At 32.8% G+C, this 56457-nt stretch carries 49 protein-coding genes and 2 tRNA genes (1 of these 51 running past the window's edge); 17 read left to right on the plus strand and 34 right to left on the minus strand.

The genetic code is table 11. The annotated features are described in order from the left end of the window. The 17 genes from DMZ43_RS09975 to DMZ43_RS10055 form a co-directional block, all read right to left on the minus strand. A protein-coding gene (locus DMZ43_RS09975) for a DUF4886 domain-containing protein (RefSeq protein WP_131507901.1) crosses the window boundary here: on the minus strand, positions 1-760 show its start. It extends 992 nt beyond the left edge of the window; 760 of the gene's 1752 nt are visible here — the first part of the coding sequence; the start codon lies at positions 758-760; its stop codon lies off the left edge, out of view. A gap of 76 nt (positions 761-836) precedes the next feature. Continuing rightward, positions 837-2690: a family 43 glycosylhydrolase gene (locus DMZ43_RS09980; protein WP_131507903.1), complete on the minus strand. Its 1854-nt coding sequence runs from the start codon at positions 2688-2690 to the stop codon at positions 837-839. A 1-nt stretch (position 2691) separates the two neighbouring features. Continuing rightward, positions 2692-4416 (minus strand): sulfatase, encoded by a 1725-nt coding sequence (locus DMZ43_RS09985; RefSeq protein ID WP_131507905.1) that lies wholly within the window; start codon positions 4414-4416, stop codon positions 2692-2694. After that, positions 4416-5303 carry an alpha/beta hydrolase gene (locus DMZ43_RS09990; protein ID WP_131507907.1) on the minus strand — a complete coding sequence of 296 codons (888 nt, stop codon included), beginning with the start codon at positions 5301-5303 and terminating at the stop codon, positions 4416-4418. The genes DMZ43_RS09985 and DMZ43_RS09990 overlap by 1 nt, the downstream gene beginning before the upstream one ends. Further along, entirely contained in the window at positions 5304-7907 is a 2604-nt protein-coding gene (locus DMZ43_RS09995; protein ID WP_131507909.1) for a glycoside hydrolase family 2 TIM barrel-domain containing protein, read from the minus strand. A gap of 9 nt (positions 7908-7916) precedes the next feature. After that, positions 7917-10259: a beta-glucosidase BglX gene (bglX, locus tag DMZ43_RS10000; protein ID WP_131507911.1), complete on the minus strand. Its 2343-nt coding sequence runs from the start codon at positions 10257-10259 to the stop codon at positions 7917-7919. 2 nt (positions 10260-10261) lie between these two features. Then, positions 10262-11047, minus strand: coding sequence for a prolyl oligopeptidase family serine peptidase (locus DMZ43_RS10005; RefSeq protein WP_131507913.1), 786 nt, complete (start codon positions 11045-11047; stop codon positions 10262-10264). A 10-nt stretch (positions 11048-11057) separates the two neighbouring features. Continuing rightward, positions 11058-12425, minus strand: a complete 1368-nt coding sequence (locus DMZ43_RS10010) for a glucoamylase family protein (RefSeq protein WP_131507915.1) — start codon at positions 12423-12425, stop codon at positions 11058-11060. Then, complete coding sequence (locus DMZ43_RS10015; protein WP_131507917.1) at positions 12426-13808, minus strand: glucoamylase family protein; 1383 nt, start codon at positions 13806-13808, stop codon at positions 12426-12428. Positions 13809-13928: 120 nt separating this feature from the next. Beyond that, complete coding sequence (locus DMZ43_RS10020) at positions 13929-15338, minus strand: RagB/SusD family nutrient uptake outer membrane protein (RefSeq protein WP_131507919.1); 1410 nt, start codon at positions 15336-15338, stop codon at positions 13929-13931. Positions 15339-15350: 12 nt separating this feature from the next. Further along, the gene (locus DMZ43_RS10025) at positions 15351-18461 is read right to left on the minus strand and encodes a TonB-dependent receptor (protein WP_131507921.1); all 3111 of its coding nucleotides are present in this window, start codon (positions 18459-18461) and stop codon (positions 15351-15353) included. A gap of 241 nt (positions 18462-18702) precedes the next feature. Continuing rightward, positions 18703-21507 carry a helix-turn-helix transcriptional regulator gene (locus DMZ43_RS10030; protein ID WP_131507923.1) on the minus strand — a complete coding sequence of 935 codons (2805 nt, stop codon included), beginning with the start codon at positions 21505-21507 and terminating at the stop codon, positions 18703-18705. Positions 21508-21592: 85 nt separating this feature from the next. Then, on the minus strand, positions 21593-22321 hold the full coding sequence (locus DMZ43_RS10035; protein ID WP_131507925.1) for a LytTR family DNA-binding domain-containing protein: 729 nt from the start codon (positions 22319-22321) through the stop codon (positions 21593-21595). Position 22322: 1 nt separating this feature from the next. Then, positions 22323-23366 (minus strand): sensor histidine kinase, encoded by a 1044-nt coding sequence (locus DMZ43_RS10040; RefSeq protein ID WP_131507927.1) that lies wholly within the window; start codon positions 23364-23366, stop codon positions 22323-22325. Between the two features lie 3 nt (positions 23367-23369). Beyond that, a complete protein-coding gene (locus DMZ43_RS10045; RefSeq protein ID WP_131507929.1) occupies positions 23370-23714 on the minus strand; it encodes a DUF4907 domain-containing protein in 345 nt (114 codons plus the stop codon). A gap of 145 nt (positions 23715-23859) precedes the next feature. Continuing rightward, positions 23860-24855, minus strand: coding sequence for a kelch repeat-containing protein (locus DMZ43_RS10050; protein ID WP_131507931.1), 996 nt, complete (start codon positions 24853-24855; stop codon positions 23860-23862). Further along, a complete protein-coding gene (locus DMZ43_RS10055) occupies positions 24852-25760 on the minus strand; it encodes a DUF6268 family outer membrane beta-barrel protein (RefSeq protein ID WP_131507933.1) in 909 nt (302 codons plus the stop codon). The genes DMZ43_RS10050 and DMZ43_RS10055 overlap by 4 nt, the downstream gene beginning before the upstream one ends. A 250-nt stretch (positions 25761-26010) precedes the next feature. Between DMZ43_RS10055 and DMZ43_RS10060 the strand changes: the two genes are divergently transcribed. Then, positions 26011-27276, plus strand: coding sequence for a DUF4270 family protein (locus DMZ43_RS10060; protein ID WP_131507935.1), 1266 nt, complete (start codon positions 26011-26013; stop codon positions 27274-27276). After that, positions 27263-28516: a hypothetical protein gene (locus DMZ43_RS10065; RefSeq protein WP_131507937.1), complete on the plus strand. Its 1254-nt coding sequence runs from the start codon at positions 27263-27265 to the stop codon at positions 28514-28516. The genes DMZ43_RS10060 and DMZ43_RS10065 overlap by 14 nt, the downstream gene beginning before the upstream one ends. Before the next feature lie 454 nt (positions 28517-28970). Here the strand turns inward: DMZ43_RS10065 and DMZ43_RS10075 are convergent, their stop codons facing one another. After that, on the minus strand, positions 28971-29876 hold the full coding sequence (locus DMZ43_RS10075; protein WP_131508020.1) for an NAD(P)/FAD-dependent oxidoreductase: 906 nt from the start codon (positions 29874-29876) through the stop codon (positions 28971-28973). A 500-nt stretch (positions 29877-30376) separates the two neighbouring features. On the opposite strand from DMZ43_RS10075, the gene DMZ43_RS10080 reads away from it, so the two are divergent. Then, positions 30377-32518 (plus strand): S46 family peptidase, encoded by a 2142-nt coding sequence (locus DMZ43_RS10080; RefSeq protein ID WP_131507941.1) that lies wholly within the window; start codon positions 30377-30379, stop codon positions 32516-32518. Between the two features lie 72 nt (positions 32519-32590). Here DMZ43_RS10080 and DMZ43_RS10085 read toward each other — a convergent pair whose 3' ends face one another. Further along, on the minus strand, positions 32591-32971 hold the full coding sequence (locus tag DMZ43_RS10085) for a Fur family transcriptional regulator (RefSeq protein ID WP_131507943.1): 381 nt from the start codon (positions 32969-32971) through the stop codon (positions 32591-32593). 82 nt (positions 32972-33053) lie between these two features. Here DMZ43_RS10085 and DMZ43_RS10090 point away from each other — a divergent pair, with 82 nt between their 5' ends. Beyond that, positions 33054-33458 carry a MerC domain-containing protein gene (locus tag DMZ43_RS10090; protein ID WP_131507945.1) on the plus strand — a complete coding sequence of 135 codons (405 nt, stop codon included), beginning with the start codon at positions 33054-33056 and terminating at the stop codon, positions 33456-33458. 138 nt (positions 33459-33596) lie between these two features. On the opposite strand, the gene DMZ43_RS10095 is transcribed toward DMZ43_RS10090, so the two are convergent. Next, positions 33597-33670: transfer RNA gene (locus tag DMZ43_RS10095), tRNA-Arg, on the minus strand. 85 nt (positions 33671-33755) lie between these two features. On the opposite strand from DMZ43_RS10095, the gene DMZ43_RS10100 reads away from it, so the two are divergent. The 3 genes from DMZ43_RS10100 to DMZ43_RS10110 all read left to right on the plus strand — a co-directional run bounded on the left by DMZ43_RS10100 (position 33756) and on the right by DMZ43_RS10110 (position 35428). Next, the gene (locus DMZ43_RS10100) at positions 33756-34391 is read left to right on the plus strand and encodes a Crp/Fnr family transcriptional regulator (protein WP_131507947.1); all 636 of its coding nucleotides are present in this window, start codon (positions 33756-33758) and stop codon (positions 34389-34391) included. Positions 34392-34452: 61 nt separating this feature from the next. Beyond that, positions 34453-35013 carry a YeeE/YedE family protein gene (locus tag DMZ43_RS10105; protein ID WP_131508022.1) on the plus strand — a complete coding sequence of 187 codons (561 nt, stop codon included), beginning with the start codon at positions 34453-34455 and terminating at the stop codon, positions 35011-35013. Position 35014: 1 nt separating this feature from the next. Beyond that, entirely contained in the window at positions 35015-35428 is a 414-nt protein-coding gene (locus DMZ43_RS10110) for a DUF6691 family protein (RefSeq protein WP_131507949.1), read from the plus strand. Here DMZ43_RS10110 and DMZ43_RS10115 read toward each other — a convergent pair. Beyond that, positions 35425-35700, minus strand: a complete 276-nt coding sequence (locus tag DMZ43_RS10115; protein WP_131507951.1) for an ATP-dependent Clp protease adaptor ClpS — start codon at positions 35698-35700, stop codon at positions 35425-35427. The two genes, DMZ43_RS10110 and DMZ43_RS10115, sit on opposite strands and share 4 nt — an antisense overlap. Before the next feature lie 18 nt (positions 35701-35718). After that, positions 35719-36555, minus strand: coding sequence for a 50S ribosomal protein L11 methyltransferase (gene prmA, locus DMZ43_RS10120; RefSeq protein WP_131507953.1), 837 nt, complete (start codon positions 36553-36555; stop codon positions 35719-35721). Positions 36556-36624: 69 nt separating this feature from the next. On the opposite strand from prmA, the gene DMZ43_RS10125 reads away from it, so the two are divergent. After that, positions 36625-37827, plus strand: a complete 1203-nt coding sequence (locus DMZ43_RS10125) for a porin (RefSeq protein ID WP_131507955.1) — start codon at positions 36625-36627, stop codon at positions 37825-37827. Between the two features lie 50 nt (positions 37828-37877). Here DMZ43_RS10125 and tpiA read toward each other — a convergent pair whose 3' ends face one another. Genes tpiA through DMZ43_RS10150 form a run of 5 tightly spaced genes read right to left on the minus strand, consistent with a single transcriptional unit; the run spans position 37878 to position 42049 of the window. Continuing rightward, a complete protein-coding gene (tpiA, locus tag DMZ43_RS10130; RefSeq protein ID WP_131507957.1) occupies positions 37878-38627 on the minus strand; it encodes a triose-phosphate isomerase in 750 nt (249 codons plus the stop codon). Beyond that, the gene (locus DMZ43_RS10135) at positions 38624-39103 is read right to left on the minus strand and encodes a TlpA family protein disulfide reductase (RefSeq protein WP_370450273.1); all 480 of its coding nucleotides are present in this window, start codon (positions 39101-39103) and stop codon (positions 38624-38626) included. The genes tpiA and DMZ43_RS10135 overlap by 4 nt, the downstream gene beginning before the upstream one ends. Before the next feature lie 11 nt (positions 39104-39114). After that, a complete protein-coding gene (locus DMZ43_RS10140; protein ID WP_131507961.1) occupies positions 39115-40191 on the minus strand; it encodes an ABC transporter permease in 1077 nt (358 codons plus the stop codon). Position 40192: 1 nt separating this feature from the next. Then, complete coding sequence (locus DMZ43_RS10145; protein ID WP_131507963.1) at positions 40193-41509, minus strand: BT_3928 family protein; 1317 nt, start codon at positions 41507-41509, stop codon at positions 40193-40195. A 3-nt stretch (positions 41510-41512) separates the two neighbouring features. Next, positions 41513-42049: a DUF1599 domain-containing protein gene (locus DMZ43_RS10150; protein ID WP_131507965.1), complete on the minus strand. Its 537-nt coding sequence runs from the start codon at positions 42047-42049 to the stop codon at positions 41513-41515. Positions 42050-42148: 99 nt separating this feature from the next. On the opposite strand from DMZ43_RS10150, the gene folP reads away from it, so the two are divergent. From folP to DMZ43_RS10175, 5 genes are read left to right on the plus strand one after another with little or no spacing between them, the layout of a single operon-like run. Beyond that, entirely contained in the window at positions 42149-42970 is an 822-nt protein-coding gene (folP, locus tag DMZ43_RS10155; RefSeq protein ID WP_131507967.1) for a dihydropteroate synthase, read from the plus strand. Beyond that, positions 42970-43671: a hypothetical protein gene (locus DMZ43_RS10160; protein ID WP_131507969.1), complete on the plus strand. Its 702-nt coding sequence runs from the start codon at positions 42970-42972 to the stop codon at positions 43669-43671. Before folP ends, DMZ43_RS10160 begins: the two co-directional genes overlap by 1 nt. 35 nt (positions 43672-43706) lie before the next feature. Then, complete coding sequence (gene cdaA, locus DMZ43_RS10165) at positions 43707-44489, plus strand: diadenylate cyclase CdaA (RefSeq protein WP_131507971.1); 783 nt, start codon at positions 43707-43709, stop codon at positions 44487-44489. A gap of 1 nt (position 44490) precedes the next feature. Beyond that, positions 44491-45303, plus strand: a complete 813-nt coding sequence (locus DMZ43_RS10170; RefSeq protein ID WP_131507973.1) for a DUF3667 domain-containing protein — start codon at positions 44491-44493, stop codon at positions 45301-45303. Between the two features lie 2 nt (positions 45304-45305). After that, positions 45306-46097 carry a DUF3667 domain-containing protein gene (locus DMZ43_RS10175; RefSeq protein WP_131507975.1) on the plus strand — a complete coding sequence of 264 codons (792 nt, stop codon included), beginning with the start codon at positions 45306-45308 and terminating at the stop codon, positions 46095-46097. Here DMZ43_RS10175 and DMZ43_RS10180 read toward each other — a convergent pair. Together DMZ43_RS10180 and truA are read right to left on the minus strand one after the other, a co-directional pair. Further along, a complete protein-coding gene (locus DMZ43_RS10180) occupies positions 46094-47860 on the minus strand; it encodes an ABC transporter ATP-binding protein (protein WP_131507977.1) in 1767 nt (588 codons plus the stop codon). The two genes, DMZ43_RS10175 and DMZ43_RS10180, sit on opposite strands and share 4 nt — an antisense overlap. Before the next feature lie 9 nt (positions 47861-47869). Further along, entirely contained in the window at positions 47870-48613 is a 744-nt protein-coding gene (truA, locus tag DMZ43_RS10185) for a tRNA pseudouridine(38-40) synthase TruA (protein ID WP_131507979.1), read from the minus strand. A gap of 70 nt (positions 48614-48683) precedes the next feature. On the opposite strand from truA, the gene DMZ43_RS10190 reads away from it, so the two are divergent. Beyond that, entirely contained in the window at positions 48684-49175 is a 492-nt protein-coding gene (locus DMZ43_RS10190) for a metallophosphoesterase (protein ID WP_131507981.1), read from the plus strand. A 57-nt stretch (positions 49176-49232) separates the two neighbouring features. Here DMZ43_RS10190 and DMZ43_RS10195 read toward each other — a convergent pair whose 3' ends face one another. Continuing rightward, complete coding sequence (locus tag DMZ43_RS10195; RefSeq protein ID WP_131507983.1) at positions 49233-49643, minus strand: DUF4293 domain-containing protein; 411 nt, start codon at positions 49641-49643, stop codon at positions 49233-49235. Between the two features lie 216 nt (positions 49644-49859). Here DMZ43_RS10195 and rho point away from each other — a divergent pair, with 216 nt between their 5' ends. Continuing rightward, positions 49860-51506, plus strand: coding sequence for a transcription termination factor Rho (gene rho, locus DMZ43_RS10200; protein ID WP_131507985.1), 1647 nt, complete (start codon positions 49860-49862; stop codon positions 51504-51506). Between the two features lie 147 nt (positions 51507-51653). Here the strand turns inward: rho and rpsT are convergent, their stop codons facing one another. From rpsT to proS, 3 genes are all read right to left on the minus strand, one after another. Beyond that, entirely contained in the window at positions 51654-51905 is a 252-nt protein-coding gene (rpsT, locus tag DMZ43_RS10205) for a 30S ribosomal protein S20 (RefSeq protein WP_129761520.1), read from the minus strand. 26 nt (positions 51906-51931) lie between these two features. After that, a tRNA-Glu gene (locus tag DMZ43_RS10210) sits at positions 51932-52003 on the minus strand. A gap of 144 nt (positions 52004-52147) precedes the next feature. Next, positions 52148-53626, minus strand: coding sequence for a proline--tRNA ligase (gene proS / locus DMZ43_RS10215; RefSeq protein WP_131507987.1), 1479 nt, complete (start codon positions 53624-53626; stop codon positions 52148-52150). 100 nt (positions 53627-53726) lie between these two features. Between proS and DMZ43_RS10220 the strand changes: the two genes are divergently transcribed. Beyond that, positions 53727-54716, plus strand: coding sequence for a hypothetical protein (locus tag DMZ43_RS10220; protein WP_131507989.1), 990 nt, complete (start codon positions 53727-53729; stop codon positions 54714-54716). Between the two features lie 31 nt (positions 54717-54747). Continuing rightward, the gene (locus DMZ43_RS10225; protein ID WP_131507991.1) at positions 54748-56265 is read left to right on the plus strand and encodes an OmpP1/FadL family transporter; all 1518 of its coding nucleotides are present in this window, start codon (positions 54748-54750) and stop codon (positions 56263-56265) included. Between the two features lie 73 nt (positions 56266-56338). On the opposite strand, the gene DMZ43_RS10230 is transcribed toward DMZ43_RS10225, so the two are convergent. Next, on the minus strand, positions 56339-56457 hold a 119-nt coding region (locus DMZ43_RS10230), incomplete at its 5' end, for a T9SS type B sorting domain-containing protein (protein WP_131507993.1).

A 56457-nucleotide genomic window follows, 5' to 3' on the forward strand; every position in this document is an offset into this window, starting at 1 on the left:
TAGTACATGGGTTACTATTATGACTTCTTACAGCATTATAAACAATTGGAAGTGGGTTTATGAAGGTTTCAAAAAGTCCTGACTCATAACTTGCTTGCTGAAAACTAATATAGTCCCAGTTCTCGTCAGCTACAGCCTCAGAAATAGAAACTCCAGAAGTTACTGTACGAGTTCCATCTAGGTCAATTTTTCTGTAACTATAACTATTTGAATCAGATGATGCGTTTGTAGCATGAGTATCTAAGTTTGCACCACCAATATACATGTTCCCTACAATTACTTGCTTACCTTGAGCATTAGCTAATCCCCAAAAATGCGATTCTAACGCGTCTTCAGAAAAACTATTACCAATAGCTAAGATTTTTAAAATTCCATCATTTTCATCGTCAATAACCACTTGAGTAGATGAAGAAACTTGACCATCATCTGAGTTTAAGCTCAATGTCACAGTTCCTTCTGCAAGTGTTTGAATAGTTATTGCAAACGTTAATGGGTCAACAGTAAAATCAACTAAATTAGAAGGTTCAGCTGACCAAGTGTAGCTTCTTGATGGAAAAATAACATTATTAAATTCTGGGACAATTGTATATTGACAACTTGTCGCTAAAGTTAAGTCTCCTTCAAGTAATGCTTCAGTTTCTAAATTTGATGTTGTATAATCGTCAGATGTTCTACTACACGAATAAAAATTGATAACTAAGAATGCACAAAGACAAAAATGTGCCAACTTAATTAATTTGCTGGTTGTGAGATTTTTCATATTTATAATTATTAAGTTAATATTCAGTTTTAAAATAAATTTATTATTGTCTATAAAATTAAATTTGATTCATTTTTTACTCTACAAAAATAGTTTCAGTTTGTTCAGAAATTCCGTTTTCATTATATGCTTCAATGGTAAAATAATACGGCGTATCTCTATCTAAGCAGCGCATAAAATGCGTGTTGGTATCATATACTTGCCAAGATTGATACAATTTATCTGGTGCAATCCCCCAACGTATGTTATAGCCTTGAGCGCCTTCAACTTTATTCCAAGAAAATGAAATGTCTCTACGGTCTTTTTCGCGATTAATTTTGAAATTTGACACCTTGTTTGGTGCTTCACCTAAGCCTAAACCAAAAACTCTAACCTCTGACATCGCGAAGTTGTTTCCTGGCACTTTGATGTTATTATATCTAACGTATTTTGCTTTCACAGGTTCATCTAAAACTAGGTAAGCGTTTGGTGCATCAATATCAGATTTACTTCTGTCTACAACGGTTTTCCAGTTTTTTCCATCTTCTGAAGTTTCAATAGTAAATTGATGTTTTAATCCTTCAACACGTGTGTAAATTCCAGAGTCATGATCGTGATAATTTAACTGAATAGCGTGTACGGTTCCTTCATTTAACAATTCTATTGTAATCCATTGCTTATCATCATTAGCTTCGGCAACCCAAAATGTTTTTGGGTTTTCGTCGGTTAAAACTTTAGAAGTTATTTTCCCTTCAGCATTGGTTTCTGTTGGGATTTCTTTGACTTCAACTTCATCATCATTAGACGTAAATTTCATTATTTGTTGAAGCGAAGACGATACAGTTACATTGCCTTTATACGATAATAACATCCAACCATTATGTTGTCCGGCTTTTGTTGGATGGTTGGCGCCATAACGTGGATAATCGCCATAAGAGGTATTGCTGTACATTAAACCATCTTCGTCAAAATAGGTAGGGAACATGCATAAACGACGTTCCCACTGCGCGTTAGATGCCAACGCCATCGTCGCAAAATGCCAGTATTGACCGTTTGTTTGCTTTACTGTAATACCGTGTCCTGCACCATTGGTAAATCCGCCAGGTTTAAAACTCATCGGATTATTTTTCATATACGTGAAAGGTCCAAGTGGCGAATCGCCAACATACACACCATCTGCATAGACATTAAATTGTGTACCTGGTGCTGCGTATTGTAAATAGTATTTTCCGTTGTGCTTGGTCATTGAAGCACCTTCCATATATCCTTCTTTTAAGGTTGGATGAAAGTTGTTTTCGCCAAAACGTTCCCAACCGTGCTTTTCTTCATCTAAATTAATTAGCTCTTTTCTAACGCCAGTTTCTAAAAAGCGGTCGTCTTTATTCAGCATTTTTACACGAATAGGATGCACGTTAGAACTTCCCCAATAGAGATACGACTTGCCATCATCGTCAATAAATAATTCTGAATCTTGAATGTTATTTGAAATGGAAGCGGTTGGTGTCCATAATCCTTTTTTAGGATTGTCGGTATATAAAATACTTCCGTAACCAGCAGGATCGCCAGCAAAATAAACTAGCGAATCTTTATAATTGAAAGCTGTTGGCGCGTTGCTGCCTTCAAAAAACCACTGCTGTGGTTTGATAAATTTCCAGTTGACTAAATCTGTGGAATGCCAATACCCAAAAGACCGTGTGACGAACATATAATATTTACCTTTAAACTCTATAACCGCTGGATCTGCACCAGAACGATAGGATTGATTTCTGGCAGAATTGTAAACCATATAGGTATAATCAATATCTAGCGGATTGATGTAAGTTTGCGTGGTATCTATTATTGTTACTTCAGCTTTATCATCCTCTGAAACAATAGTATTTTCTTGTTTTTGTTTACAAGATACCATTGCTGTAATTACGAATGCGAGTTGTATAGTGTATCTTAATTTCATTTTAATGATGATGATATTTTGATCCAGTGTTACCTCTTAATCTATCAAATTGCTTGTAAGCATTATCTACACGTTGCTTTGGCGCTTTTTCAAATTCTTTTTCGGTAACTTTATATTGTTGTTGTAATTCGGCTAAACGTGTTTTTAGTTTTGTTTCAATCTCGTCGTAATTTTCGTCATCGATAAGGTTAGTTAACTCTTTTGGGTCGGTTTGTAAATCATATAATTCCCACTCATCAATATCGTCATACACGTGAATTAATTTATAACGATTGGTACGAACACCATACATTTTTTTAACCATATGGAATGCTGGATAATCGTAATAATGGTAGTAAACCGCATCTCTAAAATCTTCATTATTTTCAGTACCATCTAATAAACCTGCAAAGGATTTTCCTTGCATATCATTAGGAATATCAACATCTGCAAAATCTAAAAAGGTTTCAGCAAAGTCTAGGTTTTGCGTTAAACCTTCAACAACAGTTCCTGGTTTAATTTTTTCAGGATATTGGATTAATAATGGCATTTTTAAAGATTCTTCATACATAAAACGCTTATCAAACCATCCTTTTTCGCCTAAATAAAAACCTTGGTCAGACGTGTACACAACAATGGTATTTTCGGTTAAACCGTTAGCATCTAAATAATCTAATATCTTCCCGATACCTTCATCTACAGAAGCTATCGTTGATAAATATTCTTGCAGATAACGTTGTCCTTTCCATTCGGCTAGTGCTTTGCTTGATAAGTTAGCATCGTGAAAAGCATCATTTTTTGGTTGATAGGCTTTATCCCAAGCAGCACGTTGCTCTGGTGTCATTCGTTCAAAATCGGTTTTCCAAGGATTCCAAGCCAATTCTGGACTGCCTTTTTTCTTGGTCATTTTAAGGTCGTGACCTTCGTACATATCACGATAAATTGTCTGTAACTGCTCTTTTGATGCAGTTGAATTTTCGTGCTTTGTAAAATACGTATCAGGTAACGGAAATTGAACCGAATCGTACTTATTAACGTGACGTAAGGCTGGCATCCAATTACGATGTGGCGCTTTGTGATGCACCATTAAAAAGAAAGGTTGGTTGCTGTTTTTCTTTTCATCGATGTAATCAATCGCGTAATCTGTAATTAAGTCGGTTGCATAACCTTTAACCACAGTTGTATCTGGTAACTTGGTTGTCCAATGCGCAGTAGTATCAATATGTTTTTTGTTGATGTGAATCGTATCTTGAATCTTAATAAACTGAGGATTGTAATAATTACCTTGGTCGTTTAAAATATTCCAGTGGTCAAAACCTTCAGGATAACCGTGTAAATGCCATTTACCGACAATTGCAGTATTGTAACCTGACTCTTTCAATAATTTTGGAAGCGTTTGTTGTGAACCATCAAAACGGTCGCCATTCATTCTAAATCCATTAACGTGACTATGTTTTCCTGTTAACACTACAGCACGACTTGGTCCGCAAATGGAATTGGTACAAAAGTTATTTTTGAAAATCGCACCGTTTTTTGCCAATCTATCAATGTTTGGTGTTGGTGCCAGTTGACCAATAGGATGACCATACGCGCTTATGGCTTGCGCTGCGTGGTCGTCTGCCATTATGTAGATGATGTTTGGTCGTTTTGAGTTATCAGTTACATCGGTGTTGACAGCTTCTGACTTGTTTTCTTTGCAAGACTGAAGCACTAATAATGAAATTAATATGAAAGGAATGTATCGCACTACTTTTTAGTTTTTATGATTTTTGTTTGAACAACCTCATCGTTAATTACAGTGCGCTCAAAAAAGTTGAACACTATATCTAATTCTTCATAAGGAATTCTTGAAATTTCGTGACGTGCTTCTTTGACAATATTGAAATAGAAAGACGTTTCAAATTCCTCTAATTTATCAGCAATAATTTTAGAACCATCTAGCATTATATAACCGTCTTTTGTTGGTGCGCAATAATGGTGTGGCGCATTTCCGTAAGGTACCAGTTGGTCTTTTGTACCGTGATACAACACAGTTGGTACAGCATTTTCTGGCGTCATATAACTTGCATCTACAATAGCACCAGCGCAAGAAAAAGCACCAGCAAATTTTACATTGCTATACGCTTCGGCATTATCTACAAAATACTCGCGCATAAAAACTGCATTTAGGATACCTTCAGCACCAGCACTACTTCCACCAGCAATGATTTTTGTAGTATCGATTTGAAGCTCGTTAGCGTGTTCAACCACATATTTTGCAGCATCCATATAATCGATAGCAGCTTGTTTAAAGGTCTCAAGCTTTTCGTCCTTACTACAATCGCAACCAAAACCTGTTTTTGTACCTTTTCTTAGCAAACGGTACGAAATGGAAATACCAATATAATTCTGCTCTTTCGCTGCATATTTTACTAAATTTTCATCGTCTATATAATCTCTATGGCCAACTGCAAATCCGCCACCGTGCATCCAAAGCAATACAGGTAACGTGTCTGTTTTTTTGATGTTTTCTGGCGTGTAAACATCTAGCTTTAATGTGTCTGTTCCTTTGATGGAATACGTGTAAGTCGCTTTGTTTTGTGCCGAAAGTGTTAACACAAAAAAGAATATAAATACGTTTATTACTAATTTCATTTAGTCTAGTTTTTCAATTAAAATGCCGCTAATTACAGGTAACCCTTCAATAGCGTTGAGTTTTAAAGTTAGTCCTTTTTTTGTTTGAATATTTGCCTGTAACGTTACACCATATTTTTCTGGATAGGCTTGGGCTAAATTCAATTGCTTTTCGATTAGTATATCGTTAATATACACATCAAAAATGCGTTGTGTTTTATTACTTTCTGATGTTTCTTCTGAGAGGTTATAAATGTTTTCAGTTGGCTTAATTTGTGGTTCTACGAAGTATAATTTAATGTTGTAATTGCCTTCAGGAACGTCCAGTTGATATTCTGTGCAACCTTCTAATAAGTTTTGAAATAATGGCTCTGCACCTGTGTTTTTAATATTATGTGGCAAACCTTGATTTTTATCTTTGGTCATCCCATAAGCTGAACCATCTTTATATCCAAACCATCCTTTTTTATATTCTTGGTCTGGTACAAATGTGATGTTTTGTGCTTCATCATAAAAGTTAAAATGCGCACCTAAATTGATGCCAAAGCGTTTGAAATTTTTAAAATCAAAAGCTTCAATACGATTGACTTGCATTGTTTTTTCTTCAGAAAAATTTTCAGTTGAAACTCTAATAGAATTATTACCATTTTGGAAAGGCACATCAATAGAAACAACACCGTTTTTCACTTTAAAATCACATAAACTTTTACCATTCAAACTGACATTAACGTCATTTTGATTAGAATATATTTGAATAGGAAATAGTTCCTCTTCAAACAAAGTTATTCCTTCTAAATAATCTGTTGCGATATGTATGAATGGTTTTTTATCGTCTAAAACCGATTTGTACCAATAGTAAATGTCTTTTGGTGTTCGGTCGTATTGCACCAGTCCTTTTTGGTTAACGTGCGGAATAGCATCGCCACGAAATTCTGAACCAAAATCGGCAAAATTCCAAGCTGTCATTCCTGTCATAAACGGTCTTTCTGTAATCTGTTTGTAATACGATTGATGCAGTTTTGCTTGATAATTGGTAGAAAAATCGAATTTTTTAGGTGTTTTGGTAAAAATTCTAACATCTGCACCAGGACCATATTCCGACAACAATAACGAGCGTTTTGGAAAACGTTGATGTTGCTGGTCTAAGAATTTACCTAAATCTTCAATTTGTGCATCGTACCAACCAAAGTACAGATTCCAACCAAATAACATTGGTAAGTCTGCGATACCAGTGTCGTTATAAACTTCGTTTAAATGACCAGCCATAACTGTAATATGGTTTGGCGCCAATTTTCGAGTTAAATCTTCTAGCTGGTTAGCGAGTTTTAAAGTCGTTGTTTTTAGAGCTTCTTTTTCTTTATCCGATGATTTTTTATCAAATGCCAATCGCAGAAAAATTTCATTCATATACCCAAACATTACTACACTTGGGTAATTGTAATATTGTTTGATGTGCTCGTTTTGCATTGTATGTGATACCTCAAAAAAGGTTTCAGAATCGGTCACTTTATTTACTATCGGTATTTCTGTCCATACCAAAATACCAAGTTCATCACAAAGTTTATATAGTTCTCTAGAATGCGGATAATGTGCAAAACGTATCACATTTGCACCCATATTTTTAATAAGATGAATATCTTGTTTTTGTAGCTCAATTGGTACTGCATTGCCATAACCTTTATAATCTTGATGGCGATTTACGCCAATTAATTTTATTGGTTTGCCATTTAGAAAAAAACCTTTTTCAGGATCTACAGTTGCCCAACGAAAGCCTAAATTAGATTGTTTTTGGTCTAAAACCGTTCCGTTTTTATCACTTAAGGTTAGTTGTAGTTTGTATAAATACGGATTGTCTGGCGACCATAATTTGGGGTTTTTAATTTCAGGAAACTTGACCTTAACGGTTTCAGTTTTATTGGATTTTAAAGTTAATCCTTGATGTTCTTCTCTAATACGTTTTCCTTCGGCATCAAAAATTTCAAGATATAAATGTGCATCGGTTTTGGTTTCAAAGTTATCTATCAATATATCAACTTTTACACCAGCTCTGTCGTTGGAAACGCTGTAATAATTGACATAAAAACCATCGGATGTAAAATCCTTTAAACTAAAATGCTGTTTTGGGACTTTTATCAATTCCACATCACGATAGATACCACCATAGAATGTAAAATCTGCATCAAGAGGTGGAATGTTGTCGTTGTGAGAATTATCGACTTCAACTTCAATTAAATTATAAGCATCAAAGTTTAAAAGCGACGTAATTTCAACATTAAAGGCTGTGTAACCACCTTTGTGATTGGTGGCTTTTTTTCCATTAATAAAAACGGTTGCTTCTTGATTTACAGCATTAAATTTTAAATAAAATATCTGGTCTTTATCTTGAGAAGACACATAGATTTGCTTCTTGTAATAGCCTAAACCACGACGGTAACCAGATTCATCGTCAAAAGCATCTTTATCATTCCAAGTATGTGGAATGTTGACGGTCTGCCATTGGGTTTTATTTTCAGAATACTGCCAACCCGAATTGATGGTTTTTGATAAAGAAAAACACAAAAAAGGGAAAGCCACACATAATATGAGAGAAAGGGGAAGCGTCTTATATTTAATGTGTGGCATCATAGTTAGCTATTAGTCTAAAAGTTTGAATGAATTTTCAAGTGCGACATCAGAGTTTGTTCCGATAGCTACTTGGAATTCACCAGATTCTGCAACAAAATCTAAATTAGAGTTGTAGAATTTTAAGTCTTCAACCGAAATTTTAAACGTTACTGTTACAGTTTCTCCCTTTTTAATGAATACTTTTTGGAAGCCTTTAAGCTCTTTTACTGGTCTTGTTACACTACCAACTAGGTCTTTTATGTATAACTGTGCTACTTCTTTTCCGTCGTAATCACCAGTATTTGTAATATCTACCGAAACATTAATTGTATCGTTTTGAGACATTGATGTTTTATCTAGTTTAAGCTCGCTATACTCAAAAGTGGTGTAGCTTAATCCGTAACCAAAAGGATATAAAGGTTCGTTACGAACATCTAAATAATTGGTTTTGAATTTTTCAAAATGACCTTCGTCGTTTCCTAATGGACGACCTGTATTTTTGTGATTGTAGAATAACGGAACTTGACCAACATTTCTTGGGAATGTTGCCGTTAATTTTCCTGAAGGGTTAACATCACCAAACAACACATCTGAAATGGATAAACCAGCTTCACTACCAGGAAACCAAACATTAAGGATTGCCGGAACGGTTTCACTCTCTTCAACTAACGTTAAAGGTCTACCTGTAAACAGTACTAAAACAACCGGTTTTCCTGTTTTTAATAAGGCTTGTAATAAATCTTTTTGTACTTGCGGAATGCCTAAATCTGTACGACTACTACTTTCGCCACTAAACTCAGCAGACTCACCAATAGTAGCTACAATAACATCAGATTTTTTAGCGATTGCTAAAGCCTCATCAAGCATTTGCTGATCGGTTCTTCCATCTCTTGGGATATCTTTACCGAACATTGTAGCGCGCTTTTCTAAGTCTAAATCATAATCTACGTTACTTCCTTTGGCATATAACAAATTAGCATCGTTACCAACGGTTTGTTGTAAACCGTCCCAAACTGAAATAGAACTTTTATGATCTGTAGATACAGACCAAGTCCCAGCCATATTACTATTAGCTTTAGCTAACGGACCAATAACAGCTATAGTACCAGATTTTTTTAATGGTAAAAGCTGATTATCATTTTTTAATAATACTGAAGATTCTGCACCAACAAGACGTGCATAATCTCTATTTTCTTGTGTGTAGGTTTCATTTTTAGCACGTTCTTCACTACAATATTTGTAAGGATCGTCAAATAAACCCAATTGATATTTTGCGGTTAACACACGTGCAACAGCAGTATCAATATCTTCCACAGAAATTCTACCTTGGTCTAAAGCACCTTTTAATGCGTGTGTAAAAGAGGCTTTAATATTTGGCGAATCACCAGCCATATCCATATCTAACCCAGCTTTTAATGCTAGCGAGGTTACATCGTATTCGTCACCCATTCCGTGTGCACGCATTTCGTAAATGCCTGTATAATCAGACACTACAAAACCATCAAATCCCCAATCATCACGAAGTAAATCGGTTAATAACCATTTGTTTCCAGTTGCAGGAACACCATCAATCTCGTTAAACGATGCCATTACAGAGCCAACACCTTCGTCTACAGCAGCTTTGTAAGGCGCTAAATATTCGTTATACATACGAATACGACTCATATCTACAGTATTATAATCTCTACCTGCTTCTGGCGCACCATATAATGCAAAGTGTTTTACACAAGACATTAAGGTATTATTTGCAGCCATATCATCTTGCTGATAACCACGAACCATAGCGCGAGCTATAGCACTACCTAAAAAAGGATCTTCACCATTTCCTTCGGAAACGCGTCCCCAACGTGGATCGCGAGAAATGTCTACCATTGGTGAAAAGGTCCAGTTAATACCGTTTGCACTTGCTTCATTAGCTGCAATTTGTGCTGTTTTTTCAATCATTTCCATATCCCAAGAGGCAGATAAACCTAAAGGAATTGGGAATGTGGTTTTAAAACCGTGAATTACATCCATTCCGAAAATAAGAGGAATACCTAATCGGCTTTTTTCAACTGCTATTTTCTGAACTTCGTAAATATTTTTTGGATCTTTAATATTAAAAAGACCACCAATTTTTCCGTCTTCAATCTTTTTTACAACATCAGTACTTTTTGAAGAACCTGTTGTAATTGGGCCTGTAGCAGGAAGATTTAACTGACCAATTTTTTCATCTAAAGTCATTAATCCGATAATGGAATCTACTTTAGCTTGATAAGGATTGTCAGTATTTTTCGATTTTATTTTATTGCTATTGGTGTTGCACGATACAGCGGTTAGTAAACCAAAACCAATTGCAAGGGATTTTATGTTAGTAAGTTTAAGCGTTGTCATTATTATTTTTTTGATTTAGAGAAAAGCCATGTTAATAATCCAGGTTCTGCAAAAGCAGGATCCCAACTATTGTGGTTTGCATCTGAGTATAAAGTGAAATTTGGTTTTCCGCCATTTTCTAGAATAGCATTAACCATTTTCATTGAGCCTTTTGGGTCTATAACATCATCGTTTGCACCGTGAAACACCCATAATTCCACCTTAGTAGCGTAATTTTTAGTTAGTTCAGCATTACCGTCACCGCAAATGGCAAAAGCAGCAGCAAACATATCTGGTTGTCTTGATAGAATTTCGAATGTTCCCATGCCTCCCATAGACAATCCACCAACATAAACTTTGTCTGTATTTACATAGTCTTTGCTGGTAACGTCTTGCATTAAATCTATAACCAATTGCATTGGTGTTGTCGCTTCTTTATCTTTAGGAAAGATTAACTTTCTTGGAAAAGATGATCGGTCTACATCCGCATTAGACCAAAAACTTTCTTTAGGACACTGAGGAAAAATTACTATTGCAGGAAATGCACCACGATTGGTTTTGTCCGCAAATAATTTGCTTCCGTGTGCTAGTTGTCTTTGGTTATCATCACCACGTTCACCTGCACCATGAAGAAATAATACCACAGGATATTGTTTTTCTTCTGAAAAATTTTCGGGATACATAATACGGTACTTAAGCGTATCTCCATCTTTTATATGTTTCCTCTCTTTAAATACATCTTTTTGCGCAAATGCTAGTGAAGTAATTAGTAGCAGACAAAAAGTAATTTGTGTTTTAATGTGTTTCATTTTAGTTGGTTTAATAGGTGAATCCTAGTGTATCTAATCCGTTTTGTACGTCTTCGTTTTGCATAAATAAATTCCATAGCAACCCAGTACGATAATTTTCTATCATAATAATTTGTGGACCTTGATCAATTGCCAAATAGCGCTCAGTCACCCAATTATATTGTGGATTAAAAGCATCATAAAAACCAGCTGGTCCCATTAAATCGTTATTGTAGAAATAATGCATTGCTGCTAATGATTTCTCAGGCGTGTATGGAATAGAACTCACAGCTGCTGTTGGCGAAATTGTACCGTTATCATTTTCTGGTTCGTGAGCAGAATAACCTACAGAACCATCGGAATTACGACTATAACTTGCTGTTAATCCCCAACAATCTGGACCATAATCGGCAAAGTTATGAGGGTTACTAACACAATGCTGATAATTAATATTGGTATGATTAACATTTAAGTTCCAATAGTTAGCATACTGGTCGTTTAGGTTTGAAGGGTTTAATCCTAAGTATGAATAATGTGCCCAAAACAAAGGACCAGTCCCTGAACCTGCATGATCTAATATCAGTGGAATACTATATTGACTTAATGAAGACACAATACTTCCACTACTTGCCCATCCTTGATGGTATACATCTGAAGAAATTGCATAGTCAGGTGATGCAGCACCAAGAATAAATGCTATTAAAGTTTCATTATAACCTTTCAATTCTAGGTTTATGGCAAACTCATTAGTTGGACTCCAATGCCATAGTAATTTATTTTGGTTATTAGTATACCAATCCCACTCGACACCTTTCCAAAGCGCATCAGCTTGGTTTGCTAAAGCTTGTTCTTCAGTTGTTCCGTTTTTAAAATATTCTTTTACGCAAATTAAGCCTTGAGCAAAAAATGCTGTTTCAACAATATCTCCTCCATTATCTTGCGTACTAAAAGGAATTGTAGCTCCTGTTCCATCATCTATCCAATGTGACCATGCTCCATGAAAACGATCAGCATTTTCAAAGAAATTGAGTATTTGTGTTAGACGTTGTACACCTTGAGTTTGAGAAATATAATTACGCTCTATACCTACCAAAATAGCCATAAGTCCAAAACCACTTCCGCCAGTTGTAATTACATTTTGACTGTCTGACGGATTGTTAGGATGGTAACGTTCTTTAGCTGCACCAGAATTAGTACCAGCATAATCCCAAAAATACTTGAAGGTTTCTCGCTGCGTTAAATTCATTATTTGATCATCAGTTAGAGGATTAACTACAACAGGATCATCATCTGTTGGTACTTCGTCATCTACAGGATCATTAGTTTCTTGATATGTAGATTCATCGCTAGAACCGCAACTAAAAAAAATTAATAATAATATAAAACTGAATATCTTCATTTAGCTTTTGTTTTCGTATTTAAAACCTAGTTTTTGTAAACCGTTTTGCAGGTCTTTATTTTTCATAAATAAATCCCAGAACAAACCTGTTCTGTAATTTTCAATCATTACTGGAATTGGACCTTGATCAATTGCCAAATATCTTGGCACGTACCAATTATGTTCTAAACTAAAAGCATCATAAGGACCATATTTACCTACCAAACTATCGTGGTTTTTATAAAGGTTTTTAAGCATTTGCATACTCTCTTTTGGTGTGTAAGGAAAAGAGGATAACGCAGCTGTTGGTGATACTACACCTAGATCGTCTCCAGGTCTATGACCTGCGTAACCTTTTACGGAATAGCTTGAGGTAAATCCCCAAATATCTTTTCCGTAACCTTTGTATTTTTTAGGGTTATCTATAGCGTACTTGTAATGTATTTTAGCGTGATTTTGAGTCAGTTTCCAGTAATCTCCAAATTGATCTGTAAGACCATTTGGATTTAAACCTAAGTATGAATAATGTGCCCAAAATAGAGGACCTATTGGTGCATCGCTATGTTCAAAATAGTCTAAAACTAATTCTTCATCATAATATGAATCTTTGGAAACAATAGCTCCGTTTCTTGCCCAACCTTTTTCGTAAGCTTCTTTATTAATTGGATACGTTGGTGATGCTGCTGCAAGCACATACATAATTAGGCATTCGTTATAACCGCCTACAGGAAAATTCATTTCCCAACCGTATTCTGGCGACCAATGCCAATACAAGACGTCTTCACCTCCTTTGGTATACCAATTCCATTCAACTTCTTTCCAAAGTTTATCTATTTTGGCTACTAATTGTTGCTCTTGTTTGTTTCCGTCTTTGAAATATTCAGAAACGGTAAGTAAGCCTTGTATTAAAAATGCTGTTTCAACTAAATCTCCTCCATTATCTTTCTTACCAAATGGATACATTTTTCCTGTTTCACCATCTATCCAATGAGACCAAGCACCATGAAAACGATCAGCTTTTTCAAGGAAGTTTACAATTTTAGTGTATCTATTGAACGCTTGTTCTCTAGTAATCCAACCACGCTCAACACCAACCAAAATTGCCATAAGCCCGAAACCACTTCCTCCAGTTGTAACCGTATTTTTTGGTGATGAAGGGTATTTATCATCCATATGAATACGTTCTCTTGCCAAACCTGAATTAGGTTCTGCACCATCCCAGAAGTAATTGAACGTCTGATATTGAATAGTGTCTAACAGTTGATTTTCGGTTAATTCAACTTTAGTATTATTAGCTAAAGCTAACTCAGAGTTTTCTTTGTTTTCGGTATTGTTTTTACAGCTAAAAATCGACAAAAGAATAGCTGTCAAAACAAAAATTTTATTTTGATGGATTGATTTCATTAGCAAAGTTAGAATAAGCTTTAGCTACATTTATTAAATGCAGCTAAAGCAATAAAGACTAATTCAAAGATTTCTACACGCTATTAATCATAGGTGTTTTAGGTCATTTTTAAATTTGTATTACCAACCTGGATTTTGAGTCATTTCAGGTGTTTGAATCAACTGAAGGTCTGGGATAGGGAATAACTCATGTTTTCCTACAACAAATGTTTTACCATCTGCAGCCATAGCGCTTTGCGCTTGACCAGTTCTTACTAAGTCAAACCAACGGTCGTGTTCAAAAGCTAGTTCTAATCTTCTTTCTTTCCATACATCGTTAAATGTTGGAGAATTGATTGGAGTAAGGTTAACTCTATTTCTAACTCTGTTTAGAGGTGTTGCTGCATCTTCCCCTACATGTAAAGCTGCTTCTGCTTGAATTAATAATACATCAGCATAACGAAGAATTCTAACATTTTTGTCTCCATCACCAGCTCCAGCATTAGCGCTTGAGTATGCTTTTTCATTATACATTGGGTTTTCAGCTGCAGCACTAACCTGTCTTCCATCCCATAGTGTTTCTCCGGCAAAGATTATTGTAGCATCTCTACGAATTACATCTCCTTCAGCATTAAAAGCATTTAAAAGATTTTGAGAAGGCGTGTTGAAGCCCCAGCCCCAACCTCCAGTACCTCTAGCACCTTGAGTTTGAGAATATTGTTGTACACCGTGAGCAATTGACTCACCTCTAGCTTGAACTTCAAAAAGTGATTCAACTCCGTTTTCTTGAGAAGCTCTCCAGATTTCTTCATAATTAGGGTGAAGGTTATATTGTGGATCTGTTGCAACTATTGTTGCCATATTATAAGCTTCTTGCCATTTTTCATGGTACATGTATACTTTAGCTAATAACCCTTGAGCTGCTCCTTTTGTTGCTCTACCTAAATCTGAAGCACTGTATTCACTCTTTTCAGGTAGCATATCGATTGCGTCTAATAAATCTTGCTCTATAAACTCGTATACATCATTTTTAGGTTGACGTACAACATAATCAACATGTTGTAAAGGCACATCTCCAAAAGAACGTACTAACCAAAAGTAGTTTAATGCTCTTAAAAATTTAGCCTCACCAATTAGTCTGTCTCTATACGACTGATCAGTTAATCCAAAGTTTTCAGTATAGTTAATAGCAATACTTGCTCTACCAATACTTTTATACCAATGTTCCCACATAGATCTAATTGAAGGTCCTGTAGTTGTATGCTCTAATGCATCTAACTGGTGTTTATCAGTACCTGTATCAGAAGCAGAACTACCTTTATCAGCGTTATCAGAAATAATTTCAGTAATTCCTAAATAAGAGAAAGCGTAATCCCAATCTGTTAGCATTCCGTATATACCATTTACCATTTGCTCTGGTGGTATAGCTTCACCAATATCAGCTGCATCAATTTCAGCTCTACTGTCTACATCTAAATAATCATCACTACAGCTCACTATCATTAATAATGAGGATAGTAGTATTCCAAATTTTATTTCTTTTAGTTTCATAATTCGTTTTTTTTATAATTCAATGTTAACACCAAATAAAAATGTTTTAAGGTTTGGATAAGCAGACAGCTCTATACCTGATGTATTTGCTGCACTACCTCCTGCTCCTCCTACTATTTCAGGAGTGAATCCTGTATATTCAGTAAACATAAAAGGATTTTGCGCTGTTGCATATATTCTTAAAGAATTTACTCCGCTTACAACATTTTTCAATGTGTAGCCTACAGTAATATTATTAATTCTGAAAAAGTCTCCGTCTTCTAGGTAATAGTTAGATGCGTAAGAGTCTCTGTTTGCTCCTGGATTAGTATTTGTAGATCCTTCTCCATTCCATCTTGTGTTATACACATTTGCAGTAATGTTCTCTCCTCCATTAATTCTAGTTCCTTTTAATCCATTGTAAACTTTATTTCCTCCAGCTCCATAACCTTCAACAATTAAATCAAAGTTTTTATAATTGAATCCTAAGTTAAGACCGTAAGAAAACGTTGGTAAGTATGTTCCAAAAAACTTTTTATCCTTATCATCAATAACACCATCTTCGTTTTGATCTTTGTAGCGTAAGTGACCTGGTAAAGCTCCTGATATACTAGCATTGTTATTTATTTCATCTTCGTTTTGCCAAACACCTTCTACTTCGTACATCCACCATGCATATAATGGTTGTCCTTCTTCTAATCGTTTAGTTATTTGTCCATTTCCTAAACTTCCTCCAACTTGTCCATCATAAGCAGATTTTACATTTTCAACTCTGTTTTTATTAGTTGAGAACACTGCACCAATGTTATACGAGAAATCTTCTCCAATGTAATCTTTCCAACCTAGGTTAATCTCGATACCCTTGTTTGATACTTCTGCTCCATGATCGTAAGAGCTTAAAGAACCTTCGGTTGTATATATTGGCGTTACTAACAATACTGCATTTTCAGTATTTCTGTCATAATAGTTAAATTCAAAATCTAATCTGTTATCTAATGCACTTAGGTTAAAACCTGCATTTAACTCCTCAGTCACCTCCCATGAAATTGGGAATGTTTCAGCTCCAAATGCTGCTCCAAATGCCAAATCTTGATTTGCTCCAAACACGTAGTTAACACTGTTACTACCTGCACTAGTTGTTATTGTTGTTTGGTTAAATGGTACTCTAGAGTTACCTACACGCCCCCAACCTGCTTTTAATTTTAGGTAATTGATTGATGGCACATTAAAAAACTCTTCGTTAGATAATGCCCAACCTAAACTTACTGCTGGGAAATTGTCATAATACTCTTCGTTATTATCGTTTCTAAAGTTACTAGAGCCATCTCTTCTTACATTTGCTTGGATGTAATATTTTTCATCATAATTATACATTACTCTACCAAAATAAGACTGCTCTCTTGTTGGTGTAGTATAAAACTGGTTTACAACTTTTTCATATCCATCGTCCGCAAAGTTTATGCTCCAATAGTTTTCTTGTAATGGCACACCGTAACCAGTTGCATTCATTGTGTACACATCGTTTCTTTGTCCTCTTGAAAGACCAACAACAGCATTTACATTATGTACACTATTAAAGGTTTTATCGAAAGTTAAAAAGCCTTCTACGTTATATCTATAACTTTCAGAGTTTTGATAAAACAAGCTATTGTCTGCCCATGATACTACTGATGGGTTGTTATCTTGATTAGTTTGAAACTCCTCATCTGTTCTAGTAGGGTCTCCTGCTAACCATTGACCTCTTGTATCATTAAATGCTCTTGACTTGTTAAACGATTTTGTAGCAGTATATCTAGCCGAAGCTTTTAAGTAATCTGTAATCTGTAAATCTGCTTGAATACTTCCTTGTAAGTCTGTAGTATTGTTTTTTTCATTTGCAAAATCAACAGCCATAATTGGGTTACCTGTAGAGTTTAATCTGTCAATAATTTCTCCTGGGTTTCCTAAGTAAGTTGCAATACCAGTTGATTGATTCCAAAACGATTGACCATATTGTCCTGTTTCATAATACACAGGAATTACAGGTGCTTGTCTATAAGCTGCATTAAATGCTCCAAATGGTTTTGGGAAAGACCTGATAAAAGATGCACTAATATTTGAAGATATTTTTAATCGATCATCAAATAACTCAATGCTATTGTTTGCTCTTAGAGTATTACGGTTATAGTCATCATTATCTAAAATACCATCTTCATTATAATTGTTGAAACTAAAAAAGTAGCTAATATCGTCACTTGCTCCTGAGATAGCTATGTTGTTAGAGTTACTAAACCCTATGTCAGTTAATTCATCATACCAGTCGGTATCATGAGGTTGATTTGGTGATAAAAATGCTGTTTCACCAATAGCTACTTGATTTTCATTAAAATATCTAACATATTGACTAGAGTTAGCCATTTCAACTGGGTTTAGCATTGACTTAGCTCCATAAAAAGAAGATAATTCAATTTTCATCTTACCTTGTTTACCCTTTTTTGTTGTAATAATTACAACTCCATTAGCAGCATTCATACCATAAATACTTGCTGATGAAGCATCTTTAAGTACATCAAAAGACTCAATATCTGCAGGGTTTATATTGGTAATACTGTTAACTTGTACACCATCTACTACATATAAAGGATCATCACCTCCTGCTGCAGTACCAATACCTCTAATAATAATATTAGGTTGACTACCTGGAGCATTAGTATTTACAATATTAACACCAGTCATTTTACCTTGTATTGACTGTAAGGCGTTAGCAGCTGGTTGTTTTAATAATTCGTCACCAGATACACTTGCAATTGCACCAGTTACTTCTTTTCTGGTTTGTGTTCCATATCCAATAACTACAATTTCTTCTAAAGCTTCAACATCATCGGCCAAAACAACATTTAAAGTTGTTTGACTACCAACTGTAATTTTTTGTGTTTTAAAGCCTATGTAGCTAAATTGCAACACCTCACCTGGTGCTACACTTATGGTATACCTACCATCTAAATCGGTGGATGCTCCTCGATTTGTACCATCGACAATAACACTTACACCTGGCAATGGTAATCCATCACTTGCAGCGGTCACTTGACCATTTACTTCTATTTGTTGACTCCATGAGACAAGAGAGAAAAATAAAAGTAATAATAAACTGAATTTAGTTTTCATAAATTAATAATTAGAATGAGTTAGTTTTCGACTTCTAAATTAATAATCTAAGCGTTTGACGAAATAGTGTTGTTTACATTTTAATTACGCCATTTGAATTAACAAAAGTGAAACTCCGCTTAAAATCAACGTTTGACGTACTTTAAATTTACAAAGAAGTACGCTAAAAGACTAACGAAAACGATAAATGACGTATTAATGACGTATTAAAAAATAAGATTTAGATAAAAATAAGTAGTGATTATTTGAAATTCAGCAAATAATCAGTCAAAGAAATGTCATTTTCTAAATCAAGCTTCTTTTTTAACCTGTATCTATGTGTTTCTACGCCTCTTACCGAAATATTCATCAATGGCGCAATCTCTTTAGTGGATAAATTCATTTTGATGTAGGCACAAATCTTTAAGTCTTTTTGTGTTAATTGCGGATGGTTTTCCTTTAAACCTTTGAAGAATTCTTCGTGAACTTGATTGAAGTTATACTCAAAAACTTTCCATTCATCTTTATGTGCAATTGAACCATCTACTTTTTTCAATAGCTTTTTGTATGAGTAGTAATTGTCAAAACTTGTTTTGTTACCTACTAATTCTTGCTTAATCTCTTGCAAGGTTTCGTTCTTTTTAACTAAAGCCATAGCAGTATTTGCTAATTGCTTACTCTTTAGCTTTATTTCATTTTGAAGCGATTCATTTTTTAACTGCACTATACGTTTCTCGTTTTCTAAGGTTTTTTCTTTGAGTAGTTCTTCTTGTTGCTTTTCAAACTTTAATTCGAGTATTTTTTGCTCTTTAATAATTTTTCGTTTGTGTAAAATGAAAATTACCAATAAGGTTAAGAGAATTAAAAATGTGTATAACGCAAAACCTATATCATCTTTATACCATGGCGGAAGTATGTTAATTTTTAATTCTTTAATAGGCGAAGTTTCGCCAAATCCATTACTTGCTCTTATAGCTATATCATATTCTCCATGGTTAAGGTTGGATAATTCTAGTTTATGATTTTCCATTCTATTCCACTTAGAGGAGTCAATCCCAAGAAAAGCATATTCAAAAAAATGGTTATCAGATTTAGCTGAAGATATAGATACACCAACACTTTGATTAAACTTAAGTTCTATTGGTTTTTCTTCATTAACAGCAACAGGTTCTTTATTAATTTCAACCATTTCTACCTGTGGCTGTTCCATTTTTAGAGTTTCATTTAACCTATCGTCAATAAGCATAAAACCATCAATTAAATTTAAAGCATAGGTAGAGTCACTAATTTTTGAAACATTTTCATAACCCACAATAAGCCTATTTTTAAAATAATTGCTAGTCAATGAAAACTCATCTTCTGCTATTGCCAGAGATTTAAAACTTATAACGTCATTTTCATTTTTTAAGACTAATCGTTTTACATTGTCTTCAGAAATAATGTGTGTTCCTTTTCCAAAACTTTCATTTAGTAGTTTATGAGGAACTATACTATCTAAAAGTGGTTCATATTTTTGCCATCCATCATTAGTTTTAAAACAAATGTCATTTTTAATTTTATAAACTCTTACATTAAAACTCGACCAAATACCTTTATTTTCATAACTTTTAAAACTTGTTATTTTATCATAATTACCATTAAATTTCACTTTATAAAGGCCTTTATAAGCATGAGAAACCCAAGCTGTATTTTGGTCTTCAAAAACCAAAAAGCGAATTGGCATTGCAATTCCTCCTCCAAGTCGCTGTGAGTTCCAGGTATTATTTTCGTTTTTAAAAGTGACTAAACCAGTATAAGTCCCTTGAATGTAAACATTCTTCTGTTCTGGTACTTTTTTTATTGTTAAGCCTCCTGTGTAGTTACTTATAGGTATAGGCTTTTTATCTTTAATTAAAAATGTTCCATCGTTATGACCGCAAAAAAGTTCTCCATTGATTTCTTTTAAATTCCAGACTTGTCCTTGAGACCCTTCAATAAATTGAAGTTTATTTTTTTTATCTAAATAAAACAAGCCTGTGTTACTGCCTATGTATATGTCTCCTTTATAATCTATAACGTCATAAACAGCTCCTAGCTTTCCTGAAACATCATTAAAAAAATAATTATGACTACTTAAATCTAATGACGCCAAACCATTGTCTAGACCTAACCAAAGTTTATTAGTCTCATCTAAATGATGCCTTAAAACAGTGTTATTGACAAGTCCATTTTCTTTACTTAAATGAAAAAGCACTTTTCCTTTACTATCGGTTAAGTAAATTCCGTCTTTAATAGTACCAAACACCATTCTGCCATCTGCTAATATTGAAAAGTCATTTAGTTGGTGTTGAATAATGTAGTCATCTACTTCAAAGTTGGTTTTAATTAATCCGTTACCATTATATAAGAAGCAGCCTTTTAATGAAGTTGTAAGCAACAACCCTTCGCTATACTTATCAATAGAAATAACTTTTGTATTAACTAATTTTTCGTCACTAATTATTTGTTTTAACTCATTACCTACTAAGGTAAAAATGCCATTATTAAGTGTAGAGACTAACAATTCATCATCAACAATACTACAAGACATAATTACCGATTTAGGTCTTATTTTTTCGATACCTACTTCGGGTTTAAAACTATAAATGCTAGAAAATGCTCGAAAAATGATTTGGTTCTTAAAAGGAATAATTTGCCAAATCTCATCATTTGCAGAAATTTCATTTTGTATATCTTGGCTAAGCGATTTGTAGACTAAAATTCCTTTTTCATTTTTTTTCCAAAACCCAAATTCTTCGTAAGAACCAGTATAAATTATGTCGTTATGAGCCAAAACAGATCTAACAGTGGTTTTATTGGGTAACTCATAAAAATTCCACTTAAGTCCATCATACTCTAACAAACCATCATTATTGGCTACATAAAGCTTTCCATTTTCAGCTCTAGAAACATCCCAGTTTTGATTACCAGCATTATACTCTGAAAGGGAATAGTTTTGAAAATAAGGTGAATATTGTGCAGAAACTAGTTGTGCTTGAAAACAAAGCACTAGAAGCAGTACATACTTTATTATTTGGGAAAAATTCATAGCAACAGATAAATCCTTTTACAAGGTACTAATTTACCTATTTATATGAATTGTAAAAAGTATTTAGAAATTACCTGTAAATTTATTAAATGCCCAATAAACCAAATAAGTACCCTTTATAACTATCTCCAATAGGAATTCTCATTTGGTCTTCCATAATAATTTGATTTCGTTGAATAGACTCTAAATATTCAATATTGACTATATATGACCTGTGAACTCTTACAAAATTAGAGGTAGAAAGTTTACCCTCAATAGATTTAAAATTCATCAATGTTAAAACTGGTTTTTGATTTGATAAATGAATCTTTAAATAGTCTTTTAATCCTTGAATATATCTAATTTCAGAAAGTTTTAGCTTAAGGTTTTCATACTCTGATTTTACAAAAATAAAATCTTCTCTAGGAGTTGTGGAAGTTGCTCCTGATGGCACCAAATTAGACAACTGTTGATGCTTTAACTTATATATTTCTTTTACTCTATTGATAGCCATTACAAAGCGAGGAAATGGAATTGGTTTCACCAAATAATCAACCGCATTTAATTCAAAACCATCTAAGGCATACTGTGGATAAGCTGTTGTAAAAATTATAAAAGGCTTTTTATTTTCTATAGATTTAATAAAATCTATTCCTGAAATTTGTGGCATTTCAATATCAGTAAAAACCAAATCAACTTTATTGTTTCTTAAGTAGTCTAAAGCATCAATTGCATTTGTAAATGTTTCTAAAACCTCTAAAGAATCAATTGAGCTACAATAAGAGCTTATAATGTTTATTGCCAGTGGCTCATCATCTATTATTATACATTTCATATTATACTAATTTCAACCTCAACTCTACCTTATAAAAACCGTTTTCTTCTTTTGTAATGAGGCTATATTTGTTTTTGTAAAGAAACTCTAACTGATTATTAATGTTTTGAAGACCAACTCCTGAGTTTACATAATCTTTTTTATGATGCCCAATAATATTATCTACATTTAATAAAAGCTCATTATTTATGATTTCAATCACAACATTTATATTGGTATTACCCTTATAATCTGTTCCATATTTAAAAGCATTTTCAATAAAAGTGATTAAAACTAGTGGATAGATTTTTAACTCATTTGTATTACCGTGAATTTGTAATTTAACATTTTCGCTATTTATTAATCTCATTCGTTGTAACGATATATAGCTTTTTATGTAGTTAAGCTCTTTTTCTAGCATTACTTTATTTTCATTAACTTCATAAAGCATATACCTCATTAGTTCAGACAGCATGATAATTGCTTCTGGTGCATCGTTAGATTTACTTCTTACTAAAGAATAAATACTGTTTAAAGAGTTGAAAAGAAAATGAGGGTTTAGTTGTGTTCTCAAAAACTGCAATTCCATTTCTTTTTTCTTAGCTTCCATATGTGTTGCAGTACTGTCTCTTTTATAAAAGTCAGTAATCAACGCAAAAACTCCTCCTAACAAAAATATTGAAAGTGAAAATGTTACCGGAAGCATATATCTAAAACCGTTAGGTGGTGGCGGAAAGCGAAACCCTTTTGTTGCTTCATTAAATTGCTCTATTGTTTCTAATCTAGGTGCTGCAGGAGCTAATTGAACATTCAAAAAATTAAATAAAGCTAAGAAAAGTATCGATGCTAGAACGTACCAAAATATTCTCTTCTTTAAGAGTAGCATTGGCACCAATATTAAATAATTAATATAGAATAGGAAAGGTCCTTGCAGCATTCTTAAGTATCTAAATTTAGGAACACCTCCTGTTTTTTGAGGCTCTAACAAGCTCCATAATAAAACTGTTACCAAAGACCAAAAAAGTATATGCAGTAGCACGACACTTGCCTTAAATTTTATTTTCATCTTTTAATTTGATATAATTATGTTACTACTCATAATTTCTTGAAAAGAAACAGTTGGAGGCACTACTCCGTTTTTGAGTTTGTCCAAAACAAGGTAACCTATTTTTTCAGCATCTCCTTTATTTTCAAAATAACATTCACCTGAAATAGCAGGTATTGTTTCTTGTTTTATTAACAGTTTTTCATCTACATATATTTCATAAATCCAACCTTTATCATTCTGAGTAATTACCAATGACTCTTCAAGACCCACATTATCCCTGTTGGTTAGAAATATTACAAGGTTTAAACCTACTACTGCCAATGCTATAGTAAGGAAACTTACTATATAAATTTTATGCTTTTTCATAGTCTTAGAATTTAAAATAAAAACAAGGAGCCAGGTCTCACTGTCTTTGAAAAACAACTAAACCTGATTGAACAACCTAAGTTGCAAACAAAATGATTTATCAATTAAAAAAACTTAAATTCGCTCCTTGTTTTTTCGCTATCAATCAATTATCATCGTCATCTTGCTCTTGTGTAGGGAAGAATTCCATATTATCATCTAGATAATATGTACCATTTCTTCCTAGCGCTACAAACGCTCTTAAACCATCATTAAAAACCACAGGATTTTGCCTATCTAATAACTCAAACTCTGTTCTTTCTATCCATTTATCAGTAGAAGGGTCGTATTCCCAAACTGTATTTATTGCTCCATAATTTTCTCCGCATGCGATATACCCTTTCCCCATAATTGTAAAGCCTACTGACGCACTTCTTGTAATTTCATAATCATCGTCATCTTCTAAATCGGATAATTCGGTCCAAGATTCTGTGCTTAAATCGAATGCCCAAAAATCTTCTTGATAAATACCGTTACTAATTCCTGTTGCAATGTAAGCTGTATCTCCTATTACAAAAGATGTAGCATCTCTTCTTTTTTCACCTCCAAAACCAGCTATTTCTTCCCATTGATCTTGTAATGGGTTATATTTCCAAAAATCTTTTTGGTCATTACTTCCATTATATCCAGTACCTACATAACCATTTGTTGAGGACGCAAACCCAATTGCTCCACGCCTTACTCCTCCTCCAAAATCAGCTATTTGTTCCCAAGTATTTGTATCGGCATTGTATTTGTAAAAATCCTCTAATTCATCGTTTATATCACCATTGTATCCTGTTCCAATATATCCTGTATTGTCAATAGCAAATCCAATTGCTGAACTTCTTTCCAAGCCTGGAAAATCTGCTTTTTGTTGCCAAAAATTTGTTTCCATATCATAAACCCAAAAGTCTTTAAGGTAATCGTCACTATCATATCCAGTTCCCATATAACCTTTAGTTCCTATTGTAAAAAAAGCTGAATTTGCTCTAGCTGATCCATTAAAAGTGGATTTAGCAACCCAATTCCCTATTAAATCATCATTGTCATCATCGCTACAACTTACACATAGCACACACGATAATGCACACAAAATATTTAGTCTTAAAAAATTTCTCATAGTTTATTTATATTAATGTTATATTTAATTCCACATCCAAAAAAAATTGTTTGATTTGTTTTAAACTCGCTAAACCCTTCTCCTGTTGATAGTTTAAGATTTGCTTCAGGCAAAAACCCTAAGTTCAAAAACCCTTCAAACTCTTTACCTAACTGAAAACCATAGTTTAGGTTTACTTTAATTGCATCATAAGAAAGTTCTAGGTTTTGATAATTGTATAGGTTATTTGCGTCTTTCAATGTTATATCACTTGTATGAAAACCATCTTTAAAAAGACTTAGAGTGAATTGACTTTTTGAATCCACTTTATACTTAAAACTAGTTTTTGGAAAACCTAAAGACAGAAAAAACTTATCACTTACTTCGTAATAATAATTAAATACTGGAAATAATTGAGGCTTACCAAATAACGTGCTATAGCCTATCCCTAATTGAAGTTCTTTTTCATTACTTACAGAGTTAATCCACTTTTTTGACAAAAGCACACCTCCACTTAAGTTAACATCTTTAATTGATAATGCTGACTCAAAATTTGAAAACACATTAGGCTCAAAAGTAATTGAAGAACTCCAGTTATTCTTTAGCTCAATGTTATGTTGCAACTTAAAAGCAACATAGCTTAACTTGTTAAAACCATCTGTAAAATGGTCTAGTGAGCCCAAATCTTTAAAAGTGTAGTTATAGTTAGAATAGTTAACTCCATAACTAAAAGTTCCTATTGCTGTTGAGTCTTTATAAGTTGCACCAATTGCAGTTGTTTGCAATTGAACATCATCAAAGTTAGGCGTCATTTCATATTTAAAGTTAATATTACTAACCTCCTCTATATTTAAGTTATTTAGTTGCCCTGACATCTTATAACACATTAAGAATACAATAAAATAAGGTGCTTTAATTTTTTTCATTGAACGAACATAGAATCTTTAAAAGAGTAGAAAAAATAAATTATACGCTTAACACTTATCACTCTACCAATGGAATAATTTTATCTATGAAATAGCATAATTTCATTAATAGATAAATTGTTGGGTTTAGTATATCTATTTAAGAGTCTTGTATATTATTGTTTTATAGGGTTAAGGGAAGCGCTTTATTTGGTCAAAAAAAGACATGACTCTCTTAAGACTTTTATGTTCAATATTAATTTGTTCTTGTTTGTTTAATTGCTCACAAGAAGATGAAGTTTCTAACTTTATAGTTGGTGAAGAATTTACCGATTCTAATGTTAGAGTAATTAGAATAGACACACTTAGTGTAGACTTATCAACATTTAAATTAGATAGTATTACTACTTCGGAAACTGGCCGATTACTATTTGGACAATACAATGACGCTTCTTTAGGAAAAATTTCCACAACATCTTACTTTGAATTATCATCATACACATATTCAATTTCAGATGCTGCAGTTTTAGACAGTGTTGCATTAATTTTAAATTACGACCAGTATTTCTACAATGATACTACACAATTAATGCAAATGAGGTTTCATCGTTTAAATGAGAAGGTTAAACCATATGATAGCGATTTTTATAATACTTCAACACTTAGTTTTTATGATTCACCAATAGCAACTAAAACATTTGCTCCTAGACCAAACAGCGACTCTCTACATGTCTCTATACCTTTTGAGTTTGGTAATACTATGTTTGACTTTATTAAAGACAACACAAGTGATACAGAGGAATTTGTTCAAGAATACAAAGGGTTTACACTACAAATTGACGAAGCTTCAGATGGGTCAGTCATTGGTTTTTCAACAGAAACTGACTCCACATATTTACGGTTTTTTTATAGGTTATCCGACGACGATGAAGACACAGAGTACACTTATGATTTATACATAACTGAAAGTAGCGATATCCCAAAACACTTTAATCGTATTCAATCAGATGTTTCTGGCTTACCCTTATCTAATTTAACCAATCAAGATTATAATTTATCATCTTTAGATAGTAATAATGAAAGTTACTACCAATCTGGAGTTGGGTATTTTACAAGAATTAACTTTCCTTCCATAAGAAAACTGTATGAAATTGAAGGACAAGGAACTGTTATTGATGCCAAATTAAGACTAAAACCCAAAATACATTCCTATAACGATAATTTACCTTTAAAGGATAGCTTAAGCCTTTATTACATAGATCAAAACAATAGTATTACAGAACAAGTTTCCAACTCATTAGGAGAAGTCATGTCAACAATTGTTGAATCGGTTGATGGATATGATGATGTTTATTATGAAATACCTGTATTGCAATATATAGACAGAAAACTCATACAGTCTCCACTTATCGACGATGCTATAATTTTATATCACGCAGATTATAACAAATCTGTAGATAGAATGATTTTTAATGATATGTATGAGAACGAGGGAGCAAAACTCATTTTAACTTATGCCATTTATGATACAAATTAAGAATAAATTACTATTACCATTTATATTACTTTTTGCTTTAAGTACAAACATAAATAGCCAAACTAATAATTTAACTGGATCACCTTATTCACTTTTTGGTCTTGGGGTTGAAGGAAATTCTAACATAGGTAAATCTAGCGGTATGGGTTATACAGGTATTTCTTTAGATGCTAGTGAAGAGATTAATTTTTTAAACCCTGCATCCTTTGCTACTATAAAAGAGAAAAAATTCATTTTTGATATTGGTTTTTATACTCAAATTGAAAGTTTAAACAATGGAGAAAACAACGAACTAAGACACGTTACAAATTTTTCAAATTTTGCAATAGGGTTTAATGCTAATGGTAAATATGGCCTAGGACTTTCTTTATTACCATCAAGCAATGTAGGCTATACGCTTGTAGGAATTGAAAGTATTATTGAAGGAAGCAATAACGAAAGCTACTCCACTAATATAACAGGCTCTGGTTCTTTAAACGATTTACGTATTGATTATGGACAACCTTTGCTTAAAAACTTGAATGTTGGATTACGTTTCTCTTATCTTTTCGGAAAAATTGAAGAAACTGAAAGTGTTCAAACAACCACAAGCCTTCTTGCTATAGAAAAAGATAATTATTATTCAGGTGTTAGGTTTGGTTTTGGTGCTCAATACACTTTTTTAGAAAAAAACACTATAGGGTTAACAATTGAAAGTCCAACATCTTTATCTGCAAGTAGAGATACGACGACCAGTAAAATTACCGAATCTGCATTAACAACAATAGAAGAAACCACAAATGAGAACATTGCTAACTTTAAACTTCCCCTTAAGTTAGGACTGGGAATCAGCAAAAAATACAAATATTTTAATTTTGCTTTAGACTTTAAAAAAAGTTTTTGGAACTCAACTAATCAAAGTGATGAAACTGGAGATTATGTTGATCAAAACATCATTAATTTTGGTACCGAATTTATAAAAGACCCTACAAGTTATAAGTATTGGGAACGTATTAACTATAGAGCAGGATTTAACTACGACAGTGGATATTTAAAAGTTGATGATAAAAATATTAGCAGTAGTTCTTTTAGTTTAGGTTTAGGGTTTCCTCTTGATTTTAATGGTTCAAAATTAAACCTCTCATATGGTTATAAAAAAACAGGAAACATTGACGGTATTTTAATACAAGAAAACATTCATACCATAAACATAAACTTATCCCTAACTGACTTATGGTTTATTAAAAGAAAGTACAATTAATAATTGCCTACTATTCATTAAATATATTTTTAAATTGTTTCATATTTAATCCTAAAAAGCAAGCTTTACTAAAATGAGCTTGCTTTTTTTATGACCTTATAAGTTACTCCAGAGCCTATTCAAAATATAGCATTTCTATTGTTTATACAGCTTTTAAAAAAACAACAATTAAAACCTTAATTCAATTTACTTTTCTAAACCTCATCACTAACTACAAATTCTATCTTCCAGTAACTGACATTCTATATTATAACTTTTAACTATTTTAATAATAGAGTTAATCTTAATAAGGTTACCTTCTACTCTTAAAACGGAGTGCCCACAAGGATATGGCTCATTAAAATCTTCTAAATCAAAATTAAACTTTAAGCTTGGAAATTTATCAACTAATATTTTTAAAATTTTGTTTGAGAAGGTTTCCGTTCTTACATTAGTTATTAACACCTCCACCATACTAAAAACTTTCTTTTGTAAGTTCACTATTAATAACAGCTCCAGTAATATTTCCTCCATAAACAGCTGTAGCTACAGAACGCATCATTGAGCTATTATCACCACAAGCAAAAATTCCATCCATGGTTGTTTTATGCATAAAATCAACTTCAATATGTCCATGTTCAGTTAGCTTACAACCTAATTCTTCGGGTATTTTAGAGCTTTGTTCAAACGGAATAGAAGCATAAGCACATTCAAAATGCTTTTTACTACCATCTTTAAAAATGATAGTCTCTAATTGTCCTTCCTTGTGCTCAATCTCTAAAACCTCATTTTCTATAACTGTTATATTATGTGATTTGAGCTTAAGAAGTTGATTGTCATCAAAATCTTTTTTTCCAGAAGTTAATATCGTGATGTCTTTTGTTAAGTTATTGACCAAAGAAGCAATATGAAAAGCACGTTCACCATTAGCTATAATTGCTGTTTTTTTATTACGTATTTCGTACCCATGACAATAAGGACAATGTACTACAGATATTCCCCAACATTCTGAAAACCCTTTTATATTAGGCATTAAGTCTTTTATTCCTGAAGCAAAAACAAGTTTTTTTGCTCTAAAAACATCTTGATTAGAAGTAGTAACCTCATAACCTTCAGCTATTTTCTTGCCACTAACAGCCAATCCTTCATAAAACCTTATAGTGTCATAGCTTAAAACCTGTTGTTTAGCAATCGTAGAAATCTCTTGTGGTGTACTACCATCTTGCGTTAAGAAATTATGGGAATGTGGTGTTTGCCTATTACAAGGTTTACCAGAATCTATAATTAAGGTTTTTCTTAAAGAACGCCCTAAAGCCATTGCTGCCGAAAGCCCTGAATAGCTTCCACCAATTATAATTACTTCAAATTCATTTTCATCCATGTTGTTATATTTAGCAAAGAGTGATAAAGGTTTTGGTAATGCTAGCACCAAACCCGATACTCCAAATAGTTTAATTATTTCTCTTCTAGTCATTATTTACATTTAACTCACACCTACAATGCATATTGTAAAATGAAGCAAAACTATAATTAGAGTCAGTAACACTCATAGTTATTAATTTAACATAATAAGCTTAGTTGTGTTACAAAACTTTACAACAAAAATACGATTAAATTTTACTTAACGCAACTTAGTTGCATTAAATGATTAATATACTCAAGGTGAATTGCAAAACTCAAAAAGAAAAAATAAAATCTCTATTTTTTTAAAGCAACATGGTTGCGTTTATAAATAAATACTTAATTTTGCTACTAAGTAGCATTAAATAAATTTCAATTAAAAAATGTGTAAGCTTCAAATCAGCAACTTATCTACAAACTAGTTCTTTTCCTAGACCTATAACGAAGCCCAAACACAAATCATTAACACTTAATTACATAATGAAAAAAACTAAATTAATTCTTATTGCATTTTTAATTTCTTTACCTACTTCATTTTTTGCAAATGAAGGCATGTGGTTTTTAATGCATATCGACAGATTAAATCAACGCGATATGCAAAAAATGGGACTTCAGTTAACTGCCGAAGAAATTTATAGCATCAACAACCAAAGCCTTAAAGATGCCATTGTACAATTTAATGGTGGTTGTACTGCAAGTATTATTTCTGAAAACGGACTGGTTTTAACTAACCATCATTGTGGTTACAATGCAATTGCCGAATTATCAACTGCTGAACAAAATCATTTAAAAAATGGTTTTTGGGCAAAATCACTTTCAGAAGAATTAAAACCTGAACGCTTATACGTGAGGTTTTTTGTTAGAATGGATGACGTTTCAAACCGTATATTGTCTCAAGTTAACGATTCAATGACCGAAGAAGAGCGTGAAGCTGCCATTAACAAAGAAATTGCAAAAATTGAGCAAGAAAATAACGAAGGTGGTAAATATACCGTTTCTGTTCGTTCGTTCTTTCAAGGTAACGAATATTACTACTTCGTTTATGAAGATTATACTGACGTAAGACTAGTAGGAACACCATCTGACAAAATAGGAAAATTTGGTGGAGACACTGATAACTGGGAGTGGCCTCGTCATACAGGAGATTTCTCTATTTTTAGAGTATATGCTGATGCTAATGGTAATCCTGCTCAATATTCAACTAGTAACGTTCCTTTAAAGTCAAAATATCACTTACCTGTAAATATTTCAGGTGTTGAAGAAAATGATTTTGCAATGATTTTAGGTTATCCAGGAAGAACTAACCGTTGGATGCCTGCAGAAGGTATTGAGCAAAATGTTAATTATGCTTATCCTGCTTGGGTTGAAGGTTCAAAGCTTAGTATGGACGTTATGAAAAAATATATGGATAAAGATGAGTCCATAAATTTAATGTACGCCTCTAAATATGCAGGCATAGCAAACTATTGGAAAAATAGACAAGGGATGATTGATGCCTTAACAGCTCATAAAACTGCTGAAACTAAACGAAAGGTAGAGAAAAAGTTTGATAAATGGGCTAACAAAAAACCTAATAAAGAAACCTATGGAGATGTAATTAGTAACATAAACAACTACTACAACTTAACAAACGAAAAAGCTAAACATGACAATTACCTTAGAATAATGTTACGTTCTAGTACGTTTTCAATGTTACCTTATCGTATAGGAAAAGGGTTTGAAGCCTATATTGAAGCTAATGAAGCAAAGCGTAAAGAGTTATTGCCTGAATTAACTAAATTCATTGAGAATTCTTATAAAGATTTTCACCTTCCTTTAGAAAAAGAAATGTTAGCAGCTCAATTAGAACTTTATACTTCTAAATCTAATTACGACTTACCAGAAGTAGTATTGAATGTTTCTGAAAGCAATGATTTTAATTCGTTTATTGACACAATCTTTAAGTTAAGTTTATTTTCATCAAAAGAACGCGCTGAAGCGTTTTTAAAATATCCTGATGCTAATTTACTAGCTAACGATCCTCTTTATAAACTTTCATCAGGCTTATTAGAAAAATACAGAGAACAACCTGAACATATAAAACAGCCACTAGAAGACTACCAAAAATCTTTTAGATTGTTGGTTGATGGGTTAAGAAAATCTGAATTAAGTAATATAAAATATCCAGATGCTAACTCTACATTACGTCTATCTTATGGTAAAGTAAGAGCTTTACCTAAAGATCCAAGAAACGATGTTGCTGTAAATAACTACACAACTTTTAAAGGCTTAATCAATAAATATAAGCCTAATGATGATGAGTTTGATTTACCTCAAGGCATACTAGACATTTACAATAAAAAAGACTACGGAAGATACGCTAATAGTAAAGGTGAATTGCCTGTAAACTTCTTATCAGATAATGATATTACTGGAGGAAACTCTGGTTCTCCAGTACTAAATGGAAAAGGAGAATTAATTGGTTTAGCCTTTGACGGAAACATTGAAGCTATGGCTGGAGATGTTATTTTTGACTCAAACCTACAAAGAACCATTAATGTTGATATAAGATTTGTACTATGGTTAATAGACAAATACGCAAAATCAAGTCACATTGTTGATGAGTTAAGCATTGTTGAATAAAAGTAAACACTCATTGATAATATAAAAAAAGCAGCTATAAAATAGCTGCTTTTTATTTTTATAAATATTATATTATTTAACACAAGACTCACATTTTCCTTGAATTAAAACATGAGAGACAACTACTTCGCGCTTAGGTATTTTTGGAATAGAAACATCAACTGACAAGCATTCTACTTTACCACAATTTAAACATTGAAAATGAGGATGCGCATCATGGTGATGAGCTTCATCACAATCTTTACATTTGGCATACCACGTTAATCCATCTTTACCTATAAATGAGTGTAAATGCCCACTCTCTTCTAAACGGTCCAAAATACGATAAACAGTTGTTTTATTCATTTCATCTTCTAGTTGTTTTACCAACTCTACAACTGACATTGCATTCTCAGCTTTATTAAATAAGGTTAAAAGCGCTTCTACTGATTTGGTCTTTCTTATTATTGCCATAACTCAAAGTTATCACAACTATGTTGTAAAACCAAATAATAAAATTATATTTGCAACCTAGTTGCATTAATAATTATATTAAGTGAAAATTATTTTACAAAAACCAGATACAGTTGGAGCGCTTGCAAGTACGCTATGTTTACTCCATTGTATTGCCACACCTTTGCTCTTCATAGTACACTCTTGTGCTGCTGGAGGTTGTGCTTCAAGTCCTTTTTGGTGGAAAAGTTTAGATTTTGTCTTTCTTGCTATTTCATTAATAGCAGTAAAACGTTCTACTCAAAACACATCAAAGCCTTTCATGAAGCCTTTGTTATGGATTAATTGGTCTTGTTTATTTTTTTTAATAATAAATGAAAGACTATTGTGGATTTCATTACCTGAAAGCTTAATGCATATCTCTTCTGTTTCTTTAGCAGTGTTACATATTTATAATTTAAAATACTGCCTGTGTAAAACCGATAAATGCTGTACAAACAGTATATAAATCTTAAGTAGATAATCTTATCTTATGTAAAAACTGTAAGATAAATTTGCTGTACTAATTAACAAACAAATAAAATTAATAAAGTAAAAACAAAAAATCCTAACTCATTATTTTCAAATGAATTAGGATTTTATCTAGTGACCTCGACAGGATTCAAACCTGTAACCTTCTGAGCCGTAATCAGATGCGCTATTCAGTTGCGCCACGAGGCCGTTTTAAAGTGGGTGCAAATATAATACTTTTATTAAAAAACTTCCAAACAATTATTTCAAAAATGTATTTCCTTATTTTTGATGTATGATACAAAAAGAAATTTTAGCGTCTTTTCATTACAATTTTGACGAACAATTGGTAAATAGCATAACCAAGAATGGTGTATTAAAAACGTTTGAAGCTAATGACATTATTATGGACATTGGTCAAGAACTCAAACACGTTCCTCTATTGCTTGAGGGTAACATTAAAGTATTTAGAGAGGACAGCAATGGCAACGAACTTTTATTATATGTTCTCGAAACTGGAGATACTTGTGCAATGTCTCTTACCTGTTGTATGGCTAAATCAAAAAGTAAAATACGAGCTGTTGCTGACAAAACCTCAACAGTTATCATGATTCCTAATGAAAAAATGAGTGAATGGTTTCATAATAATACTAGCTGGAGAAACTTTATTCTTCAAAGCTATCAAATACGCTTTAATGAAATGCTGGAAACTATCGATACACTTGCATTTATGAAAATGGATGAGCGTTTATTTAAATACTTAATTGACCAAGTAAAACTAAATGCATCTACTACAATTAGTAAAACCCATCAAAATATTGCAGAAGACCTTCATACCTCTAGAGTTGTAATTTCTAGACTATTGAAACAACTAGAAAATGAAGACAAAATAAAACTCAGTAGAAATAAAATAGAAGTTTTAGACTTTTAAGTAACATTTATCACACAACGATAATTTACTTAAAAGTAACTTTGCAAAAAATAAATTTATGATAGACTATATTTTACAACCTTGGCCTTGGTATGTTACTGGTCCTTTGATAGCCTTAGTAATGTTTACACTTATTTACTTTGGAAAAACATTTGGGATGTCGTCAAACTTAAGAACATTTTGTGCCCTTGGTGGTGCAGGAAAAAAAGTGTCTTTTTTTAATATAAACTGGAGAGACTACAAATGGAATCTTATTGTAGTATTAGGTGCTGTCATTGGTGGTTTTATCGCTCAATTTTATTTGTCAGAACCTACTAATATTGACCTAAACCCAAAAACTATTGAAAGCCTTAATGCTTTAGGGTTTAATAACGTTGGTAAATCACTGTTACCACCAGAACTCTATAGTTTAGACTCTATTTTCACCATTAAAAATTTAGCAATTTTAATTATTGGTGGCTTTTTAGTTGGTTTTGGCACTCGCTATGCTGGAGGTTGTACCTCTGGTCATGCCATAACAGGTATAAGTAGCTTACAATTACCTTCTCTTATTGCAGTTATAGGCTTTTTTATTGGTGGCTTAGTAATGATTCACTTATTGTTTCCTTTAATTTTTGGTTAGTATGAAGTATTTAAAATTTTTATTAGTAGGTATCTTCTTCGGAATTGTTTTAGTAAAGTCTGAAGCTGTATCATGGTATCGCATTTATGAAATGTTCAAATTTGAATCGTTTCACATGTACGGAATTATAGGAAGCGCTGTAGTAACTGGTATTTTACTATTACAAATAGCTAAGATTTTAAAACTAAAAAATATTGAAGGCACTCAAGTTAATGTCCCTAAAAAGGATATGGGATTAACACGTTACATTGTAGGTGGTTCAATATTTGGACTAGGTTGGGCACTTTCTGGAGCGTGCCCTGGACCAATGTATATTTTAGTTGGTACTGGTGTTTTTAGTATGCTTATAGTTATAGCTGCTGCTATATTTGGAACTTACATTTACGGTGTTTTAAAAGACAAATTGCCTCACTAAACAATTTCGGCACTTAAACCTGCTTCCAAGAGTTTAGAACAGCGTGGTTTTAAATCGTCGTAATCACCAGTTTTTACAGTACATTTTCCTTTGTAATGCACTATAATAGAGCATTGCTCTGCTTGTTCTGGAGTATGATCACAAGCAAAAATTAAAGTTTCAATAACATGGTCAAAAGTATTAACATCGTCATTGTAAAGCACAATTTCGTTTTGTCTTAGGGTGTCTTCTTTAAAAAGAACTTCTTCTGATGTTTTTTCTATAGTTCCCATTCTTCTTCTTTTTTTAGACTAATTTAAAAATTTTAGAGCAACCCAATGGTTTTTCTCCAAAGTTTCAACGAGTTTTAACATATGCTTATTACATTCAGCCTCTAAAACTGGTATATCATCTTTATAAAAGCCACTTAAGAGTAACATCCCATTTTTATTCAAGCATGCTACATATTTGTCTAAATCGTTTAAAAGGATATTTCGATTTATATTAGCTATAATAACATCATAATGTTTATCTACCAATAAGCTTGCATCTCCTTCTAAAACTGTAATATGCTCACAATTGTTACGTTCTACATTTTCTAAACTATTTAAATAACACCAGTTATCATAGTCTATGGCATCAATTGGTTTTGCGCCTTTCATTTCAGCTAAAATCGCTAAAACTCCTGTTCCGCAACCCATATCTAAAACCGATTTATCTTTAAAATCATTATTGAGAATATACTGTATCATCATATGTGTGGTTTCATGATGACCAGTACCAAAACTCATTTTTGGTTCAATAATTATATCGTACTCCGTATTTGGTTTGTCATGAAAAGGTGCGCGAACCGAACATTTCTCATCTACAACTATTGCTGTGAAGTTTTTTTCCCATTCTTCATTCCAATTGGTTTGCTCAATGTCTTCAAACGAAAAAGAAATTTCAAACTCATTAGAGTTTAAGACTTGTATATCGTCTAAAATAGTTTCACTCCACTCCTCTTTTTGAATGTACGCTGTAACACCTTCTTCTGTTTCAACAAAACTTTCAAAACCAGCATAACCTAATTCAGCAATCAAAATTTCAACAGCTGGTTGCAACGGTTGTACTTTAAAGTAATAGCCTATGTATATTGTATTTGACATCTTTTTTTTTGCAAATTTACTAATCCTTAATTTAGTTACTCTTACTTTTGTAGCTAAATTGATTTTAAAATGAACAAACTCATTATTGCTTTATGTCTTTTTTGCTTTTGTACAATAACAAACGCTCAAGACAATAACGATATTAAACTTTCTGCACTTCCTTATTATAGCTACGGAAAAGGACTAGGTATTACCTCTCCTGATAGTATTTTTAAGTTGAATATTAGATTTAGAATGCAAAATCGTTTAACGTATTTAAACAACGAAGACGAAGATCCTGCTTATGAAGCCATGATAAGACGTTTACGTTTACGTTTTGACGGTTATGTTGGTGACCCAAAAATAATTTATGTGATTCAGTTATCGTTTTCTCCAAACGATGTTGGAGCTATTGAAGATGGTGAAAACCTCAACATTATAAGAGATGCTATTGTGTTTTATAGACCAGATAATCACTGGAACATTGGTTTTGGTCAAACAAAATTACCTGGTAACAGACAACGTATTAACTCTTCGGGAGCTTTACAACTTACTGATCGTTCTATCAACAACGCTCGTTTTAATATTGATAGGGATTTTGGTTTACAAGTGTATTATTTAAACGAATTACAAAATCAGTTTTCATACAATGTTAAAACTGCAATTAGTACAGGTGAAGGCAGAAACTGGACCAAAGACCCAGACAATGGATTAGCATTTACAGGTCGATTAGAATTGTTTCCTTTTGGTGCATTTAAAAACAACGGAACTCTTTTTGAAGGTGATATCAAGCGAGAAGCTACACCTAAACTAATGTTATCTGGTGTGTATCATTATAATGAAAAAGCAAGACGAACCAGAGGCACTCTAGGTGACGATTTATTTGAGCAACGCGATATGCAATCTGTTCTTTTAGACGCGATTTTAAAGTATAATGGTTGGGCGTTTCAAACTGCTTATATGAATAGAACAACTAACAACCCTATAACGGTAAACCCTGAAGACAATACTGACACTAGATACGTTTTTGTTGGCCATGGATTTGATGCGCAATTGAGTTATGTTTTTGAAAACAACTACGAACTTATAGGTAGATATTCGTATCAAAAACCTCATGAAGATATTGAAGCCTTAACTCCACAAACCAATCAATACAGTTTGGGTGTAACTAAATACATTTGGGAACACGCTTTAAAACTGCAAGCCGAAGTTACCAATAGCGATTTAAGCTATTTTGATTCTAGCAGCGCTAATAATTGGTACTTGCGCTTTCAGGTTGAAATAGGAATATAAAAAAAACGGTCTTAAAATTTTAAGACCGTTTTTTTTATATTATTTCTTAATTAGAATGCATTAACTATCGCAAAAAAGTCTTCTGCTTTTAGTGATGCTCCACCTATTAACCCTCCATCAACATCTGGTTTAGAGAAAATTTCTTTAGCATTATTAGGCTTTACACTTCCTCCATATAATATTGAAACACTATCAGCTATTTCACTGCCATACTTATTAGCCAATGTTGTTCTAATAAATGCGTGCATGTCTTGAGCTTGTTCTGGCGAAGCAGTTTCTCCTGTGCCAATAGCCCAAACAGGTTCGTAAGCTAATATTATATTACTAAATGCAGACGCTTCTAAATGAAACAAAGCATTTTTAATTTGGCTTTCAACCACATGCTCATGATTACCAGATTTTCTATCATCTAGCTCTTCACCAAAACAAAAAATAACAGTGATTTCATTGTTTAAAGCAGCATCAACTTTTTTAGCCAAAAGCTCATCGGTTTCATTAAAATATGCACGACGTTCACTATGACCTAGTATTACTGTTTTAACACCAACACTTTTTAGCATACTTGCACTTATTTCTCCTGTGTAGGCACCATTTTCAGCAAAGTGCATGTTTTGTGCTACAACTTCAATATCGGTTTCTCTTAATGACTGAAAAGCAGGCCACAAATTGGTAAACGTAGGAGCAACCATCACTTGCGCATCAGATGTTTTTGATTGCGATTTTAAATCGGTTATTAATCCTTCTGTTAACGATAAATCGTTATTCATTTTCCAGTTACCTGCTACTATTTTTTTTCTCATTTTAATGCATTTATAAGTTTACTATCGTCGGCTTTCACTGCTTTAAAGAGTTTGATTGTTCCTGTTTTATCAACTACCATATATCTTGGAATCCAATCTAAGTCAATAAAAGTTCCAAAATCACCTTTCCAACCTGATTGCATAAAATAGTGGTCGCCTTCAACTTGATATTTATCTATTCCTCTCTTCCAGCTATCCATACTCTTGTCCAAAGATAAAAAGACATAGACAACATCGGTATTATTTTCTTGTAAAGTTTTAACTTTTGGCATGCCTTTTATACAATCCTTACACCAAGATGCCCAAACATCAATTAATATGGTCTTGCCTTTGTGCTTGGTAAGTATTTCATTAAATGACGTTGTTTCTCCGCTTAAGGTCACAAATGTATCATTTAAGGCATCTTGCGAAAATTGAGTTGGAGTGTCTTTACTACAGCTTAAAAAGCTAATTAGTGCTACTAATAGAATGTTCATTTTTTTCATTTTTATTGCAATTTTACTTTAGGATCTAACCATGTGTAGATTATGTCGACTAAAATATTAATACTTACAAATACAATTGCAATAACTAATACAGCTCCCATAATTACTGGTAAATCTAAAGTATTTAATGCATTCACGATCTCCTTTCCGAGACCATTCCATCCAAAAATATATTCTACAAAAACAGCTCCTGCTAGCATAGATGCAAACCATCCTGAAATTGCAGTAACCACAGGGTTTAATGCGTTTTTTATAGCATGACGTTTTATAACCTGAAATTCGTTTAGTCCTTTTGCTCTAGCTGTTCTTATGTAATCTTGATTAAAGACTTCTAATAGTGAGTTTCTCATAAGTTGTATTACTACTGCTAGTGGACGAATTCCTAATACAATAGCTGGTAGAATAAGGTTTTTCCATTTAATATGCATACGCTCGCCAAAATCATCTAACTCATAAAGGCTTCCTGTCATTTCAAGATTAGTGTATTTATGAAGTACAAACCCAAATAACCACGCAAAGAGTATTGCGCTAAAAAAGGAAGGTACACTCATTCCTAATGTGCTTAGGATTTGAATAATTTTATCAATCCATGTGTCTTTGTACAATGCTGATATAATCCCGAAAATAATCCCTAAAACTATTGCAATTACAATAGCAGAAACAGCCAACACAAAGGTATTAGGAAGCGTTTCTCCAATTACTTGCGTCACCTTTTTTCCTTGTTTGGTAAACGATTCTCTTAGGTAAGGAAATTTTAAAACTGTTGTAGTATTACCAATAGTGAATAGCTTTGAAGCTGTGTATTTTCCGTCTCTCAAATACGTGTAATCACTTTTTGAAGTTGAATGAAATGACAAAGGTGACAAATCATTAAGGTAATATAAATACTGGGTTCCTATGGGTTTATCGAAACCATATTTTGCTTTAACAATTGCTAGCTGCTTGCTGTCTTCGTTTTGACCTAACATCATTTGAGCAGGATCTCCTGGTAAGACATTAAACAGAAAAAAGATTACCGTAACTACTCCTAATAAGGTAAGTATTGCATAAAAGGCTTTATTTAGGAAATAGCTTATCAGATTACTCCTTTTTTAAAACAGCTTCAACAAATGATGTGTAGTTGGTTTTATTTGCTGCATTGATTGAATCCAAAACATCGCCTTCGTTTCTTTCCTTTAGAACATACATAGCTTCAATATCTTCTTTAGTTAAAGCTTCCACTTCTTCTTTGGTTGATATTTCGCCATCAATTAAATATACTGTTCCATCATCTTTAATCTCCTCTTGCTTACGCTCAACCTTTGGCAACTCAATATCTTCAATATCATTCCAATGTTCTTTTTGAAGTACAGTTCCTTTTTCTAATACCAATACTCCAGGATTAGAACGCACAATAGTTTTTAGCACTTTTTCATCACACAAATAGAAATCGAAATTTAAGTCATAATCTTTTTTAATTTGTGCTTTTACATCGTTTCCAGATGCTGAAAGCCCGATAACAGTGTAACCGTTTTCAATAGCTTTATCTGACACTGCTTTAAGTTTTTTAAGTCCATCAACTTCAGCAGACTCTAAGCTATAACTCGTTATCATTACAAGATGGTCTTCTTCAAGAAATTGAGTGGTTAAATCTTCGTCGTCAGACTCTATAGAGAAATCCAATATAGAAGGCTCATATCCTTTTTCAATAACCTTGGTTTCATAACTTATAAGTTTTCCTTCAACAGTTGGATAAGACCCATTAGTCACGAATTCTTTTTCTTCACCATTGACATCAAATAACCATGTCCATTCCATAACTGGTTTTTTAGCGCCTTCTGGAATTGTCATATTATCTTGTATGTTGCTTCCTATTTTGTAGGCTCTAAAATCAAATACAGGTAAGTGCATTAACACATGGTAAGCAAACCATAAACATGCTATAAAACTTAATAGCGATGCAACGGTTAGTCCTAATTTTCCAAAAATTGGTTTGATATGTTTTACTCCAAAAAACAGGATTAAAATAAGCACTAGAAGAATAACATCTTTGGTAAATGATTCCCAAGGTGTAAGTTTTAAGAAATCGCCAAAGCAACCACAGTCTTTTACTTTATCAAAATAGGCTGCATAAAAAGTTAAAAATGTGAAGAACACAATCATTGCCAGAAGGCTCCAAACTGTAAACTTAGGTTTATAACCTATGAGTAAAAATATACCTAAAACTACTTCAAAAATGACCACAAAAATGGAAATCCCTAAAGCATAAGGCTCTAAAAAAGGAATATTAAGTACGTCATAACTAAAATACTCTTGGAGTTTATACGAAAACCCTAACGGATCGTTAAGTTTTATAAAACCTGAGAATATAAAAAGTGCTCCAACAAGCAATCTACTAACGTTTACTATAAATTTCATGTGTTATTCTTTTAAGTGAATCATTGCAAAAACAGCGTAGTTTATCATATCTTGATAATTAGCGTCTATACCTTCGCTAACCAGTGTTTTTCCTGCGTTATCTTCAATTTGTTTTACGCGCAATAGTTTTTGTAAAATTAAATCGGTTAATGAGCTTACGCGCATTTCTCTCCAAGCTTCACCATAATCGTGGTTTTTATCCATCATTAATTGCTTGGTAATGCCTATTTTTTCATCATACAATTCAGTAGCTTCTTCAACCGATAGATCTGGCTGTTCTACAACACCTTTGTCTAATTGTATAAGCGCCATAATGCAATAGTTTATTATACCTATAAACTCACTAGTTTCGCCTTCATCAACTTTTCGTATTTCGTTTTGTTGAAGACTTCTAATACGTTGCGCTTTTATAAAAATTTGGTCGGTTAACGACGGTAATCTTAATATTCTCCATGCACTTCCGTAGTCTTTCATTTTATTAACAAATAAGTCTCGGCATGTTTTTATAACGTCGTCGTACTGTTTTGAGGTATCTTGCATTTAAAACATTTAATTTTCCGTAAATTTCGCATAAAAAAGTTTAAAGTTCAAAGTTTAGCCTTTAAAGTTTGCTACTATTAACACTTCAAATTCTTATTTATGACTATTAATTGCAAAGGGCAACTTATAGATTTAAGCACACCTCAAGTAATGGGTATTTTAAATGTAACTCCAGATTCGTTTTATGATGGCGGAAAATACAAAAACGAAAGTGAACTACTCTCTCAAATATATGTAATGCTTAAAGATGGAGCAAGGTTTATAGATATTGGCGCTTACAGCTCAAGACCTAATGCTGAACACGTTTCTGAAACCGAAGAGCTAAAACGCATACTTCCAATTATTGAACTAACTTTAAAAGAATTTCCTGATGTTTTAATTTCGGTTGACACCTTTAGAAGTGCCGTTGCTAAACATGCTATCAACTCTGGAGCTGCCTTGATAAACGATATTTCAGCAGGCTTATTGGATCAAGATATGCTTAAAACCATTGCCCAATTGCAAGTACCATATATTATGATGCATATGAGAGGTACACCTCAAACTATGCAGCAATATACAAGCTATGATGATTTGGTAAAAGATATTTTATTTTACTTTTCTGAAAGAATAACTGCCGCAAGAGCTCTTGGTGTTATTGATATTATTATAGATCCTGGTTTTGGTTTTGCCAAAACTACCGAACAAAACTTTGAGTTACTAAACAAACTCGACCTTTTTAAAATGCTTGAATTACCATTATTGGCTGGAGTGTCTAGAAAATCGATGATTTACAAAACTTTAAACAACACTCCAAAAGAAGCTTTAAATGGCACAACAGTTTTAAATACTGTTGCCTTACAAAAAGGAGCAACTATTTTAAGAGTACATGATGTTAAGGAAGCTATGGAATGTATAAAACTTACAAATCTATTACACTAATGAAAATCAAATTTTATATAGTAATACTAACTGCTTTATGCTTATCCTGCGGAAAAGACAAAGTTGTTTTGCTGCCGGAAATTAATAAGGCAAAAATTACAGAAGTAAATGATGTATCCTCAGCCTATTTATTTTACGATGAAACCCAACCAGATAGCCTAGAACTCAACCGAAAAAACTTAATTAGCACCACCAATTGGCTGGTTAATGTTGATAAGCGATTAACACTAGAACAAGCTATACCCAAAATAAAATTTTTACAAGACAAAAAGAGAAATGCTGAAATGCATAAAAATGAAAATGCTAAAAACTATTATAGTTGCAATGATACTAGCATTAAAAACTTAGGGTTTATAGAGTTTACTGATGTGGTCTATTGGGAAGAATCTTCAGTTGGCACACAAAAAAAGACGTCTCAACTTCCTAAAGACAATACTATAGCTATACATCTAAAGTTAGGTTTAGATAAAAAAATTCATATTACTAATATCAATGATGAATTAAGTATTAAAACAATACATTATTCTGAGTTTGAAAATCATCTTACAAACTTGAAACACCAATTTCCTAACAAGGCAATTAACATTAAGCTAAACTTTGATGAAAAATTAAGTATTCAAGACTACATCACTTTTAAATCGCTTGTTTCTAACATAAAACTAGATTCAATAACAATAGATAACAACGAATTTATTTATTAATCATATTTTGTTACATTTACACAAACGCCTTAACCTTGGATAAATTCAAATTTTGGGATTTTACGCTTATAGACTTTATCGACGTGTTTCTCGTCGCTATTTTACTCTACTATGTATATAAGCTAGTAAAAGGTACTGTTGCCATAAATATTTTTATAGGAATTATAGTAATTTATTCCGTTTGGAAACTTACCGATTTACTCAACATGAATATGCTTCATAATATTTTTGATGGGTTTATGAAAGTAGGAATTATAGCCTTAATAGTAGTATTTCAACCCGAAATACGGAAATTTCTGCTTATGGTTGGATCTACGAATTTAGGTGGTAAACGAAAATTCTTTAGTAAAATACGGTTCTTAAAAACCGAAGTTGAAACTGAAACAGATATTGACGCCATAATTGCTGCATGCAACAAAATGGGAACGACTCAAACTGGAGCTTTAATTGTTTTAGAACGCAATAATAATCTTGATTTTTTAACAGGAACTGGAGACAATATGAATATCTCGGTTACTCAAGCCATTATTGAAAGTATATTCTTTAAAAACAGTCCGCTGCACGATGGAGCCATAATTATTGAAAACAATGTGGTAAAAGCAACTCGTGTTATTTTACCTGTAAATAACGAGAAAAATATTCCGCAACGTTTTGGTTTAAGACATAGAGCAGCTATTGGAATTACCGAAAAAACCGATGCCTTAGCTATTGTTGTTAGTGAAGAAACTGGACAAATTTCATATATTAAAAATGGTGAGTTTGTGATGTATAATGACACTGCTAACCTCACTGAAATGATTAAAAAAGATATGGTATAAAATGAATTGCAAAAACTGTAATACTAATCTTGCAGTAGAGCAAAATTATTGCTTTGAATGTGGTGCTAAAGTTATTAGAAATCGCTTAACTCTTGCTAACATTTTTTCTGAAGTAAAAGAGCACCTTTTTCAATTTGACAATAAGCTTCTACAAACATTCATTTTGCTTTTTAAAAAACCCGAAGCTGTTATTGTAAATTATATTAATGGCACTAGAAAAAAGTATATTAACGTTATACAGTATTTTGCCATTTCGCTTACACTTATTGGTATTCAAGTATTTTTACTAAACACCTTTTTTAAAGATGTGCTTTTTAACGACTTCTCCTTTTTAAGTAATTTTGACAGTGAAACAACTAGCTCATCTGAATTTATAAAAGACCAAGTTAATATTCAGCAAAATGTCTCTAATTATCAAAACTTAATTTACATTATAACCGTTCCTGTTTCAGCACTTGCAACTTGGGCTGCTCATTACCTTACCAACTACAGACAGTTTAATTTCACAGAGCATATAGTTATTAACCTTTATTATTCGTCACAAGTTATTATTGTTACAGCACTGCTTAACATCATTTTTTTATGTGCTGGAGCTAATTATTACTTAGTTAGCTCTTTAATTTCTTTTCTCTCAGTTATCTATTACATCTATATATTTAAACGAGTTATTGGAGCTGGTTTTTGGCAAACTTTAGCTAATATGCTAGTTATGTTTTTTATATACGCTATCATTTCTTTAATCCTATTATCTCCTATAATAATTAATGGTATAAAAGAAGGAATTGATGCAGCTAACAAAGTAAAAGGAGCATAAGCATGAATTGTAAAAACTGTAATATTACTTTATCCGAAAACAGCGATTATTGCAATGCTTGTGGCGGAAAAGTAATAAGAAACAGACTTACCTTCAAAAATTTATTTGAGCACATTAGCGAAACATTCTTTAACTACGACAACAAGTTACTACGTACTATTATTGACTTATTTAAAAAACCCGAAGCTGTTATTGTAAGTTATATTGAAGGTGTTAGAAAACGTTATGTAAACCCTATTAGTTTTTTTGGTGTCGCATTAACCCTTAGTGGTCTTTACGTTTTAGTTTTAAATAAGTTTTTTCCTGAAGTCATGGATTTTTCTGCAATAACACCAAAAGGACAAGAAGAAATGCAACAACGCAACATGAGTTTTTTACAAGAGTATCAATCTATTGTTATGATGCTATATGTACCTATCTATGCGTTAATTGCAAAACTGACTTTTATTGGACTAAAAAAATTCAACTACACCGAAATGGTTGTTGTGTTTATGTACATACAAGCACAAATATCTGTTGTTTCTGCAGCAATAGTAATTATAGGCGCTTTTTTTGGTATAACTTATGGTGTAATGAGCTTGTTTTTGCTTCCGTTAATGATATTATATTCGGCGTATTGCTTACAAAGAATTTATAGACTGAATTTAAAACATTTACTACTAAGAGGCTTACTATTTATTTTTATTTTAATGCTTTTCTTTATTGCCCTTAGTATTGGAATGTTTGTTATAATGTATTTAAATGGTGATTTTCAACAAATGATTGAAACCCAAAAAGCTGCTCAAGGTGCTTAAGCCAGTTCTTCTTTCATAAACTGCACTTCGTATAGGTTTTTGTAATATCCATTTTCTTTTTTAAGAAGCGTTTTATGTGTACCTTCTTCAACAATTTTACCAGCATCCATCACAATGATTTTGTCTGCTTTTTTAATGGTTGCTAACCTATGAGCAATAACTATTGATGTTCTACCTTTAGTAATTTTATCGGTTGCATCTTGTATTAATTGCTCAGAATAAGAATCTACCGAAGAGGTCGCTTCATCTAACACCAAAATACTTGGATTAGTAACATAAGCTCTTAAAAATGATATTAACTGACGTTGACCTGAAGATAGCATCACACCTCTTTCTTTAACATTATAATGATAACCATTAGGCAAACTCATTATAAAATCATGAATTCCAATATCTTTTGCTGCTTGTTGCACTTCAGCTTCCGTAACGGTATCGTTATTAAGTGTAATGTTATTCAATATCGTATCAGCAAACAAAAACACATCTTGCAATACCACTGCAATTTGTGCGCGTAACGATTGCAAAGTCATGCTCTTTATATTGACACTATCAACACAAATTTCACCTTTTTGAATATCGTAAAACCTATTTAACAAATTAATAATTGTAGACTTTCCTGCTCCTGTAGCACCAACAATAGCTATGGTTTGTCCAGCTTCTACATTAAAAGATATACCTTTAAGAACTTCTTCATTTTCTATATAAGAAAAATGCACGTTTTTAAAAGTTATGTCTCCTTTAAATTGAGTTGCTACCACATTACCACTATCATCAATTTGAGATGTAGTATCCAATACCTTAAACACTCTATCAGCGGCAACCATTCCCATTTGTAGTGTATTGAACTTGTTAGCAATTTGGTTAAGCGGTCTAAACAACATAGGAATCATCATGATAAAAGCAGTAAGTTCACCAAGAGAAGCTGTACTATCCATAATTACATTAAGTCCTCCATACCAAACAACCAATCCTAATGTTATTGATGATAAAAATTCTGCAATAGGAAAGAAAATAGAGTTATACCATACAGTTTTTAACCAACCTTTTTTATGACGTTCATTAATTGCCATAAACTTTTTGTATTCTGTATCTTCTCTTGTAAAGAGCTGAAGTATTTTCATACCTGTAACACGTTCTTGAACAAAACTATTTAGGTTAGACACTTCAGTTCTTACATCCTGAAAAGCTAATTTCATATACTTCTGAAAAATCTTGGTAGCAAACAATACAATTGGTAATGTAGTAAATACAATAAGGCTCAATTTCCAATTCATTGAAAACATCATAATAGCTACAGCTAACATTTTCAACACATCGCTAAAAATCATAAACAAGCCTTCACCAAAAATATCAGCAATACGCTCCATATCGGTAACTGCTCTAGTAATCAAAACACCTACTGAAGAGTTATCAAAATATTTCATTTTAAAACTCAACATGTGTTTAAACAACTTTACTCGTATATCTTTAACTACAGATTGCCCTAACCAACTTGCATAATAAATAAAAAGAAGTTGAGAAATAACTTCTAAAACTAAAAGCGCAATCATGATAATGATGTAAAACAAAAAGCCATCATACTCTTGCAAAGCAATTTTTGTATCAATAGCTAATTGAAGCACTTTAGGTCTAAAAACTCCAAAAACAGACAGTCCAATAACAAAAATTAAGGTACCAAAAAACACAAGCTTGTAAGGTTTTACAAACTTTAGTAATCGTTTAAAAAGTTTTATATCAAAAACGTCTGCTCCTTTTTTAGACATATATAGTTTTTATTTCTTTATCGTATCAGGATACTTTACTTCGGTTAAATACAATCCATGAGCAGGAACCGAAAAACCTGCTTCACTCCTATTTTTTGATTTTATAATATCATGCAATTCCTCAACGGTAGTTTTACCTAATCCAATATTCACCATTGTACCAACTATGGCTCTTACCATATTTCTGAGAAAACGGTCAGCAGTAATTACAAAGGTTAACTCTCCGCCATCATTAATCCATCGTGCATGCTTTATAATGCAATTATACGTCTTTACATCTGTATTTGTTTTAGAAAAACATTGAAAATCTTTATACTGCAATAAGACATCGCAGGCTGCATTCATTTTTTCTACATCCAACGGAAGTTGTAACAAGTAAGCATAATCAAAAGTAAACACATTTTTACGATTGGAAACCTTGTAATGATATGTTCTCTCAGTAGCATCAAAACGCGCATGAGCATCGTTAGTCACCAAAAACATGTTGTGTATTGCCACATCTTTAGGTAAAAATGAGTTTAGCTTATAGGTTAAATCCTGAGTATTTAATTCTATTTCAGAATCAAAATGGGCATACATTTGCGATGCATGCACGCCTGCATCAGTTCTTCCAGCTCCAACAATATCTGTTTTTTGCTGCAATAACGTTGAAAGTGCTTTCTCTATAACTTCTTGCACAGAAATAGCATTAGGCTGATTTTGCCAACCATGATATGCTTTTCCGTTATATGACAATTCGATAAAATATCTCAATGGAAACTTCTACTTTTGTAAATGACAAAGATAATTAGTTTTCTGAGTTAACATTTTACATTAACATTATATGAAGAAAATTCTTCTACTTTCAGACACACATAGTCACATTGACGATACCATTTTAAAATATGTAAAACAAGCCGACGAGGTTTGGCATGCTGGTGATATTGGTGACTTAAGTGTTACTGATGCCATTAAAGCACTTAAACCTTTACGAGCTGTATATGGTAATATTGATGACGCTAAAGCTAGAGTTGAATTTCCTGAGCATAATAGGTTTATGTGTGAGGATGTTGATGTATGGATAACTCATATTGGTGGTTATCCTAGCAGATATAATCCACGGGTAAAACCTGAAATTTACAACAATCCGCCTAAACTATTTATTTGTGGACATTCACATATTTTAAAAGTAATGCCTGATAAAAAACTCAATATATTGCATATGAATCCTGGTGCAGTTGGCAAACACGGTTTTCATAAAGTACGAACAATGCTTCGTTTTACTATTGATGGAAAAAAAATTGATAACCTTGAAGTTATTGAGTTAAAGCGATAAAAAAAGCCCAAGATCTTCACCTTGGGCTTACGCACTAAATTAATTAAGATATAAGGTTTATCGTAATCTATCCACAGATTTTACAAGATCTTCATCCTTTTTGATGGCTTTATTGGCTAAAACCAAAAATACGATAGAAAAAATAGGTAGAAGAATCCCAATACCTTTCTCAGAAACATCAGCTTCTCCAGATAAGTTTAGCGATTGATATACAAATAATCCTAATAAAATAAAGTTTAATATGATGTTAAGTCGTCCCAAAACAAATTGCGACTTCCTATTTTTATATCTAAATATTGAAACCAAAGATAAAAAAGCTGAAGCCAAAAACAAACCTAAATAAAGATTGTTGTCTTTTACAAAAACCTGCACATCCGAAGCATTAGTCCATAAATGAAACACAAATATTAGACCAGCTGAGATACCAGCAGAAATTAATAAATAAACAGTTTGAATACGTTGAAGCATCTACTTTTTTAAAATTTAAAGCACAAAATTAGTAGTTTCTTTTTAAAACATATACTTGTTTTTAAAATAAAATTGTATTATTGCAGTAGTAATTTGTTACACACAACAGTTTCAGGTTATTAATCTTCAAGATTTTTTTCTAGTTTTTCCCTTTTATTTCAAAATAGAGAATATTCAGATTAAATCTATTCAATAAAAATTATTCAATAAACATACATGTTTGAAATTTCGCAATTAAAAGAAAAAAAGCTTTCTGAGTTACAAGAAATAGCTCAAAAACTGAACGTTCCTAAATACCGTTCATTAAAAAAATTGGATTTAGTATATCAAATACTAGATTATCAGGCTGCAAACCCTGATGCACTTAAAAACGAAGCTCCAGCATCTAACGAGAGCAGTAAAAGCAAAAAAACTACCGAAAGAAAACCTAGACAACCAAGGCAGAGAATTCAAAAAAAACCTGCCGATCAACAGTCTAAGGAGCAGCAAAAAATAGAGTTTTCTGAGTCTAAAAAAGAGAACAGCAATAACAATAACAGTAAAGACAACCAAAAACCTACTGCGAAAGACAATAAAAGACAGTCTCAAAAAGACAACTCGAACCAAAAACAGCAAGCTCAAAAAGACAACACTAATAATAAGCAACAGCGCTCTAAAGACAATAACCAAAATAACAATTCCAATAACAATAATGGGAATAACGGTAATAAAGACAACCGTAACCGTTATAGAGAACCAGATTTTGAGTTTGATGCTATAATACAAAGTGAAGGTGTACTTGACATCATGCAAGATGGATATGGGTTTTTACGCTCTTCTGACTACAACTATTTATCATCTCCTGATGATATTTATGTATCGCAATCTCAAATTAGATTATTTGGATTAAAAACTGGAGATACAGTTTTAGGTCATGTAAGACCTCCTAAAGAAGGTGAAAAATATTTCCCACTTATTAAAGTGAGTAAAATAAATGGTCAAAAACCCGAAGTTGTAAGAGACAGAGTATCTTTTGAGCACTTAACACCTTTATTCCCTCAGGAAAAATTTAATATCGCTGAAAAGCAAAGTACTATTTCAACCAGAATTATGGATTTGTTCTCTCCTATTGGAAAAGGACAACGTGGTATGATTGTTTCACAACCTAAAACAGGTAAAACTATGCTTCTTAAAGATGTTGCAAATGCTATCGCTGCAAATCATCCTGAAGTATATCAAATGATTTTACTTATCGATGAGCGTCCTGAAGAAGTAACAGACATGCAACGTAATGTTCGTGGCGAAGTTATTGCTTCAACTTTTGATAAAGAAGCTCACGAGCATGTAAAAATCGCTAACATAGTCCTTGAAAAAGCTAAACGATTAGTCGAGTGTGGACACGATGTTGTAATCCTTTTAGATTCGATTACTCGTTTGGCAAGAGCATACAACACTGTTCAACCTGCATCAGGTAAAATATTAAGTGGTGGTGTTGATGCTAATGCATTACATAGACCGAAAAGATTCTTTGGAGCTGCTAGAAATATTGAAAATGGAGGTTCATTAACAATTATAGCTACAGCACTTACCGAAACTGGTTCAAAAATGGATGAAGTAATTTTTGAAGAGTTTAAAGGTACAGGAAACATGGAACTACAATTAGATAGAAAAATATCTAACCGTAGAATTTTCCCTGCAATTGACCTTACATCTTCAAGTACACGTCGTGACGACTTATTACTGGACGACAATACCATACAAAGAATGTGGGTAATGCGAAAATACCTAGCAGACATGAATCCTGTTGAAGCTATGGAGTTTATTAACGAACGTTTTAAACAAACCAAAAACAATGAAGAGTTTTTAATCTCTATGAATGGTTAATAAATAAAGAACCTAATAATAAAATATAAAAAAACCCATGGAGTTTCCATGGGTTTTTTATTTGCTTTATAGTAACTGTAAACTTAATCAATAAAAAAAGCCTTTTCAATGAAAAGGCTTTTTAAATATCTTTTAAAAGTAATTCTCTTATAGAGAAGCTACATGCTTAGCTAAACCTGATTTTAAGTTAGCTGCTTTGTTAGCATGAATAACATTTTTCTTAGCTAACTTATCAATCATAGAAACTACTGTAGGATAAAAATCCTGAGCATCTTTAGCTGTTTCCATTTCACGTAGTTTCTTAATAGCATTACGTGTAGTTTTATGCTGATACCTGTTAGTTAAACGCTTTGCTTCGTTACTTCTTATTCTTTTTAATGCTGACTTATGATTTGCCATTTTACTTTTTCCTTATTAAAAAATTGTAGCCCGTAGGGGAATCGAACCCCTCTTACCAGGATGAAAACCTGGCGTCCTAGCCGATAGACGAACGGGCCATTAAATTTTGAAAGCACAAATTTAATTATAAAATTTAAATATGCAACAATCTTTAAATGAACATGCAATTTCCTCATTGCGGATGCAAAAATACAACTATTTTTAAATGTTGCAATAGCTAATCAATTTTTTTTCAAAAAAAATTAATATGCCTTTGCAAATAGAACTCTTCTTTTTGATGGATTACCAGTAAATACGCACACTCCAGCCTCCTCTTCTCCATCTTGAGGAATACATCTAATTGTTGCTTTTGTTAACTCCTTAATTTTTTGCTCTGTTTCAGGAGTTCCATCCCAATGCGCTGATATAAAACCTGTTTTATTCTCTAAAACGTCTTTAAACTCATCAAACGTCTCAACTTTTGTGATATGATTATTTCTAAAATTTAAGGCTTTATTAAATAATTCTTCTTGTATGGTAACTAGTAATTTTGAGATTAAAGTAGGCAAACCATCAAGGTTTACAATTTCTTTTGTTAAAGTGTCTCTTCTAGCTAATTCAACAGTTCCATTTTCTAAATCTTTAGGCCCTATAGCAATTCGCAAAGGAACACCTTGTAATTCATGCTGAGCAAATTTTGCTCCTGGTCTGTGTGTTTCTCTTCCATCAAACTTGCAGCTTACTCCTAAAGCTTTTAAATCGTTTTTTATAGTATTTGCTAGATCAGAAATCTGTTTTAACTGCTCATCATTTTTATATATAGGAACAATAACCACTTGTGTTGGTGCTAAATTAGGAGGTAAAACCAAACCTTTATCATCACTATGTGTCATTATTAAAGCTCCCATTAAACGTGTAGACACTCCCCATGAAGTAGCCCAAACATAATCTAGCTTTCCTTCATTATTTGTAAACTTTACATCAAATGCTTTTGCAAAGTTTTGCCCAAGAAAATGCGATGTTCCTGCTTGTAAAGCCTTACCATCTTGCATTAAAGCTTCAATACAATAAGTTTCTACTGCTCCAGCAAAACGTTCGCTTTCGGTCTTTAATCCTTTAATAACTGGAATAGCCATAAAGTTTTCAGCAAATTCAGCATACACATTGTTCATTTGTTCAGCTTCAGCTAATGCTTCTGCTTCTGTTGCGTGAGCTGTATGTCCTTCTTGCCACAAAAATTCTGCAGTACGCAAAAACAAACGTGTACGCATTTCCCAACGTACAACATTTGCCCATTGGTTAATAAGTATAGGTAAGTCTCTATAGCTTTGAATCCAACCTTTATAGGTGTTCCATATAATTGCTTCACTAGTTGGACGCACAACTAATTCTTCTTCTAATCTCGCTTCTGGATCGACCCTTAATTTTCCTTCATTATCAGGGTCATTTTGTAATCTATAATGTGTTACAACAGCACATTCTTTTGCAAACCCTTCGGCATTCTTTTCTTCAGCTTCAAATAAACTTTTAGGTACAAATAGTGGAAAATATGCGTTTTGATGACCTGTTTCTTTAAACATTCTATCTAATTCAGCTTGCATTTTTTCCCATATTGCATATCCATATGGTTTTATAACCATGCATCCTCTAACTGCTGAATTCTCAGCCATATCAGCCTTTACGACCAATTCGTTATACCATTTTGAATAATCTTCTGCTCTACTTGTGAGATTTTTGCTCATTGTAAGTATTTTGGCACAAAAATTGTGCGTATGTTAAATAAAAAAATAGTTCAACAAAACTAACTATTTTTGTAATGTTCAACAATAAAATTATACAGTTATGCAATTTAAAAATTACATCATATCAAAATTGCCATTTTTTGTTGCACTAAGCTTTGCTTTTGTTTTAGCTTCTTGTGGTTCATACCAATATGTTGGTTATGACAATGATGGTATATACAATTCTGATGGAGTTGTTTATGAAGAAGACACTTATCAAGAAACTACAAGCGCTAGCGGCAGCTACTACAAAAATTATTTTGCTGAAAAATCTCAACAATACGAAAGCATTCCTGAGGAAAATATAATATTCACAGATATTGAATCTTACGAAGGCAATTACACTGAAGAAGAAGATACAACCGATGAGTACAATGGATATGCTGGTTGGGGACAAGATAGCGATAACATTACCATAAATGTGTATTCTAATTATGGATGGAATAATTGGGGTTACTACAATTATTGGGGTTGGAATAGACCTTTTTATTCATGGAATAGATGGAACACTTGGGGATGGAATTCTTGGGGTTGGAACAATTGGGCTTGGAACTCTGGTTGGGGATATTATGGCTACAATTCGTTTTGGGGTAACCCATATTACAATGGCTTCTATTATGGAGGTTATTACAATCGACCATACTACTACAATGGATACCGAAATGGGTATGCATACAATCGTGTAAACTCAAGACGTGGTCAAATTAACAATGCTTACAATTCTAGACGTTCTAATTCTGTAATAAATAATAGTCGTATTGGGAGAACCAATAGTTCTACATTAACTAGACCTAGAAGTACCACTACAAGAACTAGAGTAAATTCTTCTTCAACTAGAAGAAATAGTTCTATCACACCAAATAGAACTAGAGTTAATACAAGATCTAACAACTCTGTAAGACCTAGATCAAATTCGACAAGAACAAGAGTTAACTCTTCATCGACAAGAACTAGAGTAAATACTCCATCTAGAAGTTCTTCAGTAAGAAGCTCTTCTGGTTCTTCATCGCGTAGTAGTGGTAGCAGAGGTTCATCTGGAAGAAGACGATAATATTCCCTAAAATATTAAATTAAAAATTGATATGAAAAAGTTAAGTTTACTATTCATAGGCATACTATCTATGTCTAATGTTATGGCTCAAGATATATCTGATGCGTTGAGATATTCTTCAGACGAAATTCAAGGAACAGCGCGATTTAGAGCTATGAGTGGAGCTTTTGGAGCTCTTGGTGGAGATATGTCTGCCGTTAGTTTAAATCCTGCAGGAGCAGCTGTATTTACTAGAAGTCATGCTTCGGCTTCTGTTTCCATTTTAAGCACCAACAACGATGTTAATTATTTTGGAGAAATGCGATCTTCATCTGACTCTAAATTTGATCTTCATCAAACTGGAGCTGCTTTTGTTTTTAATAACACTAATCAAAATTCACCATGGAGAAAGTTTGTATTTAGTATTGCTTATGATAAAGTTGCTAATTATGATAACGATTGGTTTGCAACTGGAACAAGTACAAATTCAATAGATTCTTACTTTTTGTCTTATGCACATGGTTTGAGGCTTGATGAAATTTCTGCCTTTGCAGGCGAAAGCTATACTGACGCTTATGCTGATATTGGCTCTGCTTACGGTTTTAATAACCAACAAGCTTTTTTAGGTTATGAATCCTATATTCTTGAACCAAACAGTGATACTGATGATAACACTTCTTATTTTTCAAATATTGCTCCTGGAAGTTTTGAACACGATTACAGTTATCTTGCGACTGGATATAATGGCAAGTTTACATTTAACTTTGCTTCACAATTTAAAGACAAGTTATATATAGGTCTTAACCTAAATACTCACTTCATCAATTATGAACGATACACTTATTTGAATGAATTTAATTCAAACGAAGGATCTTTGGTTAACGAAGTTGGGTTTGAAAATTCGCTATTCACCACAGGAACTGGTTTTTCTTTTCAGTTAGGAGCGATTACAAAGCTTACAGAAGAACTTAGAGTAGGATTAACCTATAACTCTCCTACTTGGTTTAGTATTGAAGAAGAAACTACTCAATATCTTGCTACAGTTAGAAATGATGGAGGTTCAAACATCACTCAAGTAATTAACCCAGCTATTATTAATGTTTTTCCAAGATACAGATTACAATCTCCTGGTAAATTAACAGGAAGTTTAGCTTATGTTTTTGGAGAGCAAGGTTTAATTAGTTTTGATTATTCTAGAAAAGATTACTCAAACACTAAATTCAAGCCAACTTCTGATACTTATTTTTCTGCTCAAAATGATATTATTAGTAATACACTTAAAGCTGCATCTACATATAGATTTGGTGGAGAATACAGATATAAGCAAATAAGTTTTAGAGGTGGTTATCGTTTTGAAGAAAGCCCATACGAAGATGATTCTTTTTATGGTGATCTTACTGGGTATTCTCTAGGTTTAGGATATAATTTTGGTGATATAAAATTAGATTTAGCTTTTGATCAATCTGACAGAGAGATTAACCATCAATTCTATAGTGTTGGTCTTACAAATGCAGCTCTTTTAGATTCTAAAAACTCTAACGTAACTTTATCTTTAGCTTTCAATTTATAGAAAGTATATAACACATAAAAAAGAAAAAGGCTGAATAAAAATTCAGCCTTTTCTTTTTATAAACTTCTTTGGTTTATCGTTTCAAAGTAAAGTGAGCTTTAAACTCTTTTCTCTGCCCACCAATTGGTTCGTCGTACTCTACTACAAACCAGTAATCACTTGATGGCATTGGGTTTCCATTGTAGGTTCCAT

This window comes from Meridianimaribacter sp. CL38 (assembly GCF_004328055.1).
GTDB lineage: Bacteria > Bacteroidota > Bacteroidia > Flavobacteriales > Flavobacteriaceae > Gaetbulibacter_B > Gaetbulibacter_B jejuensis.

Coding starts and splice junctions, on each gene's coding strand:
- DMZ43_RS10025 (WP_131507921.1), bottom strand. CDS start 18,461: ATGAAAACTAAATTCAGTTTATTATTACTTTTATTTTTCTCTCTTGTC.
- DMZ43_RS10225 (WP_131507991.1), top strand. CDS start 54,748: ATGAAAAAGTTAAGTTTACTATTCATAGGCATACTATCTATGTCTAAT.
- DMZ43_RS10015 (WP_131507917.1), bottom strand. CDS start 13,808: ATGAAATCAATCCATCAAAATAAAATTTTTGTTTTGACAGCTATTCTT.
- DMZ43_RS10050 (WP_131507931.1), bottom strand. CDS start 24,855: ATGAGAAATTTTTTAAGACTAAATATTTTGTGTGCATTATCGTGTGTG.
- DMZ43_RS09995 (WP_131507909.1), bottom strand. CDS start 7,907: ATGATGCCACACATTAAATATAAGACGCTTCCCCTTTCTCTCATATTA.
- DMZ43_RS10055 (WP_131507933.1), bottom strand. CDS start 25,760: ATGAAAAAAATTAAAGCACCTTATTTTATTGTATTCTTAATGTGTTAT.
- DMZ43_RS10170 (WP_131507973.1), top strand. CDS start 44,491: ATGAATTGCAAAAACTGTAATACTAATCTTGCAGTAGAGCAAAATTAT.
- DMZ43_RS10175 (WP_131507975.1), top strand. CDS start 45,306: ATGAATTGTAAAAACTGTAATATTACTTTATCCGAAAACAGCGATTAT.
- DMZ43_RS10125 (WP_131507955.1), top strand. CDS start 36,625: ATGAACAAACTCATTATTGCTTTATGTCTTTTTTGCTTTTGTACAATA.
- DMZ43_RS10005 (WP_131507913.1), bottom strand. CDS start 11,047: ATGAAACACATTAAAACACAAATTACTTTTTGTCTGCTACTAATTACT.
- DMZ43_RS10040 (WP_131507927.1), bottom strand. CDS start 23,366: ATGAAAATAAAATTTAAGGCAAGTGTCGTGCTACTGCATATACTTTTT.
- DMZ43_RS10160 (WP_131507969.1), top strand. CDS start 42,970: ATGAAAATCAAATTTTATATAGTAATACTAACTGCTTTATGCTTATCC.
- DMZ43_RS10110 (WP_131507949.1), top strand. CDS start 35,015: ATGAAGTATTTAAAATTTTTATTAGTAGGTATCTTCTTCGGAATTGTT.
- DMZ43_RS10150 (WP_131507965.1), bottom strand. CDS start 42,049: ATGCAAGATACCTCAAAACAGTACGACGACGTTATAAAAACATGCCGA.
- DMZ43_RS10085 (WP_131507943.1), bottom strand. CDS start 32,971: ATGGCAATAATAAGAAAGACCAAATCAGTAGAAGCGCTTTTAACCTTA.
- rho (WP_131507985.1), top strand. CDS start 49,860: ATGTTTGAAATTTCGCAATTAAAAGAAAAAAAGCTTTCTGAGTTACAA.
- DMZ43_RS10190 (WP_131507981.1), top strand. CDS start 48,684: ATGAAGAAAATTCTTCTACTTTCAGACACACATAGTCACATTGACGAT.
- folP (WP_131507967.1), top strand. CDS start 42,149: ATGACTATTAATTGCAAAGGGCAACTTATAGATTTAAGCACACCTCAA.
- DMZ43_RS10195 (WP_131507983.1), bottom strand. CDS start 49,643: ATGCTTCAACGTATTCAAACTGTTTATTTATTAATTTCTGCTGGTATC.
- DMZ43_RS09990 (WP_131507907.1), bottom strand. CDS start 5,303: ATGAAATTAGTAATAAACGTATTTATATTCTTTTTTGTGTTAACACTT.
- DMZ43_RS10080 (WP_131507941.1), top strand. CDS start 30,377: ATGAAAAAAACTAAATTAATTCTTATTGCATTTTTAATTTCTTTACCT.
- proS (WP_131507987.1), bottom strand. CDS start 53,626: ATGAGCAAAAATCTCACAAGTAGAGCAGAAGATTATTCAAAATGGTAT.
- bglX (WP_131507911.1), bottom strand. CDS start 10,259: ATGACAACGCTTAAACTTACTAACATAAAATCCCTTGCAATTGGTTTT.
- DMZ43_RS10045 (WP_131507929.1), bottom strand. CDS start 23,714: ATGAAAAAGCATAAAATTTATATAGTAAGTTTCCTTACTATAGCATTG.
- DMZ43_RS10035 (WP_131507925.1), bottom strand. CDS start 22,321: ATGAAATGTATAATAATAGATGATGAGCCACTGGCAATAAACATTATA.
- DMZ43_RS10220 (WP_131507989.1), top strand. CDS start 53,727: ATGCAATTTAAAAATTACATCATATCAAAATTGCCATTTTTTGTTGCA.
- rpsT (WP_129761520.1), bottom strand. CDS start 51,905: ATGGCAAATCATAAGTCAGCATTAAAAAGAATAAGAAGTAACGAAGCA.
- DMZ43_RS10075 (WP_131508020.1), bottom strand. CDS start 29,876: ATGGATGAAAATGAATTTGAAGTAATTATAATTGGTGGAAGCTATTCA.
- DMZ43_RS10020 (WP_131507919.1), bottom strand. CDS start 15,338: ATGAAACTAAAAGAAATAAAATTTGGAATACTACTATCCTCATTATTA.
- DMZ43_RS10145 (WP_131507963.1), bottom strand. CDS start 41,509: ATGAAATTTATAGTAAACGTTAGTAGATTGCTTGTTGGAGCACTTTTT.
- tpiA (WP_131507957.1), bottom strand. CDS start 38,627: ATGAGAAAAAAAATAGTAGCAGGTAACTGGAAAATGAATAACGATTTA.
- prmA (WP_131507953.1), bottom strand. CDS start 36,555: ATGTCAAATACAATATACATAGGCTATTACTTTAAAGTACAACCGTTG.
- DMZ43_RS10010 (WP_131507915.1), bottom strand. CDS start 12,425: ATGAAGATATTCAGTTTTATATTATTATTAATTTTTTTTAGTTGCGGT.
- DMZ43_RS10115 (WP_131507951.1), bottom strand. CDS start 35,700: ATGGGAACTATAGAAAAAACATCAGAAGAAGTTCTTTTTAAAGAAGAC.
- DMZ43_RS10100 (WP_131507947.1), top strand. CDS start 33,756: ATGATACAAAAAGAAATTTTAGCGTCTTTTCATTACAATTTTGACGAA.
- DMZ43_RS10065 (WP_131507937.1), top strand. CDS start 27,263: ATGATACAAATTAAGAATAAATTACTATTACCATTTATATTACTTTTT.
- DMZ43_RS10135 (WP_370450273.1), bottom strand. CDS start 39,103: ATGAACATTCTATTAGTAGCACTAATTAGCTTTTTAAGCTGTAGTAAA.
- DMZ43_RS09980 (WP_131507903.1), bottom strand. CDS start 2,690: ATGAAATTAAGATACACTATACAACTCGCATTCGTAATTACAGCAATG.
- DMZ43_RS10180 (WP_131507977.1), bottom strand. CDS start 47,860: ATGTCTAAAAAAGGAGCAGACGTTTTTGATATAAAACTTTTTAAACGA.
- DMZ43_RS10030 (WP_131507923.1), bottom strand. CDS start 21,507: ATGAATTTTTCCCAAATAATAAAGTATGTACTGCTTCTAGTGCTTTGT.